This window comes from Rhizobium sp. BK312, from assembly GCF_014193605.1.
GTDB lineage: Bacteria > Pseudomonadota > Alphaproteobacteria > Rhizobiales > Rhizobiaceae > Rhizobium.
In genome coordinates, this window is record NZ_JACHZP010000003.1 from 1 (window position 1) to 56,857 (window position 56,857).

Here is a 56,857-nt window from a genome sequence, read left to right on the forward strand (position 1 = left end):
GCGACCGTCATCGATGTCGGCATCAACCGGATCGCGGCACCGGAGCGCGGCGAGGGCAAGAGCCGGCTGGTGGGCGATGTCGCTTATGGTGAAGCCTCCGATGTCGCCGCAGCGATCACGCCGGTTCCGGGCGGTGTCGGTCCGATGACGATCGCCATGCTGATGGCCAATACTGTCATCGCAGCCCATCGCGCCGCCGGCAGAAAGCCACCGAAGTTTTGAAGCATATGTCAATCGGCCGGCGCAACGCCGGTCGATGCGCGTACGATCAATTCGGCCTTCCACAATTCCTGCGCTGGAAATGTTTCCGTATGCTTGATTTCGCCGATCAGCCGTTCGGCGATGCGCACGCCGGCTGCACGCAGCGATGAACGGGTGGTCGTCAGCGGCACGGTGAAATTTTCCGGCTTAAGCAAGGTCAGCACGTCGTCATGGGCGATCATCGATATATCCTCGCCAAGCCTGAGCTTAGCCTGGTTGATGGCCCGAACCGCACCGAGCGCCAGCACGGTACTGGAGCAGAGCACTGCAGTAGGGCGCTTGTCCCTTTCCATTTGCAGGATGCGTTCCATGGCGAGCAAGCCCTGTTCATCCGTCATCGGCGTATGGCTGGTGCAGGCTTCGTCGAGCGCCAGACCACGCTCGGCAAGGGCCGCATCCATGCCGTTCTTCCGGCGAATGGCGAAATCGAAATAGATCGGGCCGTTCAAGAGGGCGAAGCGCCGGTGTCCGAGCTGCAGCAGCAGCTTCGTGGCGTCGTAGAAGGCGGCTTCATTGTCGATGTCGAGAAATGGATAGTCGGGCTCGGAACCGATCGATCGTCCATGCACGAGGAAGGGCATGGATAGAGACTTCAGCATCTCCAGGCGCGGATCGTGACCACGCATATAATTAACGAAGAGGGCATCGACATTGCCGCTGGCCGCCAATCGCCTGAGAGCGCCGACTTCGTCATTCGGATCCGCGGGCGTCAGGACGAAATGGAAATCGTGCCGCAAGGCCTCTTCTCCCAGCCCCGTCAGGAACTCGCTGAAATGCACGTCCGAGGAGTTGCCGGGCGAGGTCGGCATCACAAGTCCGATCGAACCGGCCTTACCCGTCGCAAGTCTTTGGGCTGCCTTGTTGGGCCGATAGCCGGTTTCCCGAACCGCTTTGAGAACGCGCTCGCGCGTTTCGTGATTGACTTCCGGATATCCGTTCAATGCCCGGCTGACTGTCGTCTGCGACAGCCCGAGCATCTGCGATAGCTGTTTCAGATTCACGGTATTCCAGCTCCTCCCACTACAGGCAGCCAAGATGCCGAGCCAACCTCCCGAAAAGCCACGAGCATTCAAAGCGCTTTCAATTATGTAGCAGGAGAAGTGTGCGAGACAAGGCGATTAGCAAGAAATCGATGCACATTCTATGCTGCAACGCGAGATTTGCTGTGTATATCGCCCCGAATTTGAAAACCGCTTGACTTTGGCGCGCTCTCAATGGATGAGAGAGGTAGCCAAAGCGCTTTGAGGAATGGGGCGCATAGCACGAGAGTGTGTTTGGGCTCATGGGTTTCGTTATTAGGGAGGACAACGCATGAAAAAGATGTTCTTGATGACCGTCGCTGCCGCCGCTCTGGTGGCCGGTACGGCGATGGCGGCCGATCTGAAGTTCCAGCCCGGCCAGGACTCCAAGTTCAACTGGAAAAGCTACGACGAGTTCAAGTCGGCGCATGCCGACCTGAAGGGCGAGACGCTGACCATCTTCGGCCCCTGGCGCGGCGAGGACGAGGCTCTCTTCACCAGCGTCCTCAACTACTTCACCGAAGCGACCGGCGTGAACGCCAAATATTCGTCCTCGGAAAACTACGAGCAGCAGATCGTCATCGACACTCAGGCCGGTTCGCCGCCGAATGTCGCGATCCTCCCGCAGCCGGGCCTGCTCGCAAACCTTGCCAGCAAGGGTTACTTGACACCGCTCGGCGATGATCTCGCGAGCTGGGTCAAGACGAACTACGGTGCCGGCGAAAGCTGGGTCGGTTACGGCACTTATAAGGGCAAGGACGGCAAGGACGCCTTCTATGCCTTCCCCTACAAGGCCGATCTGAAGTCGCTGGTTTGGTACGTTCCGGAGAATTTCGAAGAAGCCGGCTACAAGGTTCCGACGACCATGGAGGACCTGATCAAGCTCTCCGACCAGATCGTCAAGGACGGAGGCACCCCCTGGTGCATCGGCCTCGGTTCCGGCGGCGCGACCGGCTGGCCGGCAACCGACTGGGTCGAAGACCTGATGCTGCGCCTGAACACGCCGCAAGATTACGATCACTGGGTCGATAACTCGCTGAAGTTCAACGATCCAAAGGTCGTTGCGGCGATCGAGGAATTCGGCAAGTTCGCGAAGAACCCGAAATATGTTGCCGGCGGCGTTGCAGCTGTTGCCTCGACCGATTTCCGCGACAGCCCGAAGGGCCTCTTCACGGTTCCGCCGAAGTGCTACCTGCACAAGCAGGCATCCTTCATTCCGTCCTTCTTCCCGGAAGGCACCAAGCTCGGCCAGGATGCGGACTTCTTCTACTTCCCGCCCTCCGCCGCGCATCCTGAACTCGGCAAGCCGGTTCTCGGCGCCGGCACGCTCGCTGCTATCACCAAGGATTCGAAGGCTGCACGCGCCTTCATCCAGTTCCTGCAGACGCCGATCGCCCAGGAAGTCTGGATGGCCCAGTCCGGCTTCCTGACGCCGTACAAGGCCGTCAATACCGCGGCTTATGCCAACGACACACTGCGCAAGGAAGGCGAGACCCTGACCACGGCCACCACTTTCCGCTTCGACGGTTCCGACCTGATGCCGGGCAAGATTGGTGCGGGTTCGTTCTGGACCGGCATGGTGGATTTCGTCGGCGGCAAGTCTGCTCAGGATGTAGCCGACGGTATCCAGAAGTCCTGGGACGCCATCAAGTAAGACATCATAGCCCTATCGCCGCCGGCAACTCGCCGGCGGCGCCATACCGCATATGACGACGCGCCCTTCAGCGCGGCCGATGCCCGACTGATGGACAAAAGCAGATAATTCGGGGAGGGAAGGGATGTTTTCGCAGATCGTATCGGCGATTGCCGCCATGATATTCGGCGTTGCCATTTGCGCCGCTTATTTCTGGTTTTCCAACAAGCTATTGGACTTGATCTTTCCGGCAAGGGAAGGCGATGAGGTCCATCGGGCGGCTGTCAACCTTCGCCGCCGCGGTCTTATCCGCCCCTGGCTGTTCCTGGGGCCGGCGCTGTTCCTGCTTGTCGTCTATCTCGTCTATCCCGTCGTCGCGACCTTCATCCTGTCGTTCTACGGGCCTGATGGCAGCAAGTTCGTCGGCGGCGCCAATTATCTATGGGCGCTCAACGATACCGAATTCCGCCAGTCGATCTTCAACAACATCCTTTGGCTCGCCGTCGTGCCGGCGGCCTGCACCTTCTTCGGTCTCGTTATCGCCGTCATGACCGACCGCATCTGGTGGGGCAATATCGCCAAGGCCGTCATCTTCATGCCGATGGCAATCTCCTTTGTCGGCGCTTCCGTCATCTGGAAGTTCATCTATGAATATCGCGGCGGCACGGATGCGCAGATCGGCCTTCTGAACGCGATCGTCCAGCTGTTCGGCGGCACGCCGGAAGTCTGGATCACCATTCCGTTCTGGAACAACTTCTTTCTGATGGTCATGCTGATCTGGATCCAGACCGGCTTTGCCATGGTCATCCTGTCGGCGGCCCTTCGCGGTATTCCGGAGGAAACCATCGAAGCGGCTGTCATCGATGGCGCCAATGGCTGGCAGATCTTCTGGAAGATCATGGTTCCCCAGGTCTGGGGAACGATCGCCACGGTCTGGACGACCATCACCATCCTCGTCCTCAAGGTCTTCGATATCGTTCTCACCATGACCAATGGTCAATGGAACACGATGGTGCTTGCCAACCTGATGTTCAACTGGATGTTCCGTGGCGGCGGCGACAGCGGCCGAAGCGCCGTCATAGCGCTCGTCATCATGGTCGCCGTCACACCGATCATGATCTGGAACATCCGCCGCGCAAACGCAGAAACGAAGGGGCGCTGACATGATTGGAAATCTCGGTCGCATCGGTCCCGCACGCATCTTCGTTCATGCCGCGGTGCTGCTCATCGTCCTGCTCTGGCTGCTTCCGACGCTCGGCATCTTCGTCACGGCGCTGCGCGACAAGGACCAGATCGTCGCCTCCGGTTGGTGGACGGCTTTCTCCGGTTCGTCGCAGACGGCCGCCGTCCGCCTCGACGGCCCAGACAAGGCAAAGCAGGACGGTGCCAATTACGTCATCGCCGGTACGGTTGCCGGTCAAGGCAACAGCGGCAACGGCAGGATCCAGTCCTTCGGCCTGCGCGTGCAGGAGCCGGCCGCCTATAAGATCGGCTCGCCAGCCGATCTCGGCAATGGCGAGACCCTAACAGTGAATGCTGACGGCAGCTATCGCTACCAGAAAACTGGTCCCTTTGAGGCCGATGCCCGCAGCAAGCGCATCTACCTGACCATTGCCACACCGCCGCAATTCACCTTCGACAACTACCGCAACGTACTCGGCGGCGAGGGGATCGGCCAGTCCTTCATCAATTCGCTGACGGTAACGATCCCCGCAACCGTCATCCCGATCCTGATCGCCGCCTTTGCGGCCTATGCGCTTGCCTGGATGGAGTTTCCCGGCCGCGCGATCCTGATCGCGCTCGTTGTCGGCCTGATCGTCGTGCCGTTGCAGATGTCGCTGATCCCGCTTCTGCGCATCTATAACGAAATCGGCCAGATATTCGGCGTTCCGTCGAAGACCTATCCCGGCATCTGGCTGGCGCACACGGCTTTCGGCCTGCCGCTGGCCATCTATCTCCTGCGCAACTACATTGCCGGCCTGCCGAAGGAAATCATCGAATCCGCCCGCGTCGACGGCGCCAGCGATTTCGATATCTTCGTCAAGATCATCCTGCCGCTGTCTTTCCCGGCATTGGCCTCCTTCGCGATCTTCCAGTTCCTCTGGGTGTGGAACGACCTTCTGATCGCGATGGTCTTCCTCGGCACCGACAAGGATCACCTCGTGCTCACGGCCGCCCTCAACGCGCTGCTCGGCTCGCGCGGCGGCAACTGGGAAATCCTGACGGCATCGGCCTTCGTCACAATCCTTATCCCACTCCTCGTCTTCTTTGGTCTGCAGCGCTATCTCGTGCGCGGTCTGCTCGCCGGGTCGGTGAAGGGGGGCTGATCCAGAAACACGCACTTACTACAGGACCTACTCAGCATGAGCATTGCTCTTCAATCGGCTTCGGAAGTTGACAAGGACTGGTGGCGCGGCGCCGTGATCTATCAGATCTATCCGCGCTCCTATCAGGACTCCAATGGTGACGGCATTGGCGATCTCAAGGGTATCGCCGTCCGCCTGCCGCATGTCGCGTCGCTCGGCGTCGATGCGATCTGGATTTCGCCCTTCTTCACCTCGCCGATGCGCGATTTCGGCTATGACGTCTCCAATTACGAGGACGTCGATCCGATCTTCGGTACGCTTGCCGATTTCGATGCGATGGTGACGGAAGCCCATCGTCTCGGCATCAAGGTAATGATCGATCTGGTGCTGTCGCACAGCTCGGACCGCCATCCCTGGTTCGTCGAAAGCCGCTCGAGCAAGGATAACCCTAAGGCCGATTGGTATGTCTGGGCTGATGCCAAGCCGGATGGCACACCGCCCAACAACTGGCTGTCGATCTTCGGCGGTTCGGCCTGGGCGTGGGATCCGACCCGCATGCAGTATTACATGCACAACTTCCTGACCTCGCAGCCGGATATGAACCTGCACAATCCCGAAGTGCAGGATCGCTTGCTTGACGTCGTCCGTTTCTGGCTCGACCGCGGTGTCGACGGCTTCCGTCTCGACACCATCAATTTCTACTTCCACGACAAGGAATTGCGCGACAACCCGGCGCTGGAACCTTCGCGCCGCAATGCCTCTACGGCACCGGCCGTCAATCCCTATAACTTCCAGGAGCATCTCTACGACAAGAATCGTCCCGAGAACCTGGAATTCCTGAAGCGCTTCCGCGCCGTGCTCGACGAATACCCGGCGATTGCCGCCGTCGGCGAAGTCGGCGATAGCCAGCGCGGCCTCGAAATCGTCGGTGAATACACATCCGGCGGCGACAAGATGCACATGTGCTACGCCTTCGAATTCCTGGCGCCGGACGCTCTTTCGCCGGATCGCGTCGAAGAGGTGATGAACGACTTCGACACGGCAGCTCCGCAAGGCTGGGCCTGCTGGGCCTTCTCCAACCACGACGTCGTGCGCCATGTCAGCCGCTGGGGCAATCTGGTGGCCGACCGCGATGCTTTCGCCAAGCTCTATGCGGCGCTGCTGCTGACCCTGCGCGGCTCCGTATGCATCTATCAAGGCGAGGAACTGGCGCTGACGGAAGCCGATCTCGCCTATCAGGATCTGCAGGATCCCTACGGCATCCAGTTCTGGCCCGAGTTTAAGGGCCGTGATGGCTGCCGCACGCCCATGGTCTGGGACAGCCAGGTGGCGCAGGGCGGCTTTTCCACCGTCAAGCCCTGGCTGCCGGTGCCGGTCGAACATATCCTGCGCGCCGTCAGCGTCCAGCAGGGCGATGAAAATTCGGTGCTGGAGCAGTACCGTCGCTTCCTCGCGTTCCGTAAACAGCATCCGGCCTTCGCCAAAGGCGAGATTGCCTTTTCGGAGCCGCAGGGCGACGTACTGATCTACACCCGCACTTATGCCGGAGAGACCATTCTCTGCGTCTTCAATATGAGCCCCGTCGAAACGCTGGCAACCCTGCCTGATGGCAATTGGCAGGCGTTGACGGGACATGGATTTACCAGCAACAACTACGGCAACAAGATCGATATTCCGGCCTGGGGCGCCTATTTCGCGCGTCTTGCCTGACCTTTGGGAGGAGGAAGCATAATGACTGGACTTGTTCTGAAGGATATCAAGAAATCCTACGGCAGCGTGCATGTGCTGCACGGGATCGATCTGGAGATTAACGAAGGCGAATTCATCGTCTTCGTCGGCCCCTCCGGCTGCGGCAAGTCCACCTTGCTCAGGATGATCGCCGGGCTGGAGAGCATCACCGCCGGGGATATGATGATCGCCGGCCAGAAGGTGAACGAGGTGCCGCCGTCACGGCGCGGCATCGCCATGGTCTTCCAGTCCTATGCGCTCTATCCGCATATGACCGTCTATGACAACATGGCCTTCGGCATGCGCATTGCCGGCGAAAGCAAGCAGGAGATCGACCGTCGTGTGCGGGCGGCGGCGGCGAGCCTGCAGCTGACCCAATATCTCGAACGTCTGCCGAAGGCACTCTCGGGCGGTCAGCGGCAGCGCGTTGCCATCGGCCGCGCCATCTGCCGCAACCCCAAGGTCTTCCTGTTCGACGAGCCGCTGTCCAACCTCGATGCCGCCCTGCGCGTGGCGACCCGCATCGAGATCGCCAAACTCAGCGATTCCATGCCCGAGACGACGATGATCTACGTCACCCACGACCAGGTGGAAGCCATGACGCTGGCCGACCGTATTGTCGTGCTGTCGGCCGGCCGGGTCGAACAGGTCGGCGCTCCCCTTGAACTCTACGAGCGCCCGGCTAACCTGTTCGTTGCAAAATTCATCGGCTCGCCGGCCATGAACATCATCCCGGCAACGGTAACCGAAACAGGCGCTGCGACGACGGTGACACTGACCGGCGGCAAATCGGTAACGTTGGACGTGCCGACGGAGGCCTCCGAAAAGGGCAAGGCCGCCAGCTTCGGCGTACGTCCGGAAGATCTTCGTCTCGCGACGGGCGATGACTATCTCTTCGAAGGCGAGGTTTCCATCGTTGAGGCGCTCGGCGAAGTGACGCAGCTCTATATCGAAGGCCTGGTCGATGGCGAGCCGATCATCGTCAAGATCCCCGGCATTGCCGATATTCATCGCGGCCAAAAGATGCGTTTTGCCGCCGACCGTCAGAAGCTGCATCTTTTCGACGCCAGCGGCCACTCCTATCGCAAGTAGGCGCTTACCGGATGCCCCGACCCAAGTAAAAATGAACAACAAAATTCATCTTGGGCCGGCGCACTCAAACCTTCTGTTAAAGACCGGCTGATAGTCTTCTCTTCATAATATACTTCAGGGGTCTACCAAGATGGCCGCGTTCGGCAGAGCTAATTCAGGTCAGCATTTCCTTAACAAGGAAGAATCCTTCATGTATGACCGCGAAGTGCGGTTTCGCATGGAAGACACCATGAATGCCGCCCGCCTCGAATACACTGAAAAGGGCGTGATGAATCTTGCGTCCCGCCGCTGCGATATTATCCGTATCTCGCAGAGCAGCGCGGTTCTTGCGATCCTCACCCAGTATAATCTGCCGAAGCAGTTCTATCTGGATATTCCTGACGCCCGCATCACCAAGGTCGGTTGTGTGCTGATGAAGGTCTTCTCCAACAACACGGTGGAAGTTCGCTTCCTGCGGCTTCTTACGGAGAAGGAAATGAACAAGATCTTCGTCTACAGCACGCACCCGGCTCATAAGAACCGCGTGCTCGACATCAGATCCTGATCAACGACCCACAAGAAACGGCTTAGCGCTGCGTTCGGCTGACGGATCAGATTTCCGTTCGCCATTTAGCGAGCGCATCTTCAAGATACTTGATCAGCGGCAGCCTGCCATTTTCCTGCAGCCATTTGTTGACCGCGAGGCGAAGCGGGCTCACTCCGATCATCGAAACCAGCTGCAGACCGTCGCGGTCCCTGGTCGGAAACAATTCGCACAGGGCTTGGTAGGCGATTTGCTCAAGCTGCAAAGAGTTGCCCCGCGAACGGGCGCGCAAGGTCTCGCTTTGACGTAAAAGCTTGGCAGTCTCCAGAAGCCGAGGCGCTTCCGCCTCGATGCGGGCCACAAGTCCCAGGGTGGCTTGATGGACGACCTCAATGGGTCGCCCGGCCGACGCATTCTCCATGATGCCAGTCCGCAGTGCGTCCATATATCGGCGCTGATGCGCCAGAAGAATATCGTCCTTGCTTCTAAAGTAATAAAAGAAAGTCCGGCGGGAAATCCCGGCCGCTGCGGCAATCTCGTCGATCGTCGTTTCCTGATAGCCTTTCGCGAGAAAGGATTTCATTCCGACGTCCGCTATGCGTTGAAAGGTCAGGCGGCGCTTCTGTTCGCGCAGCCCTTCCGGCTTTGGGGTTACATTATGCATCGGGCCATTCTGGCATGAGTCGCAACGCCGCTCAAATCATCGGCATGCCCCGCAGGCCGTTCCCGGCATCTCAATCTTTGGTGAAATAAATTCTCCGCTTCGCTTCCCGATTGCCGCAAATTGGCCGATATTAATATTACACTTAGTGCGATATTTAATGATGATGCTGATGTTCATAACCCGGTGCAGGAGCGCAAACATCAATGCCAGTCGCTACAATCTCAAATCATGCTGTAAGCAGACCCTATGGCCCATCTGCCGCTGAAAGCCATCGGAGGGCTGATATGTGGTCGATGGCCCTCTTGATGAGCCTGCTGGGCGGCTGTGCCTCAGCGCCGCTGGATCGGGCGGGATCTTTGCGGTCCTATGAAGGGCTGACCCGATCGGATGGGCTGGTTGCGCACTCGCTTCTAAGGGTAAGCAAGGACGATGTTCTGGCGGCCAAGACCGTGAAGATCATTCCCACCGCCTTTTCGATGCGCGCCGAAACCGCTGCTTTCACACCCAAACAGCGCGATCTCGTCACCAATGCCGTCGATAGAGCGCTTTGTTCCGGATTGAGTGAACGTTTCGCCGTCGTCGGTCTATCTGAGCCGGCGGATCTCACCGTTCGCGCCGTCGTGACGCAGGTGAAGGCAACCAATGCAACCGCCGTCGGAGTCTCGAAAATTGCCTCCGTGGGCAAAAGCGTGTTGCTGCCGGGTGCACCGGTGCCCGTTCCGCGTATTCCGATCGGCATGGGCAGCCTCTCGCTCGAGGCGGAGGCTTTCAATCCCCAGGGTGTACAGAAGGCTGTCATGATCTGGGGACGTGGTGCAAACGCATTCTTTGATTCGGGCACCATCGCCAAGGAAGGGGATGCCTATAGCCTCGCCGCCAAATTCGGCGGCGATTTCAGTAAGATGCTGGTCAAGGGCAAGACGCCGTTCGGCGCGGCGCCCTCCTTCCCATCCAGGGCGAAATTGGCGTCACTCATCGGTCGGGCACCGAAATACGACGCCTGCAAGGTATTCGGGAAATCGCCGGGCGTGACAGGCTTCGTGGGCGGGCGCCTCGGCCTTCCGCCGGCATGGACGGACAAGGCTCCGCCGGAAGCAGGAACTGCAGCATCCAAAGCTCCTTGATCAGCCTTCGATGCCGTCCTGCCGAAATCCGGCGGACAATCTCAGTGGCGGAACAGGACGCTTGCGCCTTGATCCGCCGGTCCCGCGGCCTGGCGGAACGGAGCAAAGAGCTCCCGGCCCATACCGAATTCATTCTCCGAGAGATCGGCCACGACCGGCTCGCGCTCCGCCATATCGGCGGCATCGACCAGCACCTCCAGCGTACCGGCAATCGCATCGATGCGGATGATGTCGCCTTCCCTGATGCGGGCGATCGGGCCGCCCTCGACGGCTTCCGGTGTCACATGGATGGCGGCAGGCACCTTGCCCGATGCGCCCGACATACGGCCGTCGGTCAAGAGCGCTACGCGGAAACCACGGTCCTGCAGCACGCCGAGCGCCGGCGTAAGCTTGTGCAGCTCGGGCATCCCGTTGGCCTTCGGTCCCTGGAAGCGGACGACGGCGACGAAATCTCGGTTCAGCTTGCCGTCCTTAAAGGCCTGCTGCATTTCCAGCTGATCGTGGAAGATCACGGCCGGCGCTTCGATGATGTGGCGCTCCGGCTTGACGGCGGAGATCTTGATGACCGCCTTGCCGATATTGCCGCGCAGCATCTTCAGGCCGCCGTTGCTCTGGAAGGGTGTGTCGATGCTTGCCAGTACCTTCGGGTCATGGCTTTTTTCCGGAGCCGGTTCGCGTACGACGTTGCCGTCGGCGCCGAGCTTGACGTCGATGGAGTAGCTGCCGAGGCCCTGGCCGTAGACGGTGCGCACGTCGTCATGCAGCAGCCCCTTCTTCAGGAGTTCCTTGATGAGGAAGCCGATGCCGCCGGCGGCGTGGAAATGGTTCACGTCCGCAAGCCCGTTCGGGTAGACGCGGGCGAGCAGCGGGATAATGTCCGAAAGCTCGGAAATATCCTGCCATGTCAGCACGATGCCGGCCGCACGCGCCATGGCGACGATATGCATCGTATGGTTTGTCGAGCCACCGGTCGCATGCAGGCCGACGACGCCGTTGACGATCGAGCGCTCGTCGATCATCTCGCCCGCCGGTGTGAACTCATTGCCCATGGCGGTGATTGCGAGCGCGCGCTTGGTCGCCTCGCGGGTCAGAGCTTCGCGCAGCGGCGTGCCGGGATTGACGAAGGAGGCGCCCGGCATGTGGAAGCCCATGATCTCCATCAGCATCTGGTTGGAATTGGCCGTGCCGTAGAAGGTGCAGGTGCCGGGGCCGTGGTAGGACTTCGATTCCGCTTCCAGCAATTCGGCGCGGCCGACCTTGCCCTCGGCATAGAGTTGGCGCACGCGTGACTTCTCGTCATTCGGCAGGCCGGAGGTCATCGGTCCCGCCGGGATGAAGACAGCAGGCAGATGGCCGAAGGAGAGGGCAGCAATGACGAGGCCCGGGACAATCTTGTCGCAGACGCCGAGGAAGACGGCGGCATCGAACATATTGTGTGACAGGCCGACCGCCGCCGACATGGCAATCAGGTCGCGCGAGAAGAGCGAAAGCTCCATGCCCGGCTGTCCCTGCGTGACGCCGTCGCACATGGCCGGCACGCCGCCGGCAACCTGGGCGATGCCGCCCGCTTCGGCCGCCGCTTCGCGGATGATCGCAGGATAGGTCTCGAAGGGCTGATGCGCCGAGAGCATGTCGTTATAGGAGGTGATGATCCCGAGATTGGGCACCTGGTCTCCAGCCAGTGCGTCCTTCTCGGTGGGGGAACAGATGGCGAAGCCATGCGCAAGGTTGGCGCAGCCGAGCACCGAACGCTGCGCACCCTTGCTCGCAGCACTGCGCAGGCGGTCCAGATAGCGCTCGCGTGTCGGCTTTGAGCGCTCGACGATACGTGCGGTAATCGCTGATATGCGGGCGTCAGCGGCCATGGTCGATCTGCCTCCGTCTGTTCTGCGCGGTGCCCTTGGTGCCTATTCGTCAGAGGGCACGGCGCGGGGTCTAAAAGTCAATGCTTTGCCGCTGCGCCCGAGGGGCACATGGCGCAGCACGGGTTGCTGTGTCTGTCAGGGTTCGATGACGAGGCCTGCCGGCCGTATCACGGAGCCCAATAAATCTCGACCGGGGAAGCCGCCCGGCGCAGCATGGCGCGGATCGGCATCTCGGTTTCTTCGCCCGGCGCTTCGGCCTTGGCCAAAACGTCCTTCTTTCCTTCTCCCTCGATATGGAGCACCAGCAATCGGGCATCCTGAAGGCTGGAGAAAGTGAACGTCAGCCGCGGCTCGCCGGCACCTTCCGCTTCCATCGTGATGATACCACGGGGGGTGTTCGGATCGAGTGCGGTCTTGAGATTGCTGCCGCCCGGAAAGAAGGAAGCCGTGTGGCCGTCATTGCCCATGCCGAGGATGGCGACATCGAAGGGATGGCCGATTGCCTTGGTCTTTTCGGTGGCGATGACCGCGGCCTCCTCGACAGAAGCCGCAGCCTGATAGAGCGGAAGGAATTTGGCGGCAGCCGCCTTATCCTTCAGCAGGTTTTCCTGGACGAGCAGGTGGTTCGAACGGGGATTGTCTGATGGCACGAACCGTTCGTCGACGAGGGTGACCGTCACCTTGCCCCAGTCGATCGAGTGCGATGACAGCGCTTGGAAAAAGGCCTTCGGCGTCGAGCCGCCGGAGACTGCGATGCTTGCGGAGCCGCGGACGGTAATCGCAGCCGAAAGGGTTTCGGCCACCTTGTCCGCGAGCTTGCCGGCGAGTTCGGCACCATTGGCAAAAGCATGCATATTGGCTGTCATCGTTGTCGTCCCGGTTTAGATATCGTCGTGCCAGGTGCGGCCGTCACGCTCGATGAGCGCAATAGCCTGGCTCGGACCCCAGGTACCGGCTGTATAGCCCTGCACCTGCTGGCCGGCGTGTTCCCAGCCCTTGAGGATCGGATCGACCCACTTCCATGCGGCTTCCACCTCGTCGCGGCGCATGAACAGCGTCTGGTTGGAGCGGATAACGTCCATCAGCAGGCGCTCGTAGGCATCCGGATTGCGGACGTTGAATGCAGACGCGAAGCTCATGTCGAGAGAGACGTTGCGCAGGCGCATGCCGCCCGGACCCGGGTCCTTGATCATCAGCGACTGCTTGACACCTTCGTCCGGCTGCAGGCGGATGATGAGCTGGTTGGCAACGATGCGGCCGGCGGCCTGATCGAAGATGGTGTGCGGAATGTGCTTGAAGGTAATGACGATCTCCGACATGCGGCCGGCAAGGCGCTTGCCGGTACGGATGTAGAAGGGAACGCCCGCCCAGCGCCAGTTGCCGATCTCGGCCTTGATGGCGACGAAGGTTTCGGTGTTGGAAACCCCGCCTTCCAGCTCGTCGAGATAGCCCTTGACCGGGCCGCCAGCCGAAGCGCCGGCGCGATACTGGCCGCGAACCGTCGCCTGCTCGACGTTGGACGCGTCGATCGGCTTCAGTGCGCGCAGAACCTTGAGCTTCTCGTCGCGAACGGCTTCCGAATCCATGGAGGAGGGGATTTCCATTGCGGTCAGGCAAAGCAGCTGCAGGATGTGGTTCTGTACCATGTCGCGCAGGGCGCCAGCCGTGTCGTAATAGCCGGCGCGGCCTTCGAGGCCGACCGATTCCGCCACCGTAATCTGCACGTGGTCGATGTGGTTGGCGTTCCACAGCGGCTCGTAGAGAGCGTTGGCAAAGCGCAGCGCCATCAGGTTCTGCACGGTTTCCTTGCCGAGATAATGGTCGATGCGGAAGATCTGCTCTTCCTTGAAGACCTTGCCGATGGTGTCGTTGAGCTGCAGAGCCGAGGCAAGATCGCGGCCGATCGGCTTTTCGACGACGATGCGGGTCTGCTTGGTGATCAGCTTGTGATCGTGGATCTTCTGCGAGATGTCGCCGAAGATGCCCGGAGCGACGGCGAGATAGAAGGCGCGCACGCGCTCCTTGCCTTCGTCCAGGATCTTCTTGAGCTGATCCCAGCCGGCATCGCTGCGGGCGTCGACGGGCACGTAGAACAGGCGAGCCAGGAACTTTTTGACCTCGGCGTCGTCATATTCGCCCTTTTTCAGGTGTTCCTTGAGGGCGGCATCTGCAAATTTGCGGTATTCTTCATTGGAAAGCGCGCTGCGCGAAGCGCCGATGATGCGCGTCGGCTCGGAAAACTGGCCTTCGACCTGACGATGGTAAAGAGCGGGCAGGAGCTTGCGTTCGGCAAGGTCGCCGCTGCCGCCGAAAACGACATAATCAAATGGTTCAACGGGAATGATCTGGCTGCTCATGAGCTATCTCTCAATCGGTCTTAGTTGAGGCCCCTTTTAATCTAATCGATTTAAAAAGGCCAGTGTGCATCGCAAAAATCAGATGCGGCTTTTTAGAACGGATTGCCGGCGGAAGAAATCATCCTCCGGTTTTCAAAACCTGTCGCGCAACGCAAACCACGAGAGCGCCAGGAACAGCAGAGGCGCCCGCATGCGCGCACCGCCGGGGAAGGGCGGTATGTTCAGCTCTCTGAAGAGATGAAGTTCATCCGCATTCCCGAGAACCGTTTTCGCATAGAGTTTACCGCAATAATTTGACAGCATCACCCCATGGCCGGAATAGCCGCCGATGGAAGTGACGCCAGGCATGACCTCGCGCACGAAGGGCTGGCGCGGCATGGTGATGCCGACCGAGCCGCCCCAGGCATAATCGATGCTGATATCGCCGAGGGCCGGATAGATTTCGGTGATTTGCCGGCGGATGTGCTGCGTTATGTCGCGCGGGTTGTCCGCCGTATAGGCCTCGCGCCCGCCGAAGAGCAGGCGTCCATCCTTGGATTTGCGGAAATAGCGCACGACGAATCGCGAATCGGCGACGGCCTCGTTACCAGGCAGTACCGCCGGAAAGCGGTCGAGCGGTTCGGTCGCGCCGATGAAGGAGCGGATCGGCATGACGTGACTTGCCGTCACCGGCTCCAGATTGCCGATATAGCCGTTGCAGGCGATCAGCACCCGGTCGGCTGTGATCTCGCCGCCATCCGTTTCGATGATCGTCTTGCCGCCGAATTGCCGGAAGCCCTTCGCCTTGGTCATTTCGAAGAGAGACGCACCGGCCTCTGCCGCGACGCGGGCAAGGCCGATGAGCAGTTTCAGGGGATGGATATGGCCCGTGCCCATATCCCGAACGCCATAGAGATAGAATGACGAACCCAGCCGCTCCTGGGTTTCGGCCACATCCATGAATGTCATGTGAGGATAGCCATAGCGGGTCGCTGCGATCTCCGCACTGTCCATATAGTCACGCTTGTAGCTGCGCTTGTGCGTGACATTCATCTGGCCGGGCAGGAAATCGATGCCGATGCCATGCTCGGCGGAAAAATCGAGAAGATGCCGCTTGGCGTCCTCGGCCAGATCGAACAGGGCCTTCGACCGCTCATAGCCGATCTTCTCTTCCATCTCTTCCGGCCACCAGCGCTGGCCGGTGCCGAGCTGTCCGCCATTGCGGCCGGAGGCGCCGTCGCCGAAGCGGTTGGCATCGATCAGCACGACCTCCGCGCCACCTTTGGCAAGATTGTAGGCGGCCTGAAGACCGGTATAGCCGCCACCGATAATCGCGACATCCGCGCGGCGCGAGCCGTCGAGCTTCGGATAGCTCGCACGCGGGCCGACGGTCGCTTGGTAGAAGGAAAGGCCGGGCGCGATCGGGCTTTGCCATGTTTCCTGCAGCGTCATGGGCGCCTCCTTCACACGTTGAGCAGAAGGAATTCCCGCTCCCACGGGCTGATCACCTGCATGAAGGTTTCGAATTCGCCCCGCTTGACGCCGGCATAGATGTCGATGAAGTCCTTGCCGAGCACCTCCTCGAAGGCCGGCTCGTCCTCAAGCAGCGCAATGGCTTCCAGAAGGCCGCGCGGCAGGTCGATCGAGCCTTCATTGGCCGAATCCTCTGTCGGCGCGGTGGGCTCCACCTTTTTCATGATGCCGAGCAGGCCGGAGGCGAGCGAGGCGGCGAGCGCCAGATAGGGATTGGCATCGGAGCTCGGCAGCCGGTTCTCGACGCGCCGCGCCTGTGGATCGGAAACGGGCACGCGGAAGGCCGTGGTGCGGTTGTCGTAGCCCCAGGCATTGTTGACCGGGCAGGACATGTTCGGCGCCAGCCGGCGATAGGAATTCACATAGGGCGCGAGCATGGCGAGCGCATTCGGAACGTAGCGCTGCATGCCGCCAATGAAATGAAAGAACTCCTGCGAAGGGCTGCCGTCCGGATTGGTGAAGACGTTCTTACCGGTCTCGATGTTCACGACCGACTGATGGATATGCATCGCCGAGCCGGCCTGGCTCTGCATCGGCTTGGCCATGAAGGTCGCGTAAATGCCGTGCTTCAGCGCCGCCTCGCGAATGGTGCGCTTGAACATGAACACCTGGTCGGCCAGTTCGATCGGGTCGCCATGGCGCAGGTTGATCTCGAGCTGCGCCGGACCCTCTTCATGGATCAGCGTATCGATCTCGAGACCCTGCTTCTCCGAGAAATGGTAGATGTCGTCGATCAGTTCGTCGAACTCGTTGATGCCGGCGATCGAATAGCCCTGTCCGCCGAGGATCGAGCGGCCGGAGCGGCCCTTCGGCGGATGCAGCGGATAGTCCGGATCGTCATTCTTGGCGACGAGATAGAACTCGATCTCGGGCGCAACCACCGGCTTCCACCCGCGCTCGCGATAGAGCCCCATGATCCGCTTCAATAGATTGCGCGGTGTGTAGGACACCGCATGTCCTTCGGAATTGACGATATCGCAGATCACCTGCGCCGTCGGATCGCTCTCCCAGGGCACGACCGAAAGCGTCGAAAGGTCCGGCACCAGCTTCAGATCGCTGTCGCGCGGTTCGTAGCGGAAGCTTTCGGTCTCCTCCGGATACTCGCCGGAAATCGTATGGCGATAGATCGCCGAGGGCAGTGCCAGCGACGTATTGGAGGTGAATTTCGAGGTCGGCATCATCTTGCCGCGCGGCACGCCGGCGAGATCCGGCGTGATGCATTCTATGTCCTCGATCCCGCGTGCCCGCAGCCATTGTGCCGCTTCCTTCCAGTTTGCCACGCCGCGTGCCGATCTCAGAGAAGGAGGTACTGTAGGGGCTTTCGAGACGGGTATGGAAGCTTTCAGCGGGGTCTTTCTCGCGGGCATAAAACACCGTATTTGGGTTGATCGACGACTGCATCATAACTGCAGTTTGCCAATTGGCGAGGGGGAAAACCGCTCGGACTTTCGCCGTATGATGGAAAAGTGACGAGAGCGCGCGGCGAAGAATGAAGGGCTGAAGCGTGGCAGGCAGATATGATGTGATCGTCCTCGGTGCGGGCGCAGCAGGCATGATGTGCGCCATCCGCGCCGGCCGACGCGGGCGGTCCGTCCTCGTGCTCGATCATGCTGCGGCGCCGGGCGAAAAGATCCGTATTTCCGGCGGCGGCCGCTGCAATTTCACCAACATCCATGCCGGGCCGAAGAACTTCCTGTCGGCCAATCCGCACTTCGCCAAATCGGCGCTCGCCCGTTTCACACCGCAGGATTTTATCGCCATGGTCGAACGCCATGGCATCGCCTGGCATGAGAAGACGCTCGGCCAGCTCTTCTGCGACAACAGCGCCAAGGACATCATCCGCATGCTGACCGACGAGATGCGCGATGCGGGCGCGCAGCTACGGTTGCGGACGGAAATCCGCGATATCGATCAAACCGCCGGCGGCTATCGCGTCAGCACCTCGGAAGGCGCCTTCGAAGCATCCTCGCTTGTCGTCGCCACCGGTGGCAAGTCGATCCCAAAGATGGGCGCCACTGGCTTTGCCTATCGCATCGCCGAGCAATTCGGGTTGCCTATAGTCGAAACCCGACCGGGCCTCGTGCCGCTGACACTCGATCCGCAATTGCTTCAGCGGTTGGCACCGCTTTCGGGCATCGCCGCGCCCGCCGAGATCCGCCATGGCAAGACGGCGTTCCGCGAGGCCCTGCTCTTTACCCATCGCGGCCTCAGCGGGCCTGCCATCCTGCAGATTTCCTCCTATTGGCGGGAGGGTGAGGACATCATGGTCGTGATCGAGCCCGATATCGACCTGTTTGAGCTTCTCAAGATTGCCAAGCAGGTGAATGGCCGACAGTCGGCGCAGACCGCGCTTGCGGAAATCCTCCCGAAGCGGCTGGCTCAGTATGTCGTCGAGCGCGAAGGCATCTCCGGCAATATGGCCGATCAATCCGACAAGCGCCTGCAGCAGCTCGCGGCAGCCATCCAGTCGTGGAGCGTCAAACCCTCGGGCTCCGAAGGCTATCGCACGGCGGAGGTGACGCTCGGCGGCATCGATACAGCTTTCCTCGATTCGCGGACGATGCAGGTGAAAACCATTCCCGGCCTCTTCTTCATCGGCGAGTGTGTCGACGTCACGGGTTGGCTTGGCGGCTACAATTTCCAATGGGCATGGGCTTCCGGCCATGTCGCCGGCGAGGCGGCCTGAATTGACCTTGCCAACAGGCCGCGAAACGGGCAAGGAGCATCTCCAGCGCGAAAATACTCAATGGAGACAATCATGACGTTTAAGGCTCTGCTATTCCGCGGCACAGTTCTTTCAGGTATCGTTGCGGCCATGGCGATGCCGCTTGGCATGCTTGCCGTCACGGCGTCCAATGCGAGCGCTGCTTCTGCGCAATGCAAGAAGCTGGATCCGAACGGTCAGGATGTGGGCGGCGACACGAATTTCGCCATTGCGATCCGCGACAAGAAAGGCGATGTCGTCAAGAAGATGCTGGCATGCGGCGCCAAGCTGGACATGAAGACGACGGAGGGCTGGTATCCGCTCCATACCGCGGCCTATTACGGTCCTCCCGAAATGATTGATTTGTTGGTTTCCAAGGGCGCCGACGTCAACGCGTCCGGCGATTACGATGGCTGGACACCGTTGCACATGGCGAGCCAGCAGGATGATCCGGCCGTCGTCAAGGCATTGTTGAAGAATGGCGCCGACAAGACCATCAAGTCTGCCTCCGGCAAGACGGCTGCGGAAACGGCGACGGATCCTGCTATCGCGGCATTGTTGAAGTAGCGCGCTTCGGCCACAATTCCCGCATCTATTACGGTTAGCCGCAAGGCTTGCGGCTAACATCTGGTTTTCACGTTTTCTTTTCCTACATTTCTGTTTTGTATATTGCCTGTTGCGAAAACGGCCTTTTGCCGGTTATCGTGTCAGTGCGAAAATGGGAATATACTCATGAACAGAACACATCGTCGCGCTCGTGCTATCGCAATCGCTCAAACCCGTGACAATGCCAAGCTTCTGGCGGCAAGACTGTTGATGTTGGCGACCGGCGCTACGGCCGCTTGCATCGCCTACCTCGCCATCCGCGGCTTCTGATTAAAGCCGCCCCATTGTTCCTCGCCGCCATCGAGCGGCGGCGCCGCCTCGCGCATATAGATAGGCTTCATCGCCCGCTTTTCAGCGTTTGGTTGTGTGATGGTGGTCGCATTACATCTTTATCTGAAAATTAATTAATCACCCACACAATCTCATTCGATTTCTTGGGGCGCTCCACCGCAAGCTGGAGCCGAAGCAATGATTGCTTCCTGACTTATACTCAGGAACCCCGCCTGCGGATATTTCAAGAACGATGGTTATACATCCGGTCAGCGCCGAGGCGGCGTCGACGGGGGAGCGGTGTGAGGTCTGGGCCAAAATGTTCATTGACAAGATATTGTCGCGTTTCAACATCAGGACGAAGGTTCTGATATTCGTCCTGCCGTTCGTCATCAGCATTTCTGCCGTGGGCCTTACCGGGCTTTATGCGTCGGGCCTGCTTCAGGGGCGTATGGAGATTTCCAACAGCGTCCTGCAGTCCTTGACCGGGTTCAAGAACCTGTATGGTTCCATGGATGATTTCCTGCGCATCACCAACACCCGCCAGCGCGACAAGCTCTATGAAGACATCAAGTCGCAGCAGAGCGTGCTCAATTCGACGCTGAGTCAGCTCGCTCCGGAGGCGGAGGGCCGCGACAACCTCACCGAAGCGACGACAAAGACCGCCGACATGTCCAACCTCGTCGGCAGGCTGTGGTCGCTGCACGAACAGGAGCTGTCCCTGCGCAAGACGATCGACGACGGCCAGCGCGCCCTGATCAGCGCCCGCTTCAACGTCAATTTCAACAGCCAGCAGCTTGAAGACCAGATGCGCAAGGATCAGGCTGATGCGACCTCGACCCTGCGCTCGGCCGATCGGTTGTTGAAAGGCGGCGACCTGCTGGCTTCCGTGGCGCAAGACTTCAATAATGCGGCGACGCCGGCTGACAAGGTCAAGCTTCTCAAGGATCGTCTGCCGGATCTGAACAAGGCGCAGCGGTCGATCGACCTCGCATTGCCGCAAAACCAGAAGAGCGTCGTCCAGTCGCTGACGGGCACAATCAAGGATCTCGCCGCCTTTACTGAAAGCACCGATGCTCCGACCGATGACACGATCACCAATATCGGTCGGCTGCTCTCGCGCTTCCGCCAGACCTCGACCTACACGCAGCTGACGGCGACGCAGATGATGCGCCAGGCGACCACGACCTTCGTGTCCCTCGACGCCCGCGTCGCACAGACCAATTCGGTTCTGCAGGACACGCGCCGCCTGCAGGATTCCATCTATTCCCTGCAGCTCGTACTGGCGGATTTCAACGCCAATACCAACAAGGACAATCTCGTCCGCCTGCGTCAGGAAGTCTCCAAGCTCGGCGGCGATATCGATACGCTGAACCAGAGCGCCAAGAGCATGGATTTCGCCGGCGACATCGACTCGGCCATTCGTCCGGCAATCAAATCGATGGATGACGCCGGCGGCAAGCTGGTCGATACGATCAACCAGCGGATCGCCGAATATGCCGGCGCCCGTCAGCAGCTCGATCAGGTCTGGGGCCAGCTCACCGCCTTCGCCGAGACGCAGAAGCAGAGCGCTGGCAGCGAGCGCAACCAGGCAAATTCAATATCCATTCTGGCAACCGCACTCGGCATCATCCTCTCCATTGCCGGCGGCATCGCGCTCGTCCTGACCCTGCAGCGACCGATCGGCCAGATCACCGCCGCCATGCGCCGCATTGCCGACGGTTTGCTCGAAACTTCGATCTCCGGCGAGCAGCGCCGCGACGAAATCGGCGATATGGCCCGAGCCCTCGGCATCTTCAAGGAAAACGCTATCTCGAAGATCCGTATCGAGGAACAGAGCGACGAGGAGCGTGCGGCCGCAGAGCACGAACGTCAGCGCAACGACGCCGAAAAGCGCGAGCTCGACCGACAGATCGACTATGCCGTCAGCGAGCTTGCTGCCGGGCTCGAGCGCCTTGCCCAGGGCGATATTTCGGCAACGATCGAAACGCCGTTCATTGGCCGTCTCGAACAGCTTCGCCAGGATTTCAACAGTTCGCTATCGCGCCTGCAGCAGACGCTGAGCCAGGTGCGCGACAATGTCGAGATGATTCAGAGCAACGGCAACCAGATGGCTGCTTCTGCCGAGGCTCTGTCGAAGCGCACCGAGCAGCAGGCGGCGTCTCTCGAGCAGACGGCCGCGGCCGTTGACGAGATCACGGTCACCGTCCGTTCGTCTGCCGAGCGTGCCAAGGATGCGGATGCCATCGTGCGCGAAGCCAAGCGCAGCGCCGATGACAGCTCTGTCGTCGTCGGCAACGCCATCGACGCGATGACCCGGATCGAAGATGCATCCCGCAAGATCGAGCAGATCATCGGCGTCATCGACGAGATCGCTTTCCAGACTAATCTCCTGGCGCTCAATGCCGGCATCGAAGCCGCCCGTGCCGGCGACGCCGGCAAAGGTTTCGCCGTGGTCGCCATGGAGGTGCGCGAGCTGGCACAGCGCTCGGCCGCTGCCGCCAAGGAGATCAAGGGTCTCATCAACAAGTCGACCGAGGAGGTCAGTTCCGGTTCGCAGTTCGTGCAAGAGGCCGGTTCGGTACTCGCGCAGATCAGCAGCCAGATCGTGACGATCAGCCAGCATGTGGAAATGATCGCCCGTGCCAGCCACGATCAGGCAAGCGCCCTGCAGGAGGTCAATTCGTCGGTCAATCACATGGACCAGATGACGCAGCAGAATGCCGGCATGGTTGAAGAAACTACCGCCGCCAGCCGGGAGCTGGCCGCCGAGGCCGATGCTTTGCTGCACCTCATTCAGCAGTTCAAGATCGAGGCTGGTTACAGCGCGAATTACATGCGCGAGCAGGCGGCAGCCTGACTGCAGCCATCATTGCCACTGCTGGCGGATCGGCCGATTTCCGGCCGGTCCGCCTTTTTCATTGCCTTGCGCCGGATGCCCGAAGCGACAAATATGCGCTCAATCCATATGAAGAGCCGCGGCAGTTCGAGCCCGTAGTCGAGGTAGAATAGATCCTCGTCGCAGCGCCATTGCTCTTCGCGCGCCAGGCTCTGTATTTCTATGGCTTTCGCCAGGGCCATGCTGTCTATCATGGGATGTCTCCTTCCTGTGAGGCATCCCTTCAACTACACATCCGAATTTTCTTTATAAACAGCCATGATCGTCTTATGTTTTTCAATTATGAAAAACTCGTCATGGGATTCGTATCAGCTTTTTCTCGATGTGGCCCGCGGCGGCGGCTTGACAGGCGCGGTCCCTTCAAGCGGTCTCAGCCCGGCAACGATCGGTCGGCGCATGCTGGAACTTGAAGCGCAGATCGGCCGCCCACTCTTCGAGCGCAGCCAGGCGGGCTACACGCTGACCGGCGACGGTCAGACGCTGTTCGATCAACTGCTGGAGATGGAGGCGGCCGCTCGCAAGGTCGATAGCTGGCAGCGCGATGCCCAGGGCACGTCCGTGGTCCGCATCGCTGCCGGCACTTGGGTCGGCTGGCTGCTCAGCCAAAATATGCCGACGATCTGTTCGGAGCGGGACGGCTTCCGCATTGATCTGCATCTCGGCGAGCGCCGCGCCAGCCTCGCCCATCGCGAGAGCGATATCGGCATCCGTGCCTTCGAGCCGGAAGAGACCAATCTCGCCGCCGTCAAGATCGGTGATGTCGCCTATGCCGCCTATCAGGCCCGCAATATGCGCTTTGTCGGACCGCAGCGCTGGATCGCGGTGGCGGAGGAGGAAGCGATCTCAGCCTATCTGCGCTGGCCGCATCAGAATAGACGCGAGGAAATCGCCTTCACGGTCAGCCGCCCGCGCTCACTGCACGATCTGGTGCTCGCCGGATCCGGCATTGCTGTTTTGCCCTGTTTCGTCGGAGATCAGGAGCCGCGGCTGGAGCGGGTCGGCGAGGAAATCCACGAGCTGCGCCACCGGCAATGGATCGTCATGAACAATGTCGACCGCCACCGCCGGGAAATCCGCACGGTGGTCGACCGCATGATCAAGCTGTTGAAAAGCCACGCCGAACTCTTTGCCGGCAAGCGCCCGACCTATCTGTGAAAGAGCCAACGGCAATTGACCGCCGGTTCGTGCTCCTTCAACGGGCCGCGTCGCCCCAGCGATATTCGACAGTGGCTTCGTCAAGCTTGGTTTTGAGCTCTGGATCGAGCTGCAGATCGATGGCGGCCAACGTGTCCGTCAGTTGTTCAGGACGGCTGGCGCCGATGATGGCTGAGGTGATGACCGGATTGGCCGCAACCCAGGCGACGGCAAGCTTGGTAAGCGATTGCCCGGCCTCTTCGGCAATGCCGCGGAGCTTCTCGATGGTCGCGAATTCGCGCTCGTGCCAATAACGCTGCAGATAGTTGCTGCCGGCGCTGCGAAGCTGTGCACTGAAGCGGCCTTCTGTCGGCGCGACATCATGCTTGTGCTTGCCGGTAAGGAGGCCGCCGGCGATCGGGTTATAGGGGATGACAGCGAGACGCTGTTCTTCGGCAAGCGGCAGCAGTTCGCGCTCGATCTGGCGGAACAAGAGATTGTAGCGCGGCTGCACCGAGACGAAGCGGGCGGTGCGCAGGAAATCGGCGCGGCCGAGCGCCAGTGCCAGCCGATAGGCGAGGAAATTCGACACGCCGACATAGCGAGCCTTGCCCGAGCGCACGATGACGTCGAGCGCCTCCAGCGTCTCGTCGATCGGTGTTTCGCGATCGTCCGAATGCAGCTGGTAAAGGTCGACATAATCGGTGCCGAGCCGCCGCAGCGAAGCGTCGATGGCGTCGAGGAGATGCTTGCGCGACGCACCCTGATCCCAGGGAGACGGGCCGACCTTTCCGACGGCTTTGGTCGCGACGATGAAACGGTCGCGCTTGCCCTTCAGCCAGCGCCCGACGATCTCTTCGGTGCGGCCGGCAAGCTGCTCGCCGCCGCCGAGCGGGTATACATCGGCCGTGTCGATGAAGTTGACCCCGGCATCTGCCGCCTTGTCGAGAATGGCATGTGCGATATCTTCCTGCTCGATCTGCAGGCCGAAGGTCATCGTGCCCAGGCAAAGACGCGAGACGCTGAGACCGGTATTGCCGAATTTCTGATACTGCATGATGAGCCCCTGCTGATGGGTTTGAGTTTGCCCGCTGAGCGGGGCGACGAAACAGGTTTGAAAATGTTCGCGAGCGAGAACGTCGCGATGTTAGCAAAGCCGGCTTCCGTGTTCACGCGTGAAGCAGGCCTTGAGTTCACGATTGCGTGCGAACGGCAGCCATTTGCAGAGCGCTCGATCGTTTTTGGGTAAAAAAGCTAAAGCGCGCGCTGACCTGCCTTTTTCCCTTGTCGCCTTTCGATTTCCTTTCTAGTCTAACGGGAAAAACAGAGGGTTGGGCATCGGCTGGATGCCCTTGAACAAAACAGGAGAGACTATGAAGTCCATGTTCGCACGGCTTGCAGCAACGGCTTTTGCGGTCGTTTCGCTGGCGACGGTCGCTCAAGCAGAAGACAAGGTCGTCAATATCTACAATTGGTCCGATTACATCGACAACTCAATCCTGGCGGATTTCACCAAGGAAACCGGCATCAAGGTCGTCTATGACACCTTCGACCAGAACGAGACGCTGGAAACCAAGCTGCTGGCCGGCAAGACAGGCTACGACATTGTCGTACCGACGGCCTACTTCCTGCAGCGCCAGATCAAGGCCGGCGTCTTCCAGAAGATCGACAAGTCCAAGCTGCCGAATATCTCCAACATGTGGGATACGGTGCAGAAGCGCATTGCGACCTACGATCCCGGCAACCAGTACGCCATCGACTACATGTGGGGCACGAGTGGTGTCGGCTATAATGTCGACAAAGTGAAGCAGATCCTCGGCACGGACGATGCGCCTGATATCAACGTGATCTTCGATCCGAAGCTCGCCGCCAAGTTCAAAGATTGCGGCATCTACGTGCTTGATTCCCCGACCGACGTCATTCCGGCCGCGCTGCGCTATCTGGGCCTCGACCCGAATTCGACCAAGCAGGAAGACTTCAAGAAGGCCGAGGATCTCCTGACCGCGATCCGTCCCTTCGTGCGCAAATTCCACTCCTCCGAATATATCAATGCGCTTGCCAATGGCGATATCTGCCTGGCGTTTGGCTATTCCGGCGACGTGCTGCAGGCCCGCAATCGTGCCGCCGAGGCGAAGAACGGCGTTAACATCGCCTATTCGATCCCGACAAAGGGCGCGCAGATGTGGTTCGACGTCATGGCGATCCCAGCCGATGCGCCGCATGTCGAGGAGGCGCATATTTTCCTCAACTACATCATGAGGCCTGAGGTTATCGCCAAGGCGAGCAACTTCACTTCCTATGCCAACGGCAACAAGGCGTCGCAGCAGTTCGTGAGCAAGGATGTACTGGAAGATCCGTCCGTTTATCCGACCGACGCGGTTCGCGAGAAACTGTACACGCTGACCCCGTGGGACTCTAAAACGCAGCGCGTGGCGACGCGCTTGTGGACAAAGGTCACGACAGGCCAATAAATCGAAGCGGCCCGGACGGCAACGTCCGGGCCTTTCCTTATGAGGACAATGCAGGAAATCACGAGCGCGCCGGGATGGGGAAGAGCCGGCGCGACGAGCGCCCGTAGGGGCATCCATTTGGGGATAGATAATGAAGTCACTCGGTAATATCCGGCGTTCCTTTGCTCCTTGGACCGATCCTTCGGCCAAACCTTACATTTCCTTCAAGAACGTGACGAAGAAGTTCGGTGACTTTACCGCCGTCGATAACCTCTCCCTGAATATCTACAATCGTGAATTCTTCGCTCTTCTCGGCGCATCGGGCTGCGGCAAGTCCACGCTTTTGCGCATGCTGGCGGGCTTCGAGCAGCCGACAACGGGCGAAATCGTGCTGGATGGGCAAGATCTTGCCGGCACGCCACCCTATCGCCGCCCCGTCAACATGATGTTCCAGTCCTACGCGCTGTTTCCCCATATGTCGGTGGAAAAGAACATCGCCTTCGGCCTGCGCCAGGATGGCATGCCGAAGTCCGAGATCGACGATCGCGTCGGGCAGATGCTGAAGCTCGTCAAGCTGGAGCAGTTCGCCAAGCGCAAGCCGAACCAGCTTTCCGGCGGTCAACGCCAGCGCGTGGCTCTAGCCCGCTCGCTTGCGAAACGGCCGAAGGTGCTGCTGCTCGATGAACCCCTTGGCGCGCTCGACAAGAAGCTGCGCGAGGAAACTCAGTTCGAACTCATGGATCTGCAGCAGAGCCTGGGGCTGACCTTCGTCGTCGTTACCCACGACCAGGAAGAGGCGATGACCATGGCCGACCGCATCGCAGTCATGAGCCACGGCAAGGTGGTGCAGGTGGCGACGCCGGCCGAGATCTACGAGGCGCCCAACTGCCGCTTCGTTGCCGACTTCATCGGCGATGTGAATATCCTCGACGGGAACGTCAACTCGGCACAATCGGGCATCGTCGAGATCGCGATCGAATCGGGCTTCACGGTGCGCACGGCTTCTGGCGACATACCATCGGCTGGAAGCCGCGCCAGTCTCGCCATCCGCCCGGAAAAGCTTCGGGTTTCGCCGCGTCCGCCGGCCAATGCCTCGGTCAATGCGGCAGAAGGCGAGATCTGGGACATCGCCTATCTCGGCGACATGACCGTTTTCCACGTCAAGCTGAAGAGCGGGCAAGTGGTCAAGGCCTCGTCGCTGAACGCAGTCCGCGCCGTGGAAGAGCCCTTCGCCTACGACCAGAACGTCTGGATCTCCTTCGATGAAAATGCCGGCGTCTTGCTGAAGGATTGATCATGAAAGCGCTCGGCTCCTCCATCTATCAGCGCCTCGTTATCATCGTTCCCTATGCCTGGTTGCTGCTCTTCTTTCTCGCGCCCTTCCTCATCGTCTTCCGCATCTCGCTGTCGACGAAGGCCCTGTCGGTGCCACCCTATGATCCGTCCTTCGCTTGGACCGACAGTTTCGGCGATTGGTGGGACAAGCTGCAAACCATGTCGTTCGACAATTACATATGGCTTGCCGGCGATCCGCTCTACATGAACGCCTATATCGAGAGCCTGCAGATTGCCGGCATCTCGACGCTCCTGACGCTGATCATCGCCTATCCGATCGCCTATGGCATGGCGCAGGCGCCGCGCACGATTCGGCCGACGCTGCTGATGTTGGTCATCCTGCCCTTCTGGACGAGTTTCCTCATCCGCGTCTATTCCTGGATGTCGATCCTGAGCACGACGGGCCTCCTGAACCAACTGCTGATGGCGCTCGGCATCATTCATGAGCCGCTTGTCATCCTGAACACCAATACCGCCGTCTATATCGGCATGGTCTATTCCTACCTGCCCTTCATGGTGCTGCCGCTTTATTCCGCGCTGGAAAAGATGGACGGCACGCTGATCGAGGCAGCGCAGGATCTCGGCTGCACGCCGATTGGCGCCTTCTGGCGCGTCACCTTTCCGCTTTCGCTTCCCGGGGTCATCGCCGGCTGCATGCTGGTCTTCATTCCCGCCGTCGGCGAATTCGTCATCCCCGATCTGCTCGGCGGATCGCAAACCCTGATGATCGGCAAGGTGCTCTGGACGGAATTCTACAGCAACACCGACTGGCCGCTGGCATCGGCGGTGGCGACCATCCTGCTTCTGGTGCTCGTGATTCCGATCGTCTTCTTCCAGCATTTTCAGGCAAAAGCCGACGAGAAGGGGAGATAACAAATGATCCGCTGGTCCCGCTTCAACATCGTCTCGGTCACGCTCGGCCTGGCCTTCCTCTACCTGCCGATCCTGCTGCTGGTGATCTACTCCTTCAACAGCTCGCGCCTCGTTACAGTCTGGGGCGGCTTCTCGACGCAATGGTACGTTCATCTTTTCAGCAATGATACGATGCTGAATGCCGCATGGCTGACGGTGCGCATCGCGCTGCTCTCGGCGACGATTGCAACGGTGCTCGGCACCTTCGCGGCGATTACCCTTGTGCGCTACACGCGTTTCCGCGGCCGCATCCTGTTTTCGGGAATGATCTACGCGCCGCTGGTCATGCCTGACGTCATCACCGGCCTGTCGCTGCTGCTGCTCTTCGTGACGTCGGGCGTCGATCGCGGATTCTGGACGATCGTGATGGCGCATACGACGCTGACCATGTGTTTCGTCGCCGTCGTCGTACAGTCCCGCTTGCTCACCTTCGATCGTTCCATCGAGGAGGCGGCGCTGGATCTCGGCGCACCGCCGGTGCGCACCTTCTTCGAGGTGACGCTGCCGATCATCGCGCCGGCCGTCTTCTCCGGCTGGGTACTGGCACTGACCTTGTCGCTCGACGATCTGGTGATTGCGACTTTCGCCTCCGGTGCCGGCGCCAAGACCCTGCCGATGCTGATCTACAGCCAGGTAAAGCTTGGCGTGACGCCGGAAATCAACGCCATCTGTACCATTCTGATCGGCGTGGTTGCCGTTGGGGTCATCTGCACTTCCATCGTGACGAAACGTCGCGAGGTTCAGCGACAAAGGGATGAGCACGCCGCTGCAGCAGCTTGAAGTGCTGCAGGCAAACCGCGTGAAGAACTACGGCTGTTGTATCGGCTTTTGCAGAAGCGTTGCGACCGGCGAAATCACCGGGTTCGGCCAACTGCCGCCAATGAAGAAGGGCAGCATCGGCAATTCGTCGGCATCGGATGGTGAGGTCGCCTCGATCGCACCGGAGAGGGCCAGCCCGTTGGTGCGGAACGGAACCACGCCGTTGAAGGTGATCGTTTCGTTGCGGCCCGTAACGGTTGCGTTCTGTACCTCGGCGGAGCCTTTGGCAAAACTTGCATCCGCGTTGATGCTGTCGAAGTCGAAAGACGAGTCGGCGATGTCGCTCATCCGGAAGAATGCCTTCTGGGCGGCAAGCGTCCGGAAGGTGGCGAGATTGAATTGGCGAAACGACCCTGCCGACGAAGCGAAGTGCAGCGTGCCGGCGACGTCGCTGAGCGTGGCAACCCAGATCGGCTTCGAGGTGCTGAGCGAAAGATCCAAGGACGCTGATGAAGGCATCGGCAATGGGCCGATCAGCTTCAGGCGCGTGAAGAGCCCACCGAAATCGGCGTTGCGAATCGATATCTGCAATTTGCCGCCGCCGTCGAAATCGCCCGGCGCGACCTCAAGATGCGCGGTCAGGGAACCATTTTCGAAGCCGCTGTCGCCTATGTCGAATTTCGCCTTGCCGCCTAACACCAGCAGGCTGGCGCCGATATCATCGAACTGGAAGGGGCCGAGAGCAGCCTTGTTCGATGACAGCCGCAGGTCGAGGTCGAGCCGCTGCAGCGGGTTGCCATTCAGCAGCGCATCGATGGCGGTTTCAGCTGCAAGGCGCATGGAGAAGGCGGCCAGGAAGGGATTGAGGTTCATCTGGTCGAAAGCCAGCGTGCCGGAGATCTTCGGTTTGCCCGCTTTCGTGTAGTTCAGGTCCATGATGCCGGAGGCAGCGGAATCGTTGACTTTGAAGCTCAGATTGTTGAAGCGCAGGCCGTTTTCGATCGCCGCGATGTTGGCGGTGAGCGAGATATTCTTGAGGGCATCTGCTGCCGGCAGGCGCTGACCGCTCCAGGCGATGAAGGAGGGAACATTCGGCACGTTCAGATCCAGATTGCCCGAAAGCGCCGAAAAGTCAGCTATGCTGGTGATGCCCGTATAGGTCCAGTTGATCAGCGGCGAGACGAAGCTGGTCGTGGTGTTCACATTCTTGCCGGCGAAGAAGAGCAGGGGCTGCGGCGAATCGAAATTCAGCTTGATGTCCTGACCGTTGAAGCGGGCAAGGATAACGGCGCTCAGCGAATGGGAAAGTCGTGGCCATGCGATGTCGGCGTTGACGGCGTTGAGCTTATAGATATTCCCGCTGCGCTCGTCGGCCATCTCGATGCTGCCGTCCTCGATGGTCAGCATGCCGATGGCCGCATCCTGTTCCTTGCTCATCCGCATGCCGTCGCCGGAGGAGGCCCCGGCCTGCTCGATCGCCTTGGAAAGCCGGCCTTCGTTCGTCCAGTCGATCAGGCCATTCTCGTCGCGGCGGATGTAAAGAGTCGGGCGCAGGAAATGGAATTCGTGAAAATGCGCGTGCCCGCGGATCGCCGACCACAGCGAGAAATCCGCGGAGAGGCTATCGACGTGACCGAGGACCTTGCCGTTCCTCGACGGTTCGCGGATGGTGACCTGGTTGAGCGTCACGCGTGGCGTCGGCCAGAAATCAAGTGTCGGGTCGCCTTCGATCTGGGCGCGATATCCCGTCCATTCCGAAAGTGCCTTCTCGATGCCGGAGCGCACCAGGCCGCTTGAAATCAGGAAAGGTGCGGTCGCTCTGAAGACAGCGAACACGATGAGGATCGTGAGAAGAATGATGCCGGTCGTGCGAGCAAAGGCAGGCAGCCAGCGCGAGGCCGAACGCATCGTCAACCGCCACTTGTTGTTTTTCGAAGCTCTCATGATCCCGAGGAGACTCTTGAACTGATAGGGATAGTCTGCCTGAGTTTGCCGGATATAGGAAATGTTTGCCCGATGCAAACGTCACGCACTGGCAATGCCCACAACACCATGTTTTATAATGCGCTGCAACATCGCTATATAGAGCGAAAAGCGGGGAGAGAAATATGCAGGATCAGCAGCCGCTCTGGACGCCGTCGGAGGAATTTCGCAACCAGAGCCCGATGTTTGCCTTCATGCAGGAGTGCAACCGCCGCTTCGGCCTCTCGCTGGCAGATTTTGCCGGCCTCCATGCGTGGTCCATCGCCGATCGTGAAAACTTCTGGTCGGCGGTATGGGATTTCTGCGGCGTGAAGGGCAAGCGCGGCGAGCGGGCGCTGATCCATGGCGATGTCATGCTGGATGCCCGCTTCTTTCCCGATGCCGAGCTGAACTTCGCCGAAAACCTATTGTCGCAAAGCGGCGAGGGCGATGCGCTGGTATTCTGGGGCGAGGACAAGGTGCGCAATCGCTGGTCATGGGACCGGCTGGCCGCGATGGTATCTCGCCTGCAGCAGGCCTACCGCGCCGAGGGCATCGGCAAAGGAGACCGCGTGGCGGCCATGATGCCGAACATGCCGGAAACCATTGCCTGCATGCTGGCGGCCGCGTCGATCGGCGCGATCTGGTCCTCCTGTTCGCCGGATTTCGGCGAACAGGGCGTTATGGATCGTTTCGGCCAGATCGAACCGAAGCTCTTCATCGCCTGCAGCGGCTATTGGTATGGCGGCAAGCTGCAGGATGTTACTGCAAAGGTCAGCGCCATCGCTCAGCGCCTGAAAGCGCCGACAGTCATCGTGCCCTATGCCGGCAATGCCGAGGCGGTCGTGACGGCAACGCCGGGCGCGCGAACCCTCAACGATCTGGTTGCCCCCTTTGAGGCGAAAGCGGTCGAGTTTGAGCCCATCTCCTTCTCCCATCCGCTCTTCATCCTGTTTTCCTCGGGCACGACGGGTGTCCCGAAGTGCATCGTGCATTCGACCGGCGGCGCGCTGCTGCAGCTCCTCAAGGAACATCGCCTGCATTGCGGCGTCGTGCCGGGCGAGAAGGTCTTCTACTTCACCACCTGCGGCTGGATGATGTGGAATTGGCTGGTGACCGGCCTTGCCGCCGGCGCGACGCTCTGCCTTTACGATGGTTCGCCCTTCGCACCCGATGGTAACATTTTGTTCGACTATGCGCAGGAAGAGAAATTCGCGCTGTTCGGCACCTCGGCCAAATATATCGACGCCGTCCACAAGAGCGGCCTCACGCCGAAGACCTCGCACGATCTTTCGAGCCTGCGGCTGATGACCTCCACCGGCTCGCCGCTGTCGCCGGAGGGCTTCACCTTCGTCTATGAGGGCATCAAGGACGATATCCAGCTCGCCTCCATTTCCGGCGGTACCGATATCGTCTCCTGCTTCGTGCTCGGCAACCCTCTGCAAGCGGTCTGGCGCGGCGAAATCCAGGGGCCTGGCCTCGGCCTTGCCGTCGATGTCTGGAACGACGAAGGCAAGCCGGTGCGCGGCGAGAAGGGCGAGCTCGTCTGCACCAAGGCCTTCCCCTCCATGCCGGTCATGTTCTGGAATGATCCCGAGCGTGCCAAATATCGCGCCGCCTATTTCGAGCGCTTCGACAATATCTGGTGCCACGGCGATTTCGCGGAGTGGACAGAGCATGGCGGCCTCATCATTCACGGCCGCTCCGACGCCACACTCAATCCCGGCGGCGTGCGCATCGGCACGGCCGAGATTTACAATCAGGTCGAGCAGATTCCCGAGGTTCTGGAGGCGCTCTGCATCGGTCAGGATTGGGACGATGACGTCCGCGTGGTGCTTTTCGTCCGCCTTGCCGCCGGCGTCGCCCTGACCGAAGACCTGGTCAAGGCGATGAAAACCCGCATCCGCACCGGCGCTTCGCCGCGCCATGTGCCGGCCAAGATCATCGCGGTTACGGATATCCCCCGCACGAAATCCGGCAAGATCGTCGAGCTTGCGGTGCGGGAGGTGGTGCATGGCCGTCCGGTCAAGAACAAGGAAGCGCTCGCCAATCCGGAAGCGCTCGATCTCTTCGCCGGGCTGGAAGAACTCAAAAGTTAAGGTGGGCCTTAAAACTGAGGGGCAAACGATGACCATCGTTTGCTAACCTCGCGTTAAGAAAGCTTGGTCAAAAGTAAAGGCCAACTTGAGACCGTTCGCATGAGCTGGAGCGGATTGGAGCCACTCTCGGCTCCCGAGACATGAAGTTCCCCGACTCGAGCTGGCTTTTCGACAGCATAAACTTCAAAGGCAGCGCGGTTCGCTGCCTTTTTTTCGTTTCGCCCGGCACGAAAACGCGTCTGCTCTGTACATTGCCGCCTTGAGCAAGTATGTGCACGCGTGAAGAAGAGGTTCGCGACGTGCGAGCCACGATGATCGCCGCCTGATGGCGCGCGAAGAATTCCGAAAGACAGATGATGACTGAATTCGAAGGCATCGCTCCTGCGATTGCCCAGGCTTTGGCGAAGCGCGGGTATGAAACGCTGACGCCGGTGCAAAAGGCCATGCTCGATCCGGGCCTGGCCGGCAAGGATGCGCTTGTCTCGGCCCAGACCGGCTCGGGCAAGACGGTTGCCTTCGGCCTGGCGCTGGCGCCCGGCCTGCTTGATGGCGCGGAACGCTTCGGCCGCGCCGGCGCGCCGCTGGCGCTGGCGATTGCACCGACCCGCGAACTGGCGCTGCAGTTGCAGCGCGAGCTGGAATGGCTCTATGGGCTGACGGGCGCCACGATCGCCTCCTGCGTCGGTGGCATGGACATGCGCACGGAGCGCCGCACGCTCGAGCGCGGTGCCCACATCGTCGTCGGCACGCCGGGGCGTCTCTGCGATCACATCCGACGCAATTCGCTCGATATCTCCGAACTCAAGGCCGTCGTGCTCGACGAGGCCGATGAAATGCTCGATCTCGGTTTCCGCGAGGATCTGGAGTTCATTCTGGAATCCGCGCCGTCCGATCGTCGCACGCTGATGTTTTCCGCCACCGTGCCGCGTTCGATCGCCAAGCTCGCCGAAAACTATCAGCGCGATGCCGTCCGCATCGCGACCGCCTCTGAGGCCAAGCAGCATGTCGATATCGATTATCGCGCGCTGACCGTCGTGCCGAGTGACCGGGAAAACGCCATCATCAACGTGCTGCGCTATTATGAGGCGCGCAATGCCATCGTTTTCTGCTCGACGCGTGCTGCCGTCAATCACCTGACGGCTCGCTTCAACAATCGTGGCTTTTCGGTTGTTGCGCTCTCAGGCGAACTCAGCCAGAACGAGCGCACGCACGCTTTGCAAGCCATGCGCGACGGCCGGGCTCGTGTCTGCATCGCAACCGACGTCGCCGCCCGCGGCATCGATCTGCCGGGGCTGGAGCTGGTCATTCACGCCGATCTGCCGACCAATCCGGACACGCTGCTGCATCGCAGCGGCCGCACCGGCCGCGCCGGCAACAAGGGCGTCAGCGCCCTCATCGTGCCGCTCAGCGCCCGCCGCCGCACCGAACGCCTGCTGGAAGCTGCTCGCATCCGCGCCACCTGGGCAAAGCCGCCGTCAGCCGATGAAGTGAGCCAGCGCGACGATGAAAGGCTTCTTGCCGATCCGGTCTTTGAAGCGCCGCTTGCCGAAGACGAGGAGGCGATCGTCCGGCAGCTGTTGGAGCGCCACGGCGCCGAGCAGGTTGCCGCAGCATTCCTGCGGCAATACCGCGCCGGCCATTCCGCGCCCGAGGAATTGCAGGACGTGCCGGCCGAAGGTGAGCGCCGAAAGCCCCGCCGCGACGATTTTCCGGTCACGCCTCGCGATGAAGGCTCGTCTGCTGGACGCAACGACTTCACCGATGGTCTCTGGGTATCGCTCTCTGTCGGACGCAAGCAGAATGCCGAGCCGCGCTGGCTGATCCCCATGCTCTGCCGCAACGGCAATCTGACCAAGCGTGACATCGGTGCCATCAAGATGCAGCCCGAGGAAACCTTCGTCGAGCTCTCGACGGAGAGTTTTGAGCGCTTCCTCGCGGCCATTGGCCCTGACAAGACGCTGGAGCGCGGCATCAGGGTCAAGCCGCTTGCCGGCATACCGGATTTCCAGACCAAGCGGGAAGGCGGCTTCGCAAAGAAGAAGCCCTTCGCTGAGAAGGGCGCCCGTTCGAATGACGGCCCGAAGCCGAAATGGAAGTCCGACCGCAAGCCGGAGCGGTCGAATGCAGGCGAGGGCGGTGTTTCCGAGCGTTCCGACAAGAAGCCTTGGGCGAAAAAGCCCGGAAAGCCGGGCTTCGCCAAGAATGACGGGCCGCCAGCAGGCAAGCCGAATTCGAGGGCCAAGCGCAAGGCCACGCGGGCTCAGGGAGAATAATCTCCGTCGCCGAGTTCAAGGGGGCGGCCGCCCCCTTGGCGCTATCTCCGCATCCCCCGGCAAGAGGAGGCTGCTATTCCGAGCGCCATTACTCGAAGAAGATCAAGCTTGCCGGCGATGGTGGTAGTGGCTTTACCGTCACATTATGAAAACCGGCACGCCTAGCCATCTCGGTCAGGCCCTTCTGCGTGTAGGCTTCGCCTTTTGGTGTACTGGCCAGCATCTCCCATGAGAAAGCAGCTGGGAAGGGCGGCGAGACGAGATCGTCGTTAGGCACGAAGTCCACCGCAACCACCTTGCCCTCAGCGCTCAGGCTAGCTCGGCTCTTCCTAAGCAGTCCGGCGCAGGTTTCCAGGTCGAAGTGATGCAGGAAGTTCGGCAGCAGGATAAGATCATAGTCCGTGCCCCAGTCGACTTCGAATGCGCTGCCGGCAATGACTTTGTAGCGTTCGGCGACGCCAAATTGCTGCGCATTACGTTTGGCCAATTCCAGAACGGAGCCCCAATCGACCGCAACGATCTCGGCCGAAGGAAAAGCCTTCGCCATCTCGATCCCGAAAAGCCCGTGCCCTGCAGCGATATCAAGTATCTTCCTTGGCTGCATGGGCAAGTTGGCCATTTCGGTGGCGAGGCTGATCGCGCTGCCGCCAGTGAACGAGCCCATGCCGCGAGCAAATTTCACCCACACCGGATTATCCGGAGACATGTTTGCCAATCCAATGGACCCGCCGTTGCGGACATAGGAAGCCGGATTGTCCAGGATCTGTTTGAGGATCTCCGGGGCGGCCAGGAATTCGATGGCCCCGCCCATATAGGCTGGTGAATGCCGGTCGAGGAAAACTCGGCTGGATGGGGTCAGAGCGTATTGATTGCCTGTTTTCGTGAGAAAGCCGTTCACAACGAGATAGTCGCACAGAATGCGAACGCCTCTTTCATCTGCATTTGCTGCGGCCGCCAGGGATGCTGCATTGCTGCCGTCACCAATCAAGGTAAAAAGGTCGAGTTCTATGGCGGCTACGATGGCGGCCGTCTTTCGGCACGCAAACATTGCATCGACCACTAGATTGGGCGAAACTTCGCCGACGTCTACTTCTACTGCCGTCGATGACATTGGATCCCCCTTATGTGCCCAATGACCGACCGGAATAGTCGGTCGTAAGGATGAACTATCTCACGAAAGGCGCCTGACTTTAAGTTTGTTATCGATAATACTGAAAAGATACATCAGATATTCTTGGCCTGCGGCGCGGGCGAAGTCGTCGTGGCAGAACTTCACGACAACCGCGACGTTACGGCCAATCTGCAAGTGGCTGCCGAAGCCAAGAAAATGTTTGCCCGGTGCAGCACGCGGTTATTCGGCTTGACATTTAAAGCGCGTCAGGCAGAAAATTGATCATGGGGCTGCGATCACCCCACGAGGCTACGGCTGAAGAATCGCGTCCGTGAAACCGAGCCAACGGAGGACGCGCTATGCCGTCATTTCTGGAAATTACACCCGACAAGCTCAATCGCATTATCGGCACGCCCAATTTGCCGACGATTATCGATGTCCGTAATGACGAGGATTTCGCTGCCGATCCCCGTCTTGTTCCCAGTTCGATCCGTCGCGACTATCGACGGGTAGCCGACTGGGCGAACGAACTGGCGGGGCCCACCATCATTCTCTGTCAGAAAGGACAGAAACTCGCCCACGGAGTTGCTGCCCATCTGCGTGTGGTCGGAAAGGAGGCGGAGGTCCTCGAAGGCGGGTTCGAAGCGTGGCGCAGCGCGAAGTACATGCTGGTCGCCGAGGAAAAGCTGCCTCCCCGCGATGCCAAGGGGCGGACGGTATGGGTAACGAGGGCACGGCCGAAGATCGATCGTATCGCTTGCCCATGGCTGATCCGGCGCTTCATCGATCCGTCAGCGATCTTCCTGTTCGTTCCCGCAACCGAAGTTTCGGCAGTCGGCGATCGCTTTAAAGCGACACCATTCGATATAGAGGATGTCTTCTGGAGTCATCGCGGCGAACTGTGCACCTTCGATGTCATGATCGAGGAATTCGGTCTCGGCACAGAACCTCTCCTTCATCTTGCAACCATCGTTCGGGGCGCCGATACCGCCCGGCCGGACCTGGCACCTGAAGTGCCGGGGCTGCTTGCGGCCTCACTTGGGCTTTCGCGAATGTTCAACGACGACCTGCAGCAGTTGGAAGCCGGCATGGCGCTTTACGATGCCTTCTATCGTTGGTGTCGTGATGCGACGGAAGAGACGCACAATTGGCCAAATCCGAGGAAGATGTAAGAGACTATGACCGATCTCGCGAAAAATATAGCCGAGCGATCAAGCGAGGTTGATCGGGACATCGTTCCCCTCCATGAGGCCATTAAGGTCTGGACCCGCGTTGCTGCCCTGAGTTTCGGCGGACCGGCTGGGCAGATCGCCGTCATGCACCGTATCGTCGTCGACGAGAAGAAATGGGTGGGAGAGCACAGGTTCCTTCATGCCCTGAACTACTGCATGTTGCTGCCGGGTCCGGAAGCGCATCAGCTTGCCATCTATATCGGCTGGCTGTTGAACAGGACCCTGGGTGGGATGATCGCCGGCATTCTGTTCGTCCTGCCCGGCTTCCTGGCAATTCTCGCGCTCAGTTATGTTTACGTCCTGTTCGGGAACCTGACCTTTATCGAAGGGATGTTCTTCGGGCTCAAATGCGCCGTGCTGGCGGTCGTCGTCCAGGCGGTCTTTCGCATCGGGAGCCGAGCCCTCAAGAGCAGGACTATGGTTGCTTTGGCCGCCGCTGCCTTCGTGGCGATCTTCTTCCTGCATGTTCCGTTCCCCATCATCATCGTTGGAGCCGGGATTATCGGCTACCTGGCCTCTCGGGCAGGGGTCGCCGCCTTCAAGATGGGCGGCGGGCATAAGTCGGGCTCGGGGACAATTCTGGAAGATAAGGACTCTGTTCTTGGCGAGGGGATCCCTTTGCACGCTCGACCAAACCTCGCCTGGTCTTTGAAGACCTCGGGTCTGCTGGCCGCCGCATGGCTCATTCCGGTTGCGGCCCTCCTGATGACGCTCGGCCCCGACAATGTCTTTTCCAAAATCGCGATATTCTTCAGCGAGATGGCAATCGTGACCTTTGGGGGCGCCTATGCCGTGCTGGCATATGTCGCACAGGAGGCCGTGCAGCAATTAGGCTGGCTGCGGCCGGGCGAGATGCTGGACGGTCTGGGGATGGCGGAAACGACCCCGGGACCGCTGATCATGGTCACGCAGTTCGTTGGTTTCCTGGCGGGTTATCGCAATCCCGGCACCCTTAGCCCCCTTGCGGCGGCGACCTTCGCTGCCATGCTGACAACATGGGTAACCTTTCTGCCAAGCTTCCTTTGGATTTTTGCAGGTGCGCCGTTCATCGAGAAGATGCGCGGCAATGTCGCGCTGACCGGCGCCATGTCTGCGATAACGGCAGCTGTAGTGGGCGTCATCCTCAATCTGGCGATTTGGTTCGGACTCCATGTGCTGTTCCGAGAGACCGCAAGCTTCACCTACGGCTCCTGGACGATGGATGTGCCCGTCCTTACCTCGCTTTCATTGCCCTCGCTGGTGCTGACCTTACTTGCCGCCATCGCCATATTTCGCCTGAAGATGTCGGTGATATCGACCTTATTGGCATCCGCAGCTTTGGGCGTTGGCTGGACTGCCTTCGTTTCCTGACGGAAGAGGCATTCGCCGTCTCATCTGCGCAAGGGCAGCCAAATGCCCATCAGCGTTACTGCCAACCCGACTAACATCGCCGTTTTAGCGCTCGACAGGTGCAAGTTCTGCAGATCGTGCTTGGAATGAAGACTGGCGGCAGTTTTAATAGTGCCTGTTTCGCCGCACACTGTGGAAGCCCCGATCGCCCTTCCGTTGGAATCTAGCATGGTCAATCTAGTCTTCTATAGTGATCAAATAATACCTGAGAACAGAAGAGTGGACCTCAAGCTTCTGTCAATGATGGCTGCTCTCAAATTGGGAAACCGGATCGGATACATTCCATCTGGCCCTGAACCGGACCGGCGCTTTTTTAACGACCGTAGGCAATATTATAATATCCACGGTATAGAGGTGTCGCTGTTCTATGATCCGGAAGGGTCGAGGGCTATCGAAGACAGAGAAGCGCTTTTCGCGTGCGATGGCATTCATCTGACGGGCGGTCACACTGCTGAATATCTACAGCGGCTACGACGTAGCGGGATGCTCTCGCTTCTGAGAGATTGGGCGCTCGGCGGCGGTGTTCTGATCGGGACCAGCGCCGGCGCCATTCTCATGACACCAACGATTGCCACCGACGCCCTGTTCACAGGTGAAATTCCGGAAGCTCTGGTCAAGGAAACGGCGCTCGACCTCGTGCCATTCGAATTCTTTCCGCACCTGAACGAAAAGGCAAGCTATCTCAACGAGCTTATCCGTTACAGCAAGTTCACGAACCGACCAATTCTGGCGTGCAATGATGGAGATGGCATTGTCGTTTCGAACGGACGGGCGGATTGTATCGGAAAACCTGTTTGGATCGCAGACGGCGAGGTCAGGCACGCAAACGACATCACTCTCGACGGACTGGTCCTTTCGCCGGACTCCTAAAGCACTTTAGGTAAAGTAAAACATGCTGATCGGCTCGTGTCATTGCGGCAAATCAGGCTGGACGCTCGAAGGCGATCCAGGTTCGATCACGGCCTGCAACTGCACGCTCTGCCGGCGCTACGGCACGCTGTGGGCCTATGATTACGAAGGGGAGCGGGTCTCCGTCACGGGCCAGACTGCCTCCTATATCCGCGCCGGCAAGGACAGGCCGTCTCTCGAAATACTGTTCTGCCCGTCCTGCGCCTGCGTGGTGAGCTGGCGCGGCCTGAGGCCGCAAAAGGATGGCCGCCGGCGCATGGCGGTCAATGTTCGGCTGGCGCCGCCGGATCTCGTTGCCGACCTGCCGATCGATCACTTCGATGGGCTCGACACGTTTGAAGATCTTCCTTCCGACGGACGATGCGTGCGCGATCTCTGGTTTTGATCGCGAACCAAGATTGTCTCAGTTCGCCAGCACCCGTGGCGAGGGGAAGGTGATCTCAACCAGCGTACCTTCGTTCGGAGCCGAGTTGATCGAGAAAGTGGCGCGGTTGGCGTCGACCATCGCCTTGGTCAGAGGCAGTCCCAGGCCCGTGCCATCGCCGCGCTTGCGGGAATTGGTGGCCACCTGCCGGAAGGGCTTCATCGCCTGCTCCAGCTCCGAGCGTGTCATGCCGACGCCGGTATCGCGGATGCGCAGGACGACGCTCCCATTGCCCTCATACGCAGTCGACACGACAATCTGGCCGCCCGATGGCGTGAAGCGGATGGCGTTCGAAAGGATGTTCAGCGCAATCTGCTTGATCGAGCGCAGGTCGGCCACGACATTCGGCACGGCTTGCGACAGAGCGGTGCGGATGATAACGCGCTGGCTGTTGGCCTGCGGCTGCACCAGCGACACCGCTTCGGTAATCGCTTCGTTCAGGCCGACCGAAGCGAAATCCAGATCCATCTCGCCGGCTTCGATCTTCGAGATATCGAGAAGGTCATTCACGATGTCGAGCACGTGACGGCCGGAGCGGCCGATATCGGTCGCATATTCGATGTAGCGTGAGTGACCGATCGGCCCGAAGCGCTCGCCGGCCATCATGTCGGAAAAGCCGATGATGGCGTTGAGCGGCGTGCGGATTTCATGGCTCACTCGGGCAAGGAAATCCGTCTTGTGGGCATTGGCGGTTTCGGCGGCACGCTTGGCATTGCGCAACTCTTCTTCAGTGCGCTTCCATTGCGTGATGTCACGGATGACGGCGCAGTAACCATTTGATGAGTTCAGCCGGCCCATGGTCATGAACAGCGGCACGAAGCCGCCGGAAGCCTCGCGTCCGATCACCTCGCGACCGTCGTTCAGCACGCTGGCGACGCCATGGCCCGAAAGGCCGCCGAGATAATCGAGCACCGCCTTCTGGCTTTCATGGGCAAAGAGCATGACGAAGGGTTTGCCGCGGGTTTCCTGGTCGTCATAGTTGAACAGCGCGCTCGCCGAGCGGTTCATCGAGCGGATCTCGCCCTCCTGGCCGATGATGATCACGCCATCCGTCGCCGTCTCCAGCGTCGAGCGCAGCTCCTCGATCTCCACCTGCAACTTGGCGACCTTTTCGAGGATGCGCTCGGGGCGGGCTTCTTCAGGAATTGGCTGCGGCGGTGCCGGCGGCTCGCTTCTTTCCACCGGCATCAACGCCAGCATCAAGGCTGTGCCGTCTTCCCACCGGATCGACTGCAGCCGGGCCGTCACAGGCACGAGCGCATCGTCGGCGCGCACGACCATCATCGCGCCGGGCTGCTCGGTTTTGCCTTCTAGGTCGTTGCGCTGCAGCAGCGCATCCAACCCGCCGACCTGTTCGAGTTCATCGAGGCTGTCATAGCCAGTCAGCCGCAGGAATTCAGGATTGCCGTGGATCAGCCGGTCACCGGCGTGGATGAGGATCGCGAGCGGTAGCTGGTCGACGATGTCGGACGACAGGCCCGTGCGCATCTTCACGCGTGACGGAATGGCGTTGTTCAGGACATCGAGGGGGTCGAAATCTTCCTCCGGCTCGGCTGATGCCGGCGCAACTTCGGTGGTGGCCTCGTCAGCCGTTTTCGGGCTGTTATCATCCGCCGCTTCAATGAAGGTCACGACCGGCGGCGATGCTTTTTCTTCTACACCCGGTATAGCCGGCTGGTGGTCGCCGACGTGGCCATTTTCATCGCCCGTTTCGGAGGTCTCGGAAAGGATTTCGTCTGCCGCATTCGGTTGCGGCGGGGTGTCGGCACCGTCCTCATGCCGTTCGTCACCAGGCTGCTCCCCAGACGGTTCCGCGCGTTTGCCCAAAGGTTCAAGCTGTCGGGCTATTTCGCGGAAGGCTGCCTGTTCGCTGAGTGAAAGGCCGGTCTGCGTCAATGTCCGGCGCTCATGCAGGCGAACGACCTTGTCCGACTCGCGACGGTTCGGCGTGTCGGAAATTCGCAGGGCGGGCGGTTCGTAAGTGGGAGCCGGGTCGGCTTCTGCGCTATCCTGAGCGGAGCTCTCTAGTTCTTCTGGCGCCGGAGGGGATTCAACTTCGGCGGCGAGGTGCTCGTTCGATACCGCCTCTGCTTCCGGGGGAATTTCGGCATCCGTCGCGGCGGCGTCAGCCGCCTGCGTGCCGAGAGCCATCCCGCGTTTCATCGGATCTTCGACGGCATCCGCCAGGCGGACGACGCCAAAGCCCCTGAAGCCGTCGAATTCGCGGCTGCGCGTATAGGTCGGCAGGGCGGCAAGGTCGACCGGCACGGTCAGGCTCGTCCCTTCCACCGGCCAGTAGATCGTGCGGCCGGACCATGTGTCGCGCCGCGCCAATAGTTCCGCGATCTTGCCGTCCGGATCGAGATTGAAGCGGCGGGCCACATCGGCAAACGCCGTGCCGGCAATCTGGGCGGCATGCGGCCCCACCGCATCGGCAAATTCGCGCGAAACCTCGCTGAAATGGCCGGCGGCATCGATCTTCCAGACGAAACGAGTGGCGCGTCCGTTGCGCTTGAAATTGAAACCTTGTGCGGGCGTGTTTTCGGTATCTGCATGGGCTTCGCGCGAAGACGGCTCTGCAGCTGCCGTCGCCTCTGCGGCAGCATTGTCTCCGCCATCCCTCACGGTTTCCGGCTGATGCTCATCGGCATGAGCTTCGGTTTCGGCCATTTCGTCGGTCGCGATATCCGCATCGCCAGCCGCTTCCGTTCCGGCTTCGATCGAGCTTGCGGCGGCCGAGACCGCCTCCGCTTGTTCGTCCTCCCGATATTCCGGGGTTTCGTCCAGCTCCTCAATGCCGGCCACCGCATCGATGACGTCGCCGAAGGGTGCATTCGGAGCGAGGGATTGTTCTTCGTCCGGCACTGCTGCCTCGAGCTCCTTGCGGACTTCCTCCGCCTGCGGTTCGCTGGCCGCAGCGGGGCGGGCTTCGTCGGCAAGACTTTCCGTCGGGTCGAGATGGCCAAGCACCGTTTCGACGACGAACAGCAGGTGCAGCGCCGGGATTTCGGAAAGCTTGCCGATGGCGGCGGGCAGATAACCACGCCCGGTCGGGATCGGTCGCTTGATCAGCCGATCCGGCTGTGCGCCGGCCATGGTCGTCATCATCCGCGCGGTCTGCGGCGTTACGCCAAGCGTCCTGAAGCCGGCTGAGGCGGTAACGATCTCGCCATCGCGGCCGATGACGGCCATATGGGTATCGGGATCGTCGAACCCATCGATCATGCGCTTGGCGCATTCGGCTGATGTGAGCGGCTTTGAGGAGACCGGAGAGGAGAACAGCACCGCTTCTTCGCCGGCCTGGATGCGGATGAGTTCGACAGCCGCATTGACGACGGCCCGCTGGAAGCCCGAAGCCATGCGGATCAGAAATGTGCGCTGGTCGCCCACCGCACCGAGGCCACGCGCGGTCGCCTCGATCTGGCGAAACGAGATGTCGCCGGACTTCGGTCCCTGCTCGATGAAGTCGTAAATGATGTTATAGCCAAAAAGGTTGGCGCCGGCGGCGTTTGCCCATAGCACGCGATCCATGCCGGTCGAGAACATGACCATGGCTTCACCGCGCGCGAAGCGCTCCCGAACGCGCGGATGCACGGCAATGTCAATGAACGGATATTGAATTGCGGGCATTTTCCAACCTGTTTTGCGGGCGTAACCGCCTCTCGTGATTTAACGGTTTATTAATAACGGCACCCCGCTTTTCGGTCCAGCGAACGGTCCATTTTTCGGCCGGAAAGGTTAACGCCTTGTGCGACGCACAATTATGTTGCACTGCACAATAATTTATATTATATACTCCTCACACAGGTTCACGGCGGCCCCCCGCAGGGAGGCCCTTTTAGGAGCATAATCATGGCTACTGTAAAGAAAGACGACGTTTTTTCAACGGCGGCATTCGACCCGTCCAAGTTCTCCGAATCCTTCCGCGACTTCGCGGAAAAGGGCGCTGCCCAGTCCAAGGAAGCCTTTGCAAAGCTGAAGGCCGCCACCGAAGAGGCAGGCAAGACAGTTGAAGCAACCGTTCAGACTGCACAGGCTGGGTCCGTAGAAATCGGCCTCAAGGCTATCGACGTTCTGCGCACCAATGCTGAAAGCTCGCTGGCTCACATGGAAGCCCTGCTTCGCGTCAAGTCAGCGGCGGAACTCTTCGAACTTCAGACCGCTTTCATCCGCAAGCAGGCCGAAGTTACCGTCGAGCAGGCCAAGTCCATTCAGGACACCACCAAGAAGGTTGCTGAAAAGCTGGCAAAGCCCGCCAAGGACGCCGCTGAAAAGGCAATGGCCTCCTTCAAAGCCTAATCATTTCCGACAAGCCTCCCAAGGCACGAATGTCCCGTTCCCAGGTGAAAGCCTGGGGCGGGACTTTTCATTTGCAGCAGAAGCCGGCCTGGCCGGTATCTGGCCGTGCATCATCATTTGGATATCTGCAAAGCTTTTTCATATTGCGGGGAGATAGGACTTGAAATAATTTCAAAGTCCTCGTATGTCACCCCCGTTCGCGGCGACGCGAGCAAGTGCGGTTGTAGCTCAGTTGGTTAGAGCGCAGGTTTGTGGCACCTGAGGTCGGAGGTTCGAGACCCCCCAACCGTACCATTTTCTCCCCCCCGTTCGTAGAAGATGCCGGCCCCTTTGGCCTCGCGGGCCTACTTCTTGTCTTCAGGCTTCTTCGAGACATGGCCGGGCGATATCGGATCGCTTGCCGGAAAAGTCTCCTCCAGCGCTTCCTCCAAATAATCGTCCTGTTCCTTGTGTTCTTTCTCGTCCAGTTTCTGCTGCTTCTTGTCGCTCATCGTCCTGGCTCCTGATCTCTCCGCGAAAATACTAAGCTTCACCCGGCCTTTGTCCAGAAGCAAGGCGTGAGGGTGGCGAACCGCGTCTCTATCGCAAACGCTGCCCGCATGCCCAAATTATCTTGGAACCGTCGGCATCGCTCATCGTTGTGTCCATATCGGCAAGCAGGCGAAAGGAGCGGGCATGTCTGTACCGAACGAGCCTATTCCCGATACGCCTCCGATGCCGGAGCCAGGCTGGGCGCCGAAGCCGCCGATCGGAGAGCCGGAGCCGGACAGGTTGCCGGATGAAGCTCCCGTGCCCAACCCCGACGAGAACGAGGAGCCGCCGAAGCATGCGGAGGCTCAACCGCCGCATGCACCATCATGGTGGTGCAACTTGATGCCTTGACCATTGCCTCCGAGCCGGAGGCGCCTCCATCGGCTTTATTTACAGGAAAATCCGCCGCTCCTCGCTGACCAGCTCCTGCAAAAAGTCCGCGACAGTGCGCACACGCACGAGATCGCGGGCGCTTTCATGATAGGTCGTCCAGTAGGCACGCTTGATGGAGACATCCGGCAGAATACGGGTCAGCTCCGAAAACTGTCGGGCAATATAATCATGCAGAATGCCGACGCCTGCGCCGGAGCGCACAGCTTCCGTCTGGCCGATGGCCGTGGAGATCTCGAAAGAGGCGTCCCAGCTGCGCATGATCTCGCCGGAAAAATTGAGCGATGCCGTAAAGATCAGGTCTTCGACATAGCCGACGCGCGGATGCAGCTTCAGCGCCTCGACGCTATCGGGCAATCCTGCCTGCTCGAGATAGGCTTTTGAGGCATAGAGCCCGAGCGTGTAATCCGTCAGTTTCGATGAGACCAAACGTCCTTGCTCCGGCCGTTCCAGCGTGATGGCGATATCGGCCTCGCGCTGCGACAGCGAGAAGGAGCGGGGAACAGGCACGAGCTGAATGCGCAGCTCCGGATAGCGGGCGATCAGCCGCCCGAGCCGTGGCGCGAGGAAGGAAACGCCGAAGCCGTCGGGCGCGCCGATGCGCACGGTCCCTGTGATTGCGCTGTCGAGGTGACCGACGCTTGCCTGCGCGCGCAGCATCTCAGTTTCCATGCGCTCTGCCGCGTGAAGGAAGATTTCGCCTTCCGCCGTCAGGTCACAGCCATTGGTGCGACGCACGAGCAGCCGCGTCTTCAGCCGTTCCTCCAGCGTCGTCACGCGGCGGGAGAGGGTGGCGTGGTTGACGCCCAGCCGTTTCGAAGCAGCCAGGATCTGGCCCGTGCGCGCCACAGCTAGAAACATGCGGACGTCATCCCAATCCATCAGCACACATCCTTTTGCGCGTTCAGCCTTTGGTCTCGCGCATGTCGTTATCGCAGAAACCGCTATACACTTTTGTGCCACATGCTTTCGGACTTTAATTTTTGCACAACGGTTGCTTATAGCAGCTCATTGATTTGTGCAAATTGAAGTGCCATCCTGTCAGCATCCAAGAAAACGAGGAGGCACATCCATGCGTGAGATCGGTCATTTCATCGGCGGCAAGCACGTCGCCGGCACGAGCGGACGCACGAGCAACGTCTATAATCCGGCAACCGGCGAAGTGCAGGCAACCGTCGCGCTCGCGAGCGTCGACGAACTGCGCGCAGCCGTCGAAAATGCCAAGGCTGCGCAGCCGAAATGGGCCGCCACCAACCCGCAGCGCCGCGCCCGCGTTTTCTTCAAGTTCGTCGAACTGCTGAACCGGAACATGGATGAGCTGGCGACCCTGCTCTCTTCGGAGCACGGCAAGACGGTCGAGGATTCCAAGGGCGATATCATCCGCGGCCTCGAAGTCTGCGAATTTGTCTGCGGCATTCCGCATCTGCAGAAGGGTGAGTTCACCGAAGGCGCCGGCCCGGCGATCGACATGTACTCCATCCGTCAGCCGGTCGGTGTCGGCGCCGGCATCACGCCGTTCAACTTTCCAGGCATGATCCCGATGTGGATGTTCGCGCCGGCGATCGCGTGCGGCAACGCCTTCATCCTGAAGCCGTCAGAGCGCGATCCTTCCCTGCCGATCCGCCTTGCCGAACTGATGATCGAAGCCGGCTTGCCGGCAGGCATCCTCAACGTGGTCAATGGCGACAAGGCTGCCGTCGATGCCATCCTGACGGATCCGGATATCGCTGCCGTTTCCTTCGTCGGCTCTACGCCGATCGCCCGTTACGTCTATGGCACGGCCGCCATGAACGGCAAGCGCGCCCAGTGCTTCGGCGGCGCCAAGAACCACATGATCATTATGCCCGACGCCGATATGGACCAGGCCGTCAATGCCCTGATGGGCGCCGGCTACGGCTCGGCCGGCGAGCGTTGCATGGCGGTGTCGGTCGCGGTTCCGGTCGGCGAGGAGACGGCCAACCGTCTCGTCGAGAAGCTGGTTCCGAAGATCGAATCCCTGCGCATCGGCCCCTATACCGATGAGAAGGCCGACATGGGCCCGCTGGTCACCAAGGATGCCTATAACCGCGTCAACGGCCTGATCGACCGTGGCGTCGAAGAAGGCGCCAAGCTGGTCGTCGACGGCCGCGGCTTCAAGCTGCAGGGTTATGAAGACGGTTACTTCGTCGGCGGCACGTTGTTCGACCACGTCAAGCCGGAGATGGACATCTACAAGACCGAGATCTTCGGGCCGGTTCTGTCGGTCGTTCGCGCCAAGAACTACGAGGACGCCCTCGAACTGCCGATGAAGCACGAATACGGCAACGGCGTCGCCATCTACACTCGTGACGGCGATGCGGCTCGCGATTTCGCTTCGCGCATCAATATCGGCATGATCGGCGTCAACGTTCCGATCCCGGTTCCGCTTGCCTACCACTCCTTCGGCGGCTGGAAGGCTTCGAGCTTCGGTGACCTCAACCAGCACGGCACGGACTCGATCAAGTTCTGGACGCGCACGAAGACGATCACCGCGCGCTGGCCGTCCGGTATCAAGGATGGCGCCGAATTCGTCATGCCGACAATGAAATAAGCATCGCAATCATTGGCTTCCATCGGCCGTCGTCCGGAATTTTTTCGGACGGCGGCTTTTTTATTGCGTTTGTTTTCGATGGAGTCATCTTGTCAGGGCCGCTGTTTTCATTTAGAACAAAACAAGAACAACGGGAGGGCCGCGCGATGGCCGTGACCTATCAGATCGACTATCTCGAATTTCCGTCGAAAGACGGCCTGAAGACACGTCGCTTCTTCGAGGAAGCCTTCGACTGGAGCTTTGTCAGCTATGGACCGACTTACCATGTCATCGAAGCAGCCGGAATAGATGCCGGCATAGACGGGGACGCAGGAGAGGCCGCCGGCACGCCTTTGCCCGTCGTGCGCACCACCGATCTGGAAGCTGCTCAGCGTGCCGTCGAATTCGCCGGCGGCGTCATCACCCGCCCCGCTTTCGATTTTCCGGGTGGACGTCGCTTCCATTTCCGCGAGCCGGGCGGCTGCGAAATGGCGGTCTGGATTTCCGTATCCTAAGTTTCGGACATGGCCGGTTGGAGATCGGCACGGGCTGGATGGCCGGCTTTCTAAATAAGCTGAATATGAATTTCATATTTTGGAATTGTTCAAAACTAAGAAAGCCACTATATACGGGGCCAGCCCCTAAGCAGCCTCGATTCCAGGAGATCGGCATGCGTTTGACGAAACAGACCAATTACGCAGTGCGCATGCTGATGTATTGCGCCGCCAATGATGGCCATCTGAGCCGAATTCCGGAAATCGCCAGGGCATACAGCGTATCTGAGCTGTTTCTCTTTAAGATTCTGCAGCCCTTGACCAAGGCTGGCCTTGTCGAAACGGTGCGTGGCCGCAATGGCGGCGTGCGCCTTGGCAAGCCGGCGACCGATATCAGTCTGTTCGATGTCGTCCGTGTTACCGAAGACAGTTTCGCCATGGCGGAATGCTTCGAGGATGGCGTGGTGGAATGCCCACTGGTCGATAGCTGCGGTCTCAACTCGGCGTTGCGCAAGGCGCTCAATGCTTTCTTCGACGTTCTGACCGAATATTCCATCGACGACCTCGTCAAGGCCCGCCCGCAGATCAACTTTCTCCTCGGCCTTACCGACAAAGATCACAAGGCGATTGCGAAGAAGCCGGTGGTTGCAGCCCCGGCCGCCTGATCAGTCCTCTGAAATTCGAACATGTTTCAGTCCGCAGTTACCGCCGGTAGCTACGGATTTTCGTTTGTATTGCCTCCTATCCGGGCAATAGGGGGTTGGCGGATTGCGAGAGGAAAACGGCAAATCGTTCTGAATCTGCTAAAAGCGTGCAAATTTTTGCCATAAAATTACCAATTCATAGGTTTTTTCGTTCAAAAATTTCCAAACTCTAGAAATTGGAAAAATTTTAGGCGGCGCTTGTTGCTTTCAAACTTAAAATAAAGTTCCATCGGCGCGATCCGGATGGGAACCTCTGGTGGTGTCCACGGCTTCAAAAGAATAACAATCTGGGAAACGATATCATGAAAAAGATTTCTGTCCTGCTGGCAGTGACAGCCTTGGCTTCGGTCATGGCGACGTCCGCCTGGTCAAAAACGCTTGTCTATTGCTCGGAAAGCTCGCCGGAAGGTTTTGACCCGGGTCTCTACACCGGAGGCAATACTTTCGACGCCTCGTCGCGCACGGTCTATAGCCGCCTTGTCGAATTCAAGCATGGCAGCACCGAAATCGAGCCGGGCCTTGCCGAAAGCTGGACGGTGTCCCCGGACGGCAAGGAATACACCTTCAAGCTCCGCAAGGGCGTCAAGTTCCAGACCACCGATTTCTTTACGCCGACACGCGACCTCAACGCCGATGACGTGATCTTCTCGATCAGCCGCCAGCTCGGCACTGACAGCCCCTGGGCAAAATATGTCGCCGGCGGTACCTACGAATATGCCGATGGCATGGGCTTCCCGAAGCTCATCAAGTCGATCGACAAGGTTGACGATCTCACCGTCAAGTTCGTCCTTGACCGCCCGGAAGCTCCGTTCCTCGCCGACCTCGCTATGGACTTTGCCTCGATCCTGTCGAAGGAATATGCCGATAAGCTGCAGGCCGACAAGAAGATGGAGCAGATGAACCAGCAGCCGCTCGGCACTGGCGCATTCACCTTCGTCGCCTATCAGCCGGATGCCGTCATCCGCTACAAGGCGAACGAAACCTACTTCAAGGGCAAGGAAAAGATCGACGATCTCGTCTTCGCGATCACGCCAGACGCCTCCGTTCGCGCGCAGAAGCTGAAGTCCGGTGAATGCAACATCATGCCGTATCCGAATGCGGCTGATATCAAGGATCTGAAGGCCGACAAGAACCTCAAGGTTCTCGATCAGGCTGGCCTGAACGTTTCCTATCTCGCCTACAACACGCTGGTTGCTCCGTTCGACAAGGTCGAAGTACGCAAGGCTATCAACATGGCTGTCAACAAGCAGGCCATCGTCGATGCCGTTTTCCAGGGCTCCGCCAAGGTTGCGACCAACCCAATCCCGCCGACCATGTGGTCCTACAACAAGGACATCAAGGACGACGCGTTCAATCCTGAAGAAGCCAAGAAGCTGCTCGAAAAGGCCGGCGTCAAGGATCTCAGCATGAAGATCTGGGCGATGCCCGTGTCGCGTCCCTACATGCTGAATGCCCGTCGCGCTGCCGAGCTGATGCAGGCGGACCTCGCCAAGATCGGCGTCAAGGTCGAGATCGTCACCTATGACTGGGCCCAGTACCTGAAGCTCTCCTCCGCCAAGGACCGCGACGGCGCGGCCATCCTCGGCTGGACCGGTGACAACGGCGACCCGGACAACTTCCTTGACACGCTGCTCGGCTGCGACGCTGTCGGCGGCAACAACCGCGCACAGTGGTGCAACAAGGAATTCGACGGTCTGGTGAAGAAGGCCAAACAGACGGCTGACGTCAAGGAGCGCACGAAGCTCTACGAAGAGGCTCAGGTCGTCTTCAAGCGCGAAGCACCGTGGATGACGATCGATCACTCGGAAGTCTTCATGCCGATGACGAAGAATGTCACGGGCTACTTCCAGGATCCGCTCGGTATTCATCGCTTCGACGGCGTCGATATCGCCGAATAACGAAAAATCTGTGAGAATGCTCGGCTAGTATCGGGCGATCCGGCGGTCAGACAGTCTGTCTGACCGCCGGAAAAATTTGGACATCTGCCATGTTGCGATTTCTTTTCAGCCGGCTAGCGGTGCTGATCCCGACATTCCTCGGTGTATCGATCGTCGCCTTCTCTTTCATCCGCCTGCTTCCCGGCGATCCTGTCATGCTTCTGTCCGGCGAACGCGTCATGTCGCCGGAGCGTCATGCGCAGATCTCGCACGATCTCGGCTACGACCAGCCGATGGTCGTGCAGTACGGCCGATATGTCTGGAATGCCCTTCATGGCGATCTCGGCACCTCGATCACGACAAAGCGTGACGTGCTGACCGACTTTTTGACCTTCTTCCCGGCCACGCTCGAGCTGTCGATCTGTGCCATGATCCTCGCGATCTGTCTTGGCATACCAGCCGGTGTTTTCGCCGCCGTGAAGCGGGGCACATGGTTCGACCAGAGCGTCATGGGCGTCGCCCTCGTCGGCTATTCCATGCCGATCTTCTGGTGGGGCCTGCTGCTTATCATCGTCTTCAACGGCTATCTGCACTGGACGCCGGTTTCGGGCCGTATCGGACTCATCTATTTCTTCAAGCCGGTCACCGGCTTCATGCTGATCGACAGCCTGCTGTCCGGCCAGAAGGGCGCCTTCTGGTCCGCTTTCAATTCGTTGATCCTGCCGACCATCGTGCTTGGCACGATCCCGCTCGCCGTGATCGCGCGCCAGACGCGCTCGGCGATGCTCGAAGTGCTCGGCGAGGATTATGTGCGCACGGCTCGTTCCAAGGGCCTCTCGCCGCTGCGCGTCGTTTCCGTGCACGCATTGCGAAATGCCATGATCCCCGTCGTCACCACGATCGGCCTGCAGGTCGGCGTGCTGCTCGGCGGCGCCATCCTGACGGAAAGCATCTTCTCCTGGCCGGGTATCGGCAAATGGATGATAGATGCGGTCTTCAAGCGCGATTATCCGGTGGTGCAGGGTGGCCTGTTGCTGATCGCCGGCATCGTCATGCTCGTCAATCTCGTCGTCGACCTGCTCTACGGCTTCGTCAACCCACGCATTCGTCACTAGGAGCGGCCCATGAGCACGGTTAGCGTCAAAACGGTTAGTGTCAAATCCGACCGTCCTTCCGCTCTTGCGGAGTTCTGGTATTATTTCTCTCGCAACAAGGGCGCCGTCATCGGCCTTGCGATCTTCCTTTTCGTCCTGTTTCTGGCGATTTTCGCCGGTCTCGTGGCGCCGCATAATCCCGATGTGGCCTATGGCAGCGACATGCAGCGCCTGCCGCCCGCCTGGGCGGAGGGCGGCAACAGCAGCTTCCTACTCGGCACCGATGCCAATGGCCGTGATCTCCTGTCGCGCCTCATCTATGGCACACGCTTCTCGCTGTTCATCGGCCTCGTCGTTGCCTCGCTTTCGGCGCTCGCCGGCATCCTGATCGGTCTCGTCGCCGGCTATGTGCGTGGCCGTGTCGATACGATCATCATGCGCATCATGGACATCATCCTCGCGGTCCCCTCGTTATTGCTCGCCCTGGTGCTGGTGGCAATCCTCGGACCGGGCCTGACCAATGCGATGATCGCGATCTCCATCGTCAACCAGCCGCATTTCGTTCGTCTGACCCGCGCTTCCGTCATGGCCGAGCGCGACAAGGAATATGTCATCGCCTCCCGCGTAGCCGGCGCTGGCCCGCTGCGGCTGATGTTCAAGACTATCCTGCCGAACTGCCTGGGACCGTTGATCGTCCAGGCGACGCTGGCATTCTCCTCCGCCATTCTCGATGCCGCTGCCCTTGGCTTCCTCGGCCAGGGTGCCCAGCCGCCGACGCCGGAATGGGGGACGATGCTGGCGGATTCGCGTGAATTCTTCCAGAGCAACCCTTGGCTCGTTACTTTCCCCGGTCTCTGCATCCTGATCACGGTGCTCGCCATCAATCTGATGGGCGACGGCCTGCGCGATGCATTCGACCCGAAGCTGAAGAGGTCGTAATGGCACTCCTCGATATTGAAAACCTCTCCGTCGAATTTCAGACCTCGTCCGGCTTGTTCCGGGCCGTCGATGGCGTCTCGCTGACGTGCGACAAAGGAGAAATCCTGTCGATCGTCGGCGAATCCGGTTCCGGCAAGTCGGTCTCCATGCTTGCCATGATGGGCCTTCTGCCCTGGACGGCGAAGATCACCGCCGACCGCATGATGTTTGATGGCAAGGACCTGCGCGGTATCTCCTCGCGTCAGCGCCGCAAGATCATCGGCAAGGACATGGCCATGATCTTCCAGGAGCCGATGTCGAGCCTTAATCCGTGCTTCACGGTCGGCTTCCAGCTCGGCGAGACGCTCCGCATCCATATGGGCCTTGACCGCAAGGCTCGCCGCGAACGCTCGATCGAACTCTTGAATCTCGTCGGCATTCCAGCCCCTGCGGATCGTCTGTCGAACTTCCCGCATCAGATGTCCGGTGGCATGAGCCAGCGCGTCATGATCGCCATGGCGCTCGCCTGCAATCCGAAGCTTCTGATTGCCGATGAGCCCACGACCGCGCTCGACGTGACGATCCAGGCGCAGATCCTCGACCTGCTCGTGCGCCTTCAGCGGGAGCAGGGCATGGCGCTCGTGCTCATCACGCATGACATGGGCGTCGTCGCCGAAACGGCAGAGCGCGTACAGGTGCAATATGCCGGCCAGAAGGTCGAGGAGCAGCCGGTCAAGGAACTGTTCCGCGATCCGCATCATCCCTATACGGCAGCCCTTCTTTCGGCTCTGCCGGAGCGCGCCGAAGTCGGCGAACGTCTGCCGTCGATTGCCGGCGTCGTTCCCGGTCAGCACGATCGGCCGACGGGCTGTCTCTTTGCGCCGCGCTGCTCCTTTGCAACGCCGGAATGCGACAAGGGCGTGAGGCGCCAAGGGCCCGAACTGGGCGTAGCCCTATGTAACTATCCGCTGCAACATGGCAAGCCACTCGGCCACCCCGGCATTGTCGCCACGCAAAAAGCAGGAGGTGCCGCATGACCGGCGCTGTTCTCGAAGGGCGCGATCTCGCCCGCTTCTACACCGTCAAGCGCGGCACCTTCAAATCGGAAGCGACGGTCAAGGCGCTGAACGGCGTCAGCTTCAGCCTGCAGTCGGGCCGCACGCTCGCTGTCGTCGGCGAATCCGGCTGCGGTAAGTCGACGCTCGCTCGCCTCGTGACGATGATCGAAAATCCGACGGCCGGCGAATTGCTGATAGACGGCAAGCCCGCCAGGCTCGGCGACCGCAGCCTGCGCAGTGCCGTGCAGATCGTGTTTCAGAACCCTTATGGTTCGCTGAACCCGCGCCAGAAGGTCGGCTCCATCCTGGAAGAGCCGCTGAAGATCAACACGGATGATGATGCCGCCACCCGACGCCGCAAGGTGGAGGAAATGATGGCGCGCGTCGGTCTGCGTCCGGAACACTATGATCGTTACCCGCATATGTTCTCGGGCGGTCAGCGCCAGCGCATCGCCATCGCGCGTGCCCTGATGCTGCGGCCGAAAGTGCTGGTGCTCGATGAGCCGGTGTCCGCACTCGATCTGTCGATCCAGGCGCAGGTCCTGAACTTGCTGATGGATCTGCAGAAGGAGATGGGCCTTGCCTACCTCTTTATCTCGCATGGCCTTTCCGTCGTCCGTCACATCGCAGACGACGTGATGGTTATGTATCTCGGACGTCCGGTGGAAACCGGCACGGCGGACGAGGTCTTCAACCGGCCGCGCCATCCCTATACCGCCGCCCTTCTCTCGGCGACGCCGATCGCCGATCCGGATCGCGAAAAGAACCGCATCCGCCTGCAGGGTGAATTGCCGTCGCCGCTCAATCCGCCGAAGGGCTGCCACTTCAATCCGCGCTGCTGGCGTGCCCAGGACAAGTGCCGGCAGGTTGAACCGGAACTGGCGGGCGACGGAACGCATAAATTTTCCTGTTTCTTTCCGCTGGATTGATCCAAGTTGCGAATCGGGCATGGCTGAAGAGCGGCCGTGCCCGGTTTGAAATCAATCATTTCGGATAGGCCTATGCGCGATAATCAGGACACCACGCTTGCCATCATCGTCATGGGTGTGAGCGGCAGCGGTAAATCCTCCATCGGCGAGGGTGTGGCGGCCAAGCTCGGCATCCATTTCATCGAAGGCGATGCCCTGCATCCGGCAGCCAATGTCGAGAAGATGAGCAAGGGCATTCCGCTGACGGATGAGGATCGCTGGCCGTGGCTCGAAAAGATCGGCCAGGAAATATCGGCAAGCCTTGCGAAAGGCGAAGGCGTTGCCGTGACCTGCTCGGCGTTGAAGCGCGTCTATCGCGAGCGCTTGCGGGCATCCGCCGGCGGTCATCTCTATTTCATCTATCTCGAAGGCTCCAAAGAGCTGCTGACGAAGCGCATGGGCAAGCGCAAGGGGCATTTCATGCCGACCTCGCTGCTCGAAAGCCAATTGCAGACGCTGGAAGTACCGACGGGCGAGCCCGGTGTCGTCACCGTCGACATCGACGCCACGATCGAAGAGATCGTCGATGCGTCTGTCAAAAGCCTCCGGGCAGTCCTCTAAAGCGATTCCAGGAAAAGTGCGTAGCGGTTTTCCGTCCGGAATTGCGTGAGATAGAACGGCTCAGGGCGCAAACCGGCCCGGAGCGTAAGCCGAAATATCGATGAAGGGCTTCTTGCCGGTGATGAGCTCGGCGAGCACGCGGCCGGTCACCGGGCCGAGCGTCAGCCCGTGATGGGCATGACCGAAGGCGAACCATAGGCCGTTATGGCGCGGTGCCTTGCCGATGATCGGCATCATGTCGGGTGTGCAAGGCCGTGCTCCCATCCAGGGTTCCGGATCGAGCCGCTCGCCAAGCGGGAAGGTGGTGCGCGCGACGGCTTCGGCACGGTCGAGCTGGACCGGTGTCTTCGGAGCATCGCGCAGGGCGAATTCGGCACCGGTCGTCAGCCGGATGCCGCGGCTCATCGGCGCCAGCAGATAGCCGCGCTCGGCATCCAGCGTCCAGTTATTGAGGATGGCGTCGCCCTCGGTGGCGTAATGCATGTGATAGCCGCGCTTGACGCCGAGCGGGAAGGCATAGCCGAAGCGTTTCGTGACGATATCGGCCCAGGGGCCGAGTGCGACGACGGCATCCTCCGCCTCGATCGACCCTTCCGCCGTCACCATTCTCCAGGCCGAGCCGGCCATTCCGAGCGAAACGGCATCTCCCGTCGTCACACGCCCGCCAATGCTTTCGAAATATCGGCGATAGGCTGATGTCAGCCCGTGCGGGTCGAGCACCGACCAGGGGTCGCGCCAGCGAAGCGCGCCGGAAAAATTGCCTCTGAGATGCGGCTCCATGGTTGTGATCTCCGCACCGCTCAGCGCGTCGTAACCGATGCCAAATTCGCGGTTGAGTCGTTCGGCCTCGGCAAACTCGGCGT

General features: G+C 60.1%; 50 protein-coding genes, 1 tRNA gene and 1 pseudogene (1 of these 52 cut by a window edge). 37 read left to right on the plus strand and 15 right to left on the minus strand.

From position 1 onward, the window contains the following. Positions 1-222 (plus strand): annotated as a pseudogene (locus tag FHT85_RS08605) (bifunctional methylenetetrahydrofolate dehydrogenase/methenyltetrahydrofolate cyclohydrolase); the annotation flags it as partial. An 8-nt stretch (positions 223-230) separates the two neighbouring features. On the opposite strand, the gene FHT85_RS08610 reads toward FHT85_RS08605, so the two are convergent. After that, positions 231-1,262, minus strand: a complete 1,032-nt coding sequence (locus FHT85_RS08610; RefSeq protein ID WP_112409904.1) for a substrate-binding domain-containing protein — start codon at positions 1,260-1,262, stop codon at positions 231-233. Between the two features lie 310 nt (positions 1,263-1,572). On the opposite strand from FHT85_RS08610, the gene FHT85_RS08615 reads away from it, so the two are divergent. From FHT85_RS08615 to FHT85_RS08640, 6 genes are all read left to right on the plus strand, one after another. After that, positions 1,573-2,934 carry an ABC transporter substrate-binding protein gene (locus tag FHT85_RS08615; protein ID WP_112409905.1) on the plus strand — a complete coding sequence of 454 codons (1,362 nt, stop codon included), beginning with the start codon at positions 1,573-1,575 and terminating at the stop codon, positions 2,932-2,934. 124 nt (positions 2,935-3,058) lie between these two features. Then, positions 3,059-4,075, plus strand: a complete 1,017-nt coding sequence (locus FHT85_RS08620; RefSeq protein WP_112335314.1) for a carbohydrate ABC transporter permease — start codon at positions 3,059-3,061, stop codon at positions 4,073-4,075. Position 4,076: 1 nt separating this feature from the next. Beyond that, positions 4,077-5,240 carry a carbohydrate ABC transporter permease gene (locus tag FHT85_RS08625; RefSeq protein WP_112409906.1) on the plus strand — a complete coding sequence of 388 codons (1,164 nt, stop codon included), beginning with the start codon at positions 4,077-4,079 and terminating at the stop codon, positions 5,238-5,240. Positions 5,241-5,276: 36 nt separating this feature from the next. Next, positions 5,277-6,929, plus strand: a complete 1,653-nt coding sequence (locus FHT85_RS08630) for an alpha-glucosidase (RefSeq protein WP_112335316.1) — start codon at positions 5,277-5,279, stop codon at positions 6,927-6,929. A gap of 21 nt (positions 6,930-6,950) precedes the next feature. Further along, positions 6,951-8,039 (plus strand): ABC transporter ATP-binding protein, encoded by a 1,089-nt coding sequence (locus FHT85_RS08635; protein WP_112335317.1) that lies wholly within the window; start codon positions 6,951-6,953, stop codon positions 8,037-8,039. A gap of 190 nt (positions 8,040-8,229) precedes the next feature. Next, positions 8,230-8,583: a hypothetical protein gene (locus FHT85_RS08640; RefSeq protein ID WP_112335318.1), complete on the plus strand. Its 354-nt coding sequence runs from the start codon at positions 8,230-8,232 to the stop codon at positions 8,581-8,583. Positions 8,584-8,629: 46 nt separating this feature from the next. On the opposite strand, the gene FHT85_RS30500 is transcribed toward FHT85_RS08640, so the two are convergent. Continuing rightward, on the minus strand, positions 8,630-9,106 hold the full coding sequence (locus FHT85_RS30500) for a helix-turn-helix domain-containing protein (RefSeq protein WP_310229861.1): 477 nt from the start codon (positions 9,104-9,106) through the stop codon (positions 8,630-8,632). Between FHT85_RS30500 and FHT85_RS30925 the strand changes: the two genes are divergently transcribed. Next, complete coding sequence (locus FHT85_RS30925; RefSeq protein WP_310229932.1) at positions 9,020-9,244, plus strand: hypothetical protein; 225 nt, start codon at positions 9,020-9,022, stop codon at positions 9,242-9,244. The two genes, FHT85_RS30500 and FHT85_RS30925, sit on opposite strands and share 87 nt — an antisense overlap. A 266-nt stretch (positions 9,245-9,510) precedes the next feature. Continuing rightward, positions 9,511-10,350: a DUF3313 domain-containing protein gene (locus tag FHT85_RS08650; protein ID WP_246779933.1), complete on the plus strand. Its 840-nt coding sequence runs from the start codon at positions 9,511-9,513 to the stop codon at positions 10,348-10,350. A 41-nt stretch (positions 10,351-10,391) separates the two neighbouring features. Here FHT85_RS08650 and edd read toward each other — a convergent pair whose 3' ends face one another. The 5 genes from edd to FHT85_RS08675 form a co-directional block, all read right to left on the minus strand. Further along, positions 10,392-12,215, minus strand: coding sequence for a phosphogluconate dehydratase (gene edd, locus FHT85_RS08655; RefSeq protein ID WP_112409907.1), 1,824 nt, complete (start codon positions 12,213-12,215; stop codon positions 10,392-10,394). A 167-nt stretch (positions 12,216-12,382) separates the two neighbouring features. Next, positions 12,383-13,081: a 6-phosphogluconolactonase gene (gene pgl, locus FHT85_RS08660; RefSeq protein ID WP_112409908.1), complete on the minus strand. Its 699-nt coding sequence runs from the start codon at positions 13,079-13,081 to the stop codon at positions 12,383-12,385. Between the two features lie 15 nt (positions 13,082-13,096). Then, positions 13,097-14,572, minus strand: coding sequence for a glucose-6-phosphate dehydrogenase (zwf, locus tag FHT85_RS08665; RefSeq protein ID WP_015338847.1), 1,476 nt, complete (start codon positions 14,570-14,572; stop codon positions 13,097-13,099). A gap of 132 nt (positions 14,573-14,704) precedes the next feature. Continuing rightward, positions 14,705-16,003, minus strand: a complete 1,299-nt coding sequence (locus FHT85_RS08670) for an NAD(P)/FAD-dependent oxidoreductase (protein ID WP_112409909.1) — start codon at positions 16,001-16,003, stop codon at positions 14,705-14,707. A gap of 11 nt (positions 16,004-16,014) precedes the next feature. After that, positions 16,015-17,451 carry a glutamine synthetase family protein gene (locus tag FHT85_RS08675; RefSeq protein ID WP_041677220.1) on the minus strand — a complete coding sequence of 479 codons (1,437 nt, stop codon included), beginning with the start codon at positions 17,449-17,451 and terminating at the stop codon, positions 16,015-16,017. Positions 17,452-17,588: 137 nt separating this feature from the next. Here FHT85_RS08675 and FHT85_RS08680 point away from each other — a divergent pair, with 137 nt between their 5' ends. The 4 genes from FHT85_RS08680 to FHT85_RS08695 all read left to right on the plus strand — a co-directional run bounded on the left by FHT85_RS08680 (position 17,589) and on the right by FHT85_RS08695 (position 22,524). Next, the gene (locus tag FHT85_RS08680; RefSeq protein WP_112409910.1) at positions 17,589-18,770 is read left to right on the plus strand and encodes an NAD(P)/FAD-dependent oxidoreductase; all 1,182 of its coding nucleotides are present in this window, start codon (positions 17,589-17,591) and stop codon (positions 18,768-18,770) included. Positions 18,771-18,842: 72 nt separating this feature from the next. Next, on the plus strand, positions 18,843-19,355 hold the full coding sequence (locus FHT85_RS08685; protein WP_112409975.1) for an ankyrin repeat domain-containing protein: 513 nt from the start codon (positions 18,843-18,845) through the stop codon (positions 19,353-19,355). A 165-nt stretch (positions 19,356-19,520) separates the two neighbouring features. Then, positions 19,521-19,664: a hypothetical protein gene (locus tag FHT85_RS08690; RefSeq protein WP_181476150.1), complete on the plus strand. Its 144-nt coding sequence runs from the start codon at positions 19,521-19,523 to the stop codon at positions 19,662-19,664. Positions 19,665-19,983: 319 nt separating this feature from the next. After that, positions 19,984-22,524 (plus strand): methyl-accepting chemotaxis protein, encoded by a 2,541-nt coding sequence (locus FHT85_RS08695; RefSeq protein ID WP_112409911.1) that lies wholly within the window; start codon positions 19,984-19,986, stop codon positions 22,522-22,524. On the opposite strand, the gene FHT85_RS08700 is transcribed toward FHT85_RS08695, so the two are convergent. Beyond that, positions 22,497-22,757: a hypothetical protein gene (locus FHT85_RS08700; protein WP_112335327.1), complete on the minus strand. Its 261-nt coding sequence runs from the start codon at positions 22,755-22,757 to the stop codon at positions 22,497-22,499. The genes FHT85_RS08695 and FHT85_RS08700 overlap by 28 nt on opposite strands. Positions 22,758-22,845: 88 nt before the next feature. Between FHT85_RS08700 and FHT85_RS08705 the strand changes: the two genes are divergently transcribed. Further along, positions 22,846-23,718 (plus strand): LysR family transcriptional regulator, encoded by an 873-nt coding sequence (locus FHT85_RS08705; RefSeq protein WP_112335328.1) that lies wholly within the window; start codon positions 22,846-22,848, stop codon positions 23,716-23,718. Between the two features lie 37 nt (positions 23,719-23,755). Here the strand turns inward: FHT85_RS08705 and FHT85_RS08710 are convergent, their stop codons facing one another. Continuing rightward, positions 23,756-24,754, minus strand: coding sequence for an aldo/keto reductase (locus FHT85_RS08710; protein WP_112409912.1), 999 nt, complete (start codon positions 24,752-24,754; stop codon positions 23,756-23,758). 325 nt (positions 24,755-25,079) lie between these two features. On the opposite strand from FHT85_RS08710, the gene FHT85_RS08715 reads away from it, so the two are divergent. The 4 genes from FHT85_RS08715 (at position 25,080) to FHT85_RS08730 (ending at position 29,174) form a co-directional block, all read left to right on the plus strand. After that, positions 25,080-26,168, plus strand: coding sequence for a polyamine ABC transporter substrate-binding protein (locus FHT85_RS08715; protein WP_246779948.1), 1,089 nt, complete (start codon positions 25,080-25,082; stop codon positions 26,166-26,168). A 130-nt stretch (positions 26,169-26,298) separates the two neighbouring features. After that, entirely contained in the window at positions 26,299-27,441 is a 1,143-nt protein-coding gene (locus tag FHT85_RS08720; protein ID WP_112335331.1) for an ABC transporter ATP-binding protein, read from the plus strand. A gap of 2 nt (positions 27,442-27,443) precedes the next feature. Further along, positions 27,444-28,355, plus strand: coding sequence for an ABC transporter permease subunit (locus FHT85_RS08725; RefSeq protein ID WP_015338857.1), 912 nt, complete (start codon positions 27,444-27,446; stop codon positions 28,353-28,355). Between the two features lie 3 nt (positions 28,356-28,358). Further along, positions 28,359-29,174 carry an ABC transporter permease subunit gene (locus FHT85_RS08730; RefSeq protein ID WP_112398702.1) on the plus strand — a complete coding sequence of 272 codons (816 nt, stop codon included), beginning with the start codon at positions 28,359-28,361 and terminating at the stop codon, positions 29,172-29,174. 27 nt (positions 29,175-29,201) lie between these two features. Here FHT85_RS08730 and FHT85_RS08735 read toward each other — a convergent pair whose 3' ends face one another. Continuing rightward, positions 29,202-31,097: an AsmA family protein gene (locus FHT85_RS08735; protein ID WP_112409913.1), complete on the minus strand. Its 1,896-nt coding sequence runs from the start codon at positions 31,095-31,097 to the stop codon at positions 29,202-29,204. 164 nt (positions 31,098-31,261) lie between these two features. On the opposite strand from FHT85_RS08735, the gene FHT85_RS08740 reads away from it, so the two are divergent. Together FHT85_RS08740 and FHT85_RS08745 are read left to right on the plus strand one after the other, a co-directional pair. Beyond that, a complete protein-coding gene (locus tag FHT85_RS08740; RefSeq protein WP_112409914.1) occupies positions 31,262-33,214 on the plus strand; it encodes an acetoacetate--CoA ligase in 1,953 nt (650 codons plus the stop codon). A gap of 356 nt (positions 33,215-33,570) precedes the next feature. Continuing rightward, entirely contained in the window at positions 33,571-35,487 is a 1,917-nt protein-coding gene (locus FHT85_RS08745; protein WP_112409976.1) for a DEAD/DEAH box helicase, read from the plus strand. 88 nt (positions 35,488-35,575) lie between these two features. Here the strand turns inward: FHT85_RS08745 and FHT85_RS08750 are convergent, their stop codons facing one another. Then, the gene (locus tag FHT85_RS08750) at positions 35,576-36,598 is read right to left on the minus strand and encodes an SAM-dependent methyltransferase (RefSeq protein WP_112398705.1); all 1,023 of its coding nucleotides are present in this window, start codon (positions 36,596-36,598) and stop codon (positions 35,576-35,578) included. Between the two features lie 150 nt (positions 36,599-36,748). Here FHT85_RS08750 and FHT85_RS30805 point away from each other — a divergent pair, with 150 nt between their 5' ends. The 5 genes from FHT85_RS30805 to FHT85_RS08770 all read left to right on the plus strand — a co-directional run bounded on the left by FHT85_RS30805 (position 36,749) and on the right by FHT85_RS08770 (position 40,513). Beyond that, entirely contained in the window at positions 36,749-36,880 is a 132-nt protein-coding gene (locus tag FHT85_RS30805) for a hypothetical protein (protein WP_281412937.1), read from the plus strand. A 77-nt stretch (positions 36,881-36,957) separates the two neighbouring features. Then, the gene (locus FHT85_RS08755) at positions 36,958-37,770 is read left to right on the plus strand and encodes a chromate resistance protein ChrB domain-containing protein (RefSeq protein WP_112335335.1); all 813 of its coding nucleotides are present in this window, start codon (positions 36,958-36,960) and stop codon (positions 37,768-37,770) included. Positions 37,771-37,776: 6 nt separating this feature from the next. Then, positions 37,777-39,180, plus strand: coding sequence for a chromate efflux transporter (gene chrA / locus FHT85_RS08760; protein WP_112409915.1), 1,404 nt, complete (start codon positions 37,777-37,779; stop codon positions 39,178-39,180). 207 nt (positions 39,181-39,387) lie between these two features. After that, on the plus strand, positions 39,388-40,089 hold the full coding sequence (locus tag FHT85_RS08765) for a Type 1 glutamine amidotransferase-like domain-containing protein (RefSeq protein ID WP_112409916.1): 702 nt from the start codon (positions 39,388-39,390) through the stop codon (positions 40,087-40,089). 22 nt (positions 40,090-40,111) lie between these two features. Continuing rightward, positions 40,112-40,513 carry a GFA family protein gene (locus tag FHT85_RS08770; protein WP_112335337.1) on the plus strand — a complete coding sequence of 134 codons (402 nt, stop codon included), beginning with the start codon at positions 40,112-40,114 and terminating at the stop codon, positions 40,511-40,513. Positions 40,514-40,531: 18 nt separating this feature from the next. Here the strand turns inward: FHT85_RS08770 and FHT85_RS08775 are convergent, their stop codons facing one another. Beyond that, entirely contained in the window at positions 40,532-44,182 is a 3,651-nt protein-coding gene (locus tag FHT85_RS08775; protein ID WP_112409917.1) for an ATP-binding protein, read from the minus strand. 222 nt (positions 44,183-44,404) lie between these two features. On the opposite strand from FHT85_RS08775, the gene FHT85_RS08780 reads away from it, so the two are divergent. Both FHT85_RS08780 and FHT85_RS08785 read left to right on the plus strand, forming a co-directional pair. Continuing rightward, positions 44,405-44,851 carry a phasin gene (locus tag FHT85_RS08780; protein ID WP_015338867.1) on the plus strand — a complete coding sequence of 149 codons (447 nt, stop codon included), beginning with the start codon at positions 44,405-44,407 and terminating at the stop codon, positions 44,849-44,851. Between the two features lie 217 nt (positions 44,852-45,068). Continuing rightward, positions 45,069-45,145: transfer RNA gene (locus tag FHT85_RS08785), tRNA-His, on the plus strand. Between the two features lie 50 nt (positions 45,146-45,195). Here the strand turns inward: FHT85_RS08785 and FHT85_RS08790 are convergent. Beyond that, positions 45,196-45,342 carry a hypothetical protein gene (locus tag FHT85_RS08790; RefSeq protein WP_015338868.1) on the minus strand — a complete coding sequence of 49 codons (147 nt, stop codon included), beginning with the start codon at positions 45,340-45,342 and terminating at the stop codon, positions 45,196-45,198. Between the two features lie 184 nt (positions 45,343-45,526). On the opposite strand from FHT85_RS08790, the gene FHT85_RS08795 reads away from it, so the two are divergent. After that, positions 45,527-45,733: a hypothetical protein gene (locus FHT85_RS08795; RefSeq protein ID WP_112398710.1), complete on the plus strand. Its 207-nt coding sequence runs from the start codon at positions 45,527-45,529 to the stop codon at positions 45,731-45,733. A 39-nt stretch (positions 45,734-45,772) separates the two neighbouring features. Here FHT85_RS08795 and FHT85_RS08800 read toward each other — a convergent pair whose 3' ends face one another. Continuing rightward, entirely contained in the window at positions 45,773-46,654 is an 882-nt protein-coding gene (locus tag FHT85_RS08800) for a LysR family transcriptional regulator (protein ID WP_112335340.1), read from the minus strand. Positions 46,655-46,844: 190 nt separating this feature from the next. On the opposite strand from FHT85_RS08800, the gene FHT85_RS08805 reads away from it, so the two are divergent. From FHT85_RS08805 to FHT85_RS08845, 9 genes are all read left to right on the plus strand, one after another. Continuing rightward, entirely contained in the window at positions 46,845-48,341 is a 1,497-nt protein-coding gene (locus FHT85_RS08805; RefSeq protein WP_112409918.1) for a CoA-acylating methylmalonate-semialdehyde dehydrogenase, read from the plus strand. A 146-nt stretch (positions 48,342-48,487) separates the two neighbouring features. Then, positions 48,488-48,835 (plus strand): VOC family protein, encoded by a 348-nt coding sequence (locus tag FHT85_RS08810; protein WP_112409919.1) that lies wholly within the window; start codon positions 48,488-48,490, stop codon positions 48,833-48,835. Between the two features lie 155 nt (positions 48,836-48,990). Beyond that, on the plus strand, positions 48,991-49,479 hold the full coding sequence (rirA, locus tag FHT85_RS08815; protein ID WP_112398715.1) for an iron-responsive transcriptional regulator RirA: 489 nt from the start codon (positions 48,991-48,993) through the stop codon (positions 49,477-49,479). A gap of 341 nt (positions 49,480-49,820) precedes the next feature. Next, positions 49,821-51,416, plus strand: coding sequence for an ABC transporter substrate-binding protein (locus tag FHT85_RS08820; RefSeq protein WP_112398716.1), 1,596 nt, complete (start codon positions 49,821-49,823; stop codon positions 51,414-51,416). Positions 51,417-51,505: 89 nt separating this feature from the next. Next, positions 51,506-52,510 (plus strand): ABC transporter permease subunit, encoded by a 1,005-nt coding sequence (locus FHT85_RS08825; RefSeq protein WP_112409920.1) that lies wholly within the window; start codon positions 51,506-51,508, stop codon positions 52,508-52,510. Positions 52,511-52,519: 9 nt separating this feature from the next. Beyond that, on the plus strand, positions 52,520-53,428 hold the full coding sequence (locus tag FHT85_RS08830) for an ABC transporter permease subunit (protein WP_015338876.1): 909 nt from the start codon (positions 52,520-52,522) through the stop codon (positions 53,426-53,428). Next, positions 53,428-54,444 carry an ABC transporter ATP-binding protein gene (locus tag FHT85_RS08835; protein WP_015338877.1) on the plus strand — a complete coding sequence of 339 codons (1,017 nt, stop codon included), beginning with the start codon at positions 53,428-53,430 and terminating at the stop codon, positions 54,442-54,444. Before FHT85_RS08830 ends, FHT85_RS08835 begins: the two co-directional genes overlap by 1 nt. Further along, positions 54,441-55,394, plus strand: a complete 954-nt coding sequence (locus FHT85_RS08840; RefSeq protein WP_112335344.1) for a peptide ABC transporter ATP-binding protein — start codon at positions 54,441-54,443, stop codon at positions 55,392-55,394. The genes FHT85_RS08835 and FHT85_RS08840 overlap by 4 nt, the downstream gene beginning before the upstream one ends. Before the next feature lie 72 nt (positions 55,395-55,466). After that, positions 55,467-55,994, plus strand: a complete 528-nt coding sequence (locus FHT85_RS08845; protein WP_112409921.1) for a gluconokinase — start codon at positions 55,467-55,469, stop codon at positions 55,992-55,994. Positions 55,995-56,054: 60 nt separating this feature from the next. Here FHT85_RS08845 and FHT85_RS08850 read toward each other — a convergent pair whose 3' ends face one another. Beyond that, a protein-coding gene (locus FHT85_RS08850) for an FAD-binding oxidoreductase (RefSeq protein ID WP_183774056.1) crosses the window boundary here: on the minus strand, positions 56,055-56,857 show its 3' portion. It continues 445 nt past the right edge of the window; only the last 803 of its 1,248 coding nucleotides appear in the window; its start codon lies off the right edge, out of view — the gene reads right to left on this strand; the stop codon is at positions 56,055-56,057.

Excerpts from the sequence above, each read along its gene's own strand:
- FHT85_RS08615 (WP_112409905.1), top strand. The coding sequence starts at position 1,573 with ATGAAAAAGATGTTCTTGATGACCGTCGCTGCCGCCGCTCTGGTGGCC.
- FHT85_RS08620 (WP_112335314.1), top strand. The coding sequence starts at position 3,059 with ATGTTTTCGCAGATCGTATCGGCGATTGCCGCCATGATATTCGGCGTT.
- FHT85_RS08625 (WP_112409906.1), top strand. The coding sequence starts at position 4,077 with ATGATTGGAAATCTCGGTCGCATCGGTCCCGCACGCATCTTCGTTCAT.
- FHT85_RS08630 (WP_112335316.1), top strand. The coding sequence starts at position 5,277 with ATGAGCATTGCTCTTCAATCGGCTTCGGAAGTTGACAAGGACTGGTGG.
- FHT85_RS08635 (WP_112335317.1), top strand. The coding sequence starts at position 6,951 with ATGACTGGACTTGTTCTGAAGGATATCAAGAAATCCTACGGCAGCGTG.
- FHT85_RS08640 (WP_112335318.1), top strand. The coding sequence starts at position 8,230 with ATGTATGACCGCGAAGTGCGGTTTCGCATGGAAGACACCATGAATGCC.
- FHT85_RS30925 (WP_310229932.1), top strand. The coding sequence starts at position 9,020 with ATGCGCCAGAAGAATATCGTCCTTGCTTCTAAAGTAATAAAAGAAAGT.
- FHT85_RS08650 (WP_246779933.1), top strand. The coding sequence starts at position 9,511 with ATGTGGTCGATGGCCCTCTTGATGAGCCTGCTGGGCGGCTGTGCCTCA.
- edd (WP_112409907.1), bottom strand. The coding sequence starts at position 12,215 with ATGGCCGCTGACGCCCGCATATCAGCGATTACCGCACGTATCGTCGAG.
- pgl (WP_112409908.1), bottom strand. The coding sequence starts at position 13,081 with ATGACAGCCAATATGCATGCTTTTGCCAATGGTGCCGAACTCGCCGGC.
- zwf (WP_015338847.1), bottom strand. The coding sequence starts at position 14,572 with ATGAGCAGCCAGATCATTCCCGTTGAACCATTTGATTATGTCGTTTTC.
- FHT85_RS08670 (WP_112409909.1), bottom strand. The coding sequence starts at position 16,003 with ATGACGCTGCAGGAAACATGGCAAAGCCCGATCGCGCCCGGCCTTTCC.
- FHT85_RS08675 (WP_041677220.1), bottom strand. The coding sequence starts at position 17,451 with ATGCCCGCGAGAAAGACCCCGCTGAAAGCTTCCATACCCGTCTCGAAA.
- FHT85_RS08685 (WP_112409975.1), top strand. The coding sequence starts at position 18,843 with ATGACGTTTAAGGCTCTGCTATTCCGCGGCACAGTTCTTTCAGGTATC.
- FHT85_RS08690 (WP_181476150.1), top strand. The coding sequence starts at position 19,521 with ATGAACAGAACACATCGTCGCGCTCGTGCTATCGCAATCGCTCAAACC.
- FHT85_RS08695 (WP_112409911.1), top strand. The coding sequence starts at position 19,984 with ATGTTCATTGACAAGATATTGTCGCGTTTCAACATCAGGACGAAGGTT.
- FHT85_RS08700 (WP_112335327.1), bottom strand. The coding sequence starts at position 22,757 with ATGATAGACAGCATGGCCCTGGCGAAAGCCATAGAAATACAGAGCCTG.
- FHT85_RS08705 (WP_112335328.1), top strand. The coding sequence starts at position 22,846 with ATGAAAAACTCGTCATGGGATTCGTATCAGCTTTTTCTCGATGTGGCC.
- FHT85_RS08710 (WP_112409912.1), bottom strand. The coding sequence starts at position 24,754 with ATGCAGTATCAGAAATTCGGCAATACCGGTCTCAGCGTCTCGCGTCTT.
- FHT85_RS08715 (WP_246779948.1), top strand. The coding sequence starts at position 25,080 with ATGTTCGCACGGCTTGCAGCAACGGCTTTTGCGGTCGTTTCGCTGGCG.
- FHT85_RS08720 (WP_112335331.1), top strand. The coding sequence starts at position 26,299 with ATGAAGTCACTCGGTAATATCCGGCGTTCCTTTGCTCCTTGGACCGAT.
- FHT85_RS08725 (WP_015338857.1), top strand. The coding sequence starts at position 27,444 with ATGAAAGCGCTCGGCTCCTCCATCTATCAGCGCCTCGTTATCATCGTT.
- FHT85_RS08730 (WP_112398702.1), top strand. The coding sequence starts at position 28,359 with ATGATCCGCTGGTCCCGCTTCAACATCGTCTCGGTCACGCTCGGCCTG.
- FHT85_RS08735 (WP_112409913.1), bottom strand. The coding sequence starts at position 31,097 with ATGAGAGCTTCGAAAAACAACAAGTGGCGGTTGACGATGCGTTCGGCC.
- FHT85_RS08740 (WP_112409914.1), top strand. The coding sequence starts at position 31,262 with ATGCAGGATCAGCAGCCGCTCTGGACGCCGTCGGAGGAATTTCGCAAC.
- FHT85_RS08745 (WP_112409976.1), top strand. The coding sequence starts at position 33,571 with ATGACTGAATTCGAAGGCATCGCTCCTGCGATTGCCCAGGCTTTGGCG.
- FHT85_RS08750 (WP_112398705.1), bottom strand. The coding sequence starts at position 36,598 with ATGTCATCGACGGCAGTAGAAGTAGACGTCGGCGAAGTTTCGCCCAAT.
- FHT85_RS08755 (WP_112335335.1), top strand. The coding sequence starts at position 36,958 with ATGCCGTCATTTCTGGAAATTACACCCGACAAGCTCAATCGCATTATC.
- chrA (WP_112409915.1), top strand. The coding sequence starts at position 37,777 with ATGACCGATCTCGCGAAAAATATAGCCGAGCGATCAAGCGAGGTTGAT.
- FHT85_RS08765 (WP_112409916.1), top strand. The coding sequence starts at position 39,388 with ATGGTCAATCTAGTCTTCTATAGTGATCAAATAATACCTGAGAACAGA.
- FHT85_RS08770 (WP_112335337.1), top strand. The coding sequence starts at position 40,112 with ATGCTGATCGGCTCGTGTCATTGCGGCAAATCAGGCTGGACGCTCGAA.
- FHT85_RS08775 (WP_112409917.1), bottom strand. The coding sequence starts at position 44,182 with ATGCCCGCAATTCAATATCCGTTCATTGACATTGCCGTGCATCCGCGC.
- FHT85_RS08780 (WP_015338867.1), top strand. The coding sequence starts at position 44,405 with ATGGCTACTGTAAAGAAAGACGACGTTTTTTCAACGGCGGCATTCGAC.
- FHT85_RS08790 (WP_015338868.1), bottom strand. The coding sequence starts at position 45,342 with ATGAGCGACAAGAAGCAGCAGAAACTGGACGAGAAAGAACACAAGGAA.
- FHT85_RS08795 (WP_112398710.1), top strand. The coding sequence starts at position 45,527 with ATGTCTGTACCGAACGAGCCTATTCCCGATACGCCTCCGATGCCGGAG.
- FHT85_RS08800 (WP_112335340.1), bottom strand. The coding sequence starts at position 46,654 with ATGGATTGGGATGACGTCCGCATGTTTCTAGCTGTGGCGCGCACGGGC.
- FHT85_RS08805 (WP_112409918.1), top strand. The coding sequence starts at position 46,845 with ATGCGTGAGATCGGTCATTTCATCGGCGGCAAGCACGTCGCCGGCACG.
- FHT85_RS08810 (WP_112409919.1), top strand. The coding sequence starts at position 48,488 with ATGGCCGTGACCTATCAGATCGACTATCTCGAATTTCCGTCGAAAGAC.
- rirA (WP_112398715.1), top strand. The coding sequence starts at position 48,991 with ATGCGTTTGACGAAACAGACCAATTACGCAGTGCGCATGCTGATGTAT.
- FHT85_RS08820 (WP_112398716.1), top strand. The coding sequence starts at position 49,821 with ATGAAAAAGATTTCTGTCCTGCTGGCAGTGACAGCCTTGGCTTCGGTC.
- FHT85_RS08825 (WP_112409920.1), top strand. The coding sequence starts at position 51,506 with ATGTTGCGATTTCTTTTCAGCCGGCTAGCGGTGCTGATCCCGACATTC.
- FHT85_RS08830 (WP_015338876.1), top strand. The coding sequence starts at position 52,520 with ATGAGCACGGTTAGCGTCAAAACGGTTAGTGTCAAATCCGACCGTCCT.
- FHT85_RS08835 (WP_015338877.1), top strand. The coding sequence starts at position 53,428 with ATGGCACTCCTCGATATTGAAAACCTCTCCGTCGAATTTCAGACCTCG.
- FHT85_RS08840 (WP_112335344.1), top strand. The coding sequence starts at position 54,441 with ATGACCGGCGCTGTTCTCGAAGGGCGCGATCTCGCCCGCTTCTACACC.
- FHT85_RS08845 (WP_112409921.1), top strand. The coding sequence starts at position 55,467 with ATGCGCGATAATCAGGACACCACGCTTGCCATCATCGTCATGGGTGTG.